Below are 57,671 nucleotides of genomic sequence, written 5' to 3' on the forward strand. Positions count from 1 at the left end.
CCCCCCCCCCCCGGCCCCGGGTCCCCGCCCAGGCCGCCCCCGGCCGGGTCCCCGGCCGGGCCCGCTGACCCGCCGCTGCGGGGCGTACCCGCGGGGCTGGTAGAACCGACGCATGGCACGGACCATCGCGAGCAACACCCGGGTCGACCGGGACGCCCTGATCGAGTTCATCCGCCCCCGGCACAAGGTCCTGCTGATGACCACCCGGTCCGACGGCCGGCCGCAGTCCTCCCCGGTCGCCTGCGGCGTCGACGCCGAGGGCCGGCTGGTGATCTCCACCTATCCCGAACGGGCGAAGGCGGCCAACATCCGCCGCGACCCCCGGGTCTCCGCCTGCGTGCTCTCCGACGACTGGGACGGCCCCTGGGTGCAGGTCGACGGCACCGCCGAGGTGCTCGACCTGCCGCAGGCCCTGGAGCCGCTGGTCGAGTACTTCCGCAGCATCTCCGGCGAGCACCCGGACTGGGACGAGTACCGGCAGGCGATGATCCGCCAGGGCAAGTCCCTGATCCGGGTCACCATCGACAGCTGGGGGCCGGTCGCCACCGGCGGCTTCCCGGCCCGGCTGGCGGACTGAGGCTCAGTACGCGGCGGTGAACCGCATGTTCTCGAAGCGCGGGTTCTCGATCTCGTCGACGATGGCGACCGCCAGGTCCTCGTAGGTCAGCACCGAGCGCCCGCCCTCGTCGACGACCGGGTGCTCGGTGCCGGTGCGGTAGCGGCCGGTCCGCTCGCCCGGGTGGAACTCCATCGGCGGCGGGGAGAGATAGGTCCAGGTCAGCCCGTCGGCCGAGGAGCGGTAAAGGGCGAGCGCGTCGGCCTGGCCCAGCGCCGAGTCCCGGTACTCGTCGGGGAAGTCCGGCTCGTCGAGGAACGGGGTGCCGTTCGGCGTCAGCAGGGTCGCCCCGCCCCCGACGTGGATGAGCCGCGGCGGGTTCGGCACCTCCCGCAGGACGGTGACCAGGTTCTGCGCCGCGTCCCGCCAGAGCGCCCGCTCCCCGCCGCCGATCGCCACCACGAAGACGTCGGCGTCGGGGGCCAGCTCCCGCACGCTCTGCGCCGAGGTGGCGTCCCCGACCACCACGTTCACCCCGGCCGGCAGCCAGGTGACCGACTCGGGCCGGCGGACCGCCGCCGTGACCCGGTGTCCCCGGTCGACCGCCTCCGCGACGATCCGCGAGCCCGCGGTGCCACCAGCCCCGTACACCACCAGGTTGCTCATGTCGGCAATCCGCTGCGCTCGCTCATGTCGTCCAGGCTATGGACCGGCCCGGCCGCCCGTCGGCGGAACGGCTCAGTCGACCAGGGCGGAGTAGACGAGCTGGCGCAGCTGGGAGCGGAGCGGGTAGGTGCTCGACGGCATCAACTGGGTGAACAGCAGCGCGGTGATCTCCTCCACCGGGTCGACCCAGAACGCCGTGCTGGCCAGGCCACCCCAGTAGTACTCGCCGACGCTGCTCGGCACCCGGGCCGGCACCGGGTCCTGGACCACGGCGAAGCCCAGGCCGAAGCCGATGCCGTCCAGCACCGTCTCGGCGAAGCCCTCCGGCTCGAACGACGCCAGGTCGCCGCCGCCGGGCAGGTGGTTGCGGGTCATGTAGCGCACCGTGCGGGGCGCGAGCAGGCGTACGCTGCCCAGCTCGCCGCCGCGCAGCAGCATCTGGGTGAACAGGTGGTAGTCGGCGGCCGTGGAGACCAGCCCGCCGCCGCCGGAGAGGCAGTCGGGGCGGTGCAGCGCGGCGGCCCCGAACCGGTCGGCGCGGATCGCCTGGCCGGTGCCCGGGTGCGGGGTGTAGAGGGCGGCGAGCCGCTTGGCGTCCGGCTCGTCGACCCACCAGCGGGTGTCGGTCATGCCCAGCGGGGTGAGGATCCGCTCGGCGAAGAACGCGTCCAGGCTCTGCCCGGAGACCACCTCCACCAGCCGGCCCAGCACGTCGGTGGAGACGCCGTAGTTCCAGCCGGTGCCGGGCTGGAACATCAGCGGCAGCCGGGCCATCCCGGCCGAGGCACCGGCCAGGTCCAGCCCGCGCGGCACGCCCAGGTCGTAGCCGGCGGCGCGGTAGAGGGCGTCGACCACCGAGGTCTGCGCGAAGCCGTACGTCAGGCCGGAGGTGTGGGTGAGCAGGTGCCAGACCCGGATCGGCTCGATGGCCGGCACCGTGTACGGCTTGAGCGCCGAACCCTTGTCGAAGACCCGGACGTCGGCGAACTCCGGCAGCCACCGGCTGATCGGGTCGTTCAGCTCGAAGTGGCCCTCCTCCCAGAGCATCATCGCCGCGACCGAGGTGATCGGCTTGGTCATCGAGTAGATGCGCCAGAGGGTGTCCCGCTCGACGGGAGTGCCGGCCTCGGTGTCCCGCAGGCCGTACGTCGAGGAGTGCGCGACCTCGCCGCGCCGGGTGACCACGATCTGCCAGCCGGCGAGCCGGCCGTCGTCGACGTACCGGCCGAAGTGGTCGTCGATGCGCGCCAGTCGCGCGGGGTCGAAGCCGATGAGGTCCGGGTCGGTGCTGCGTGCCACGCTCACGCCGCCGAACCTACTAGCCGGTACGCCGCCGGCGGAAGGCCGGCCGGTGTCGGTGCCGGCACATAGGGTGGTGCGATGCCCGAGCCGACCGAGGACGTCACGTTCCGCCACCAGGACTGGTACGCCGAGGAGCTGGCCGACCGGCACTTCGTCAACTGCGTCTTCCACGACGTCGACCTCACCGAGGCGGTCAGCCGGGGCGCCACCTTCACCGGGTGCATCTTCGGCAACGTGCGGTTCAACTCGTCCCGGCACGCCGACTCGGCCTTCACCCGCTGCGTGTTCCGGCGGTGCAACTTCTTCGAGGCGGAGTTCGCCGGCTGCAAGCTGGTGGGCAGCACCTTCGACCAGTGCGACCTGCGGCCGTTGCGGGTCGAGGGCGGCGACTGGTCGTTCGTCGCGCTGCCCGGGGCCGACCTGCGCGGGGTGAGCTTCACCGACGTACGGATGCGCGAGGCCGACCTGACCGGGGCCAACCTGACCGGGGCGACGGTGACCGGCGTCGACCTCTCCGGCGCGCAGCTGCACGCGGTCCGGCTCGGCCGGGCCGACCTGCGCGGCAGCGATCTGACCGCGTTGGACCCGACGGCGGTCGAGCGGGCCGGGGCGGTGATCGACCCGCAGCAGGCGATGGTGCTGGCCCGGACGCTCGGCTTCGAGCTGCGCTGACGGCGCCGGCTTCGCGATCGGCACACCATTCAGTACGGTCAGGTCGGCCGGTGGCGCGACCGTCGCGCGCGAAGCGCCGGTTCGCAACGGCGCCGGCCTGGTGGGTCCTCGGCACCGTGCGGCACGCCGGAGCGGGTCGGATCACTGGCAGGAATGTTTCCATTGCTACCACTTGGTAACGAACTGGAAACGCCCAGCGCTCCACATATGGCGCAAGAGGCCGTTCGGATGAAAACGTGAGGCGGCTCCACGTGGTGACCGCAACCGCCGCGTCGACGACCGTGAGGAGAGCGGAGAAGCGGTGACGGAAGACGAGCTGAGACGGACCGGCCCAGGCCCGAGCCGGAGCACGCCACGGCGGATGGCCCGGCACCGGCACCGTCGCCGCTGGACCGTCGAGGCGCTGACCGCCGCCGCCTGCCTCGCCGTGCTGGTGGCGTACCTCGGCGCCGAACCGGAGCCCGAGCCGCGCGACGGGGGCGTGGCGCTGCCCGGCGCGGCCTCCACCGCGGTCGGCCGCCCGTCCGGGCCGGTCGGCGGGCCCGGCCAGGTGGCCGAGGCGGGCGTCGCGTCGCCGGGGCTGCAGCCCCGGCAGCGGCCGCCCACACCCGCACCGTCGCCCTCGCTGACCCCGACGCCCGCGCCGCGGCCGGCGACGCCGCTGCTCACCGTCTCCCGGACCGACGTGCCGGCCATGGTGGACCTGACCCAGCTCGGCACCCGCGACTGGGTGCACTGGGGGCTGCGCGGCCCGGACTCCGTGGTCCGCAAGCGCGGCGGCTCCGGGGAGATCCGCGACGAGGGCGGGCCGGGCGCGCGGAGCAGCTACGACACCGACCCGGAACTGTTCGGCTGGCGTGACGGCGCCCCGGTGGGGGGCGAGGGCGGCACCTCCACCGGCATCCACACCTGCCACGTCGGCAACGGCTTCCGCCTCGCCGTGCTCGGCAGCGGCGAGCTGCGCACCGTGCACGTCTTCGCCGGGCTCTGGATGGCCCGCGGCCGGCTCGACGTGCGGCTCTCCAGCGGCGGCCCGACCAGCACGCTGCGCGTGGAGGACCCGCACACCAACCACAGCTCCCAGTTCGTCGTCCGGTTCCGGGTCGCCGCGGGGCAGAAGCTGCTGATCTCCTGGACCGCCGAGGAGACCTTCAACGGCTGCGGCAACGTCGCCCTCCGCGCGGTCGCCCTGCGCTGAGCCGGTTCACCGGCCGGGTGCGGCGCGCCGGAGTAGCGTGGGCGCGACGACGCGACGACGCGCGGGAGGCAGGCGATGGCGGCGAGCGAGCAGGTGCTGGACAGCCCCCAGGCGTGGGTGGCCGACCACATCCGACGGTACGTGGAGACCGGCGGAGAGCAGGGGCACGAGTGGCGGCCCGGCGTCTTCACCCTGCTGCTGACCACCCGGGGCCGGCGCAGCGGCAAGCTGCGCCGCACCGCCCTGATCTACGGCCGCGACGGCGACGACTACCTGGTGGTGGGTTCGCAGGGCGGCGCGCCGCAGCACCCGGCCTGGTACTTGAACCTGCTCGCCGACCCGGAGGCCGAGGTGCAGGTCGGCGCGGAGACGTTCGCGGTGCGGGCGCGGACCGCCGGGTCCGAGGAGAAGCCCCGGATGTGGCGGACGATGGTCGACATCTGGCCGGCGTACGAGGAGTACCAGACGAAGACCGACCGGGACATCCCGGTGGTGGTGCTGCAGCGGGTGTGACCCTGGCCCGCCAGGTGATCGGCGGGCCACGGCGACCGGCGCGGCACGGAGACGCCGGGGTGCGGGCCCGGCTCCGGCCGGGCCCGCACCCGCGCTCAGCAGACGATCGGCTTCACCCAGGAGCACTCCAGCCCCTCGGGGGCGCGGGGCGCGTCGGGCGCCACCGGCGGCGCCACCCGCGCGCTGGTCACGCTCTTCTCGGTGTACGACGCCAGCGCGATGGCGATCTGGTCCTCCAGCCCCTTCACCGACGAGGCCAGGTAGTTGTTGAGCACCACGGAGAACGCCAGCACCCGGCCGTCGGCGTCGGTGACGTAGCCGGAGAGGCCGGAGACCCCGGTCAGGCTGCCGGTCTTGGCGTGCACGTTGTTCGCCGCCGGCGTGTTGCGCATCCGGCTGCGCAGCGTCCCGCCGACGAGGCGATCGGCGTTGCCGGCGATCGGCAGGGCGGCGTACCAGTCGGCGAACCACGGCTCGGCGCGCACCCCGGCGAGCAGCGCGACGAACTCGGCGGGCGGGATGAGGTTGCGCCGGGACAGCCCCGAGCCGTCGCGCTGGCGCAGGGTGCCGGTGTCCATGCCGGCGTCGGCGACGTACTCGCTGATCGCGGTCAGCCCCGCCGACCAGGTGCCCGAGCCGGAGATGATCCGGCCGATTTCCTTGGTGAGCACCTCGGCGTGCCCGTTGTTGGAGAGCTTGAGGAACGGCACCATCAGCTCGGCCAGGGTCATCGAGTCGTGGCGGGCCACCGGTGCCGCGCCGTCCGGGGTGGCCCGGCCGAGCACGGTACGCCCGAGCACCCGCACGCCGTGCCGGCGCAGCGCGGTCCGGAAGACGTCGGCGGCGTACCCGGTGGGCTCCCAGACGGTCATCCAGTCGCTGGACGGATCGTCGCCGACCGCGATCTGGCCGGTGACCACCACGGTGTTGGTGCCGTGCTCCCGCTCGAAGGCGATCGTGGTCTCGCCCTCGGCGACCGTCTCGGCCCGGTTGTCGATGCGCACGTAGCCGTTGGGCGGCGTCATGGTGATCGCCGGCGGTGCGCCCGCGCTCGCGGCCGGGGCGGCGTGCACGATCACGTTGCCGGCGTCGTAGTCGGTGTCCGGGGCGACGGTCAGCGCCGAGACCTGCGCGGCGTAGTAGTACGACTCGTCGTCCCACGTCCAGTCCGGCCCGAGCCGGGTGCGGTCGTAGCGGGTGTCGTCGGCGACCAGGTTCCCGGTCACCACCCGTACGCCGCTCGCGGCCACCTCGGCGGCGAGCGCGTCGTAGTCGGCGGCCAGCATGGTCGGATCGCCCCCGCCGCGCAGGTAGAGGTCGCCGGAGACCAGACCGGCCCGGCGCTGCCCGGTGGTGCGTACGTCGGTGGTGAACCGGTGCCCCGGGCCGAGCAGTTCCAGCGCCGCGGCCGAGGTCAGCAGCTTGGTGTTGGAGGCGGGGATCAGCCGCCGGTCGCCGTTGCGGTCGTACAGGGACTGACCGGTGGCGGTGTCCACCACGACCACTCCGGCCTGCGCCCCGGTGAGCCGGGCGTCGGCGAGGATCGCGTCGATGGTGGCGTGCAGCCGGGTGGCCGCCGGGGTCGGCGACTCGGCGGTGGCGGGAAGGGCGCCGGCGGCGGCCACGGTGGCGGCGAGCGTCGCCAGCGCCGCGCTCCGGAAAAAGAGACGACGATGCATGCGTCGACGCTGTCATGGAGATTTCCGCCAGGCAAGACTCCGCGCCGAAGGTTTTCTCCGAACCCCCGCGCGACGCCTACGGCTGACCCGCCGTCCTCACCCCAGCCTAGCGACGACGACCGCGCTGAGAAGCGGAAACGCGCAACGCGCGGGGGCGCTCCCACAGAGGCTGGTCTATTTGACGGACGCCCGTCCAAGGGGCACGGTGGGGGTGAGGGGGCCGCGCGATGCGCCCCGATTCGCCGGGCGACGACCGATTCGCCATCAGGTGCGCGCTTCGCCGCTGTGTGCGAGGCCCCGCTGCCGAGAACCCATGAGGAGTTCCGACATGCTCAAGATGACCGACAACGCCGTGCTCGTGATCCGCGACCTCGCCGTCCAGCAGGACGTCGCCGAGGACGGCGGGCTGCGCATCGCCGCGGACACCAGCGCCGGCTCGCTCACCATCGAGCTGGTGCCGGAACCGGTGCAGGGCGACCAGGTGGTCGACAACCAGGGCGCCCGCATCTTCCTCGACGCGGACGCCGCCGAACTGCTCAACGACACCTCCGTCGACGCGGTCGTCGACGACGAGGGCGTCGTGCAGTTCGGCTTCACCGAGAAGGAGTGAGTCAGCCCGCCCGGCGCGTCTCGCCGCCCCGGTGCGGCCGGGTGGGACGCCCGCGTTCCGCCTCGCCGGGCCACGCGCCCGGGCGCTGATCCCGGACCGGCCGGGTGAGCGTGGCCAGCACGTGCGCCAGATGGTGCGACGTGCTCCACGCCGTCCAGTTCGTCGGCGAGCCCGCCCCGGCCACCCGCCGGGCGCGGCGCAGCAGCTCGTGGTCGCCCCAGGAGAAGCCGGCCCCGGCCGCCGGCCAGTGCGGTGCGGCCACCAGCGTGCGGCACAGGTCGGCGAAGCGCTCGTCGCCCCGGCCGCCCCGCCGCGACCAGCGGTAGACCCACCAGGCGCCGTCCGCCGTGTACCGCACGGTGGGGAAGCGGTCGCCCGGTCCGTCGCCGCCGGGCGACGCGGCGGCCACCCCGTAGTCGCCGTACCCGACGCCGAGTTCGGCGAGGCGCAGCCAGAGCAGCCAGTCCCAGCGGTCGAGGCGTACCGGCTCGTCGGGGGGGAGCCGGGACAGCGTCGGGGGCATCCCGCCGGCCGCCACGGTCACCGTGCGCCACGCGTGCCGGCGCGCCCAGTCCACCAGCCGCCGCACCCGCGGCTCGGCCACCCGCACCTCGGCCGGGCAGCAGACGTCCCCGGCGTCGATGAGCAGGTCGCACTGCTCCGGCACGAGTCGGCCGTACCGCCAGATCCGTTCCACCGCCGCGGTGGTCGCGTCCGGGCCGGCCCGGTCCTGGCCGGCGCGCAGCCGGACCACCGCCCGCCGGGCATTCGCCTGCGCCGCGACCCCGTGCGCCACCAGCCGCCGGTCGCTGTCGGCCAGCCCGATCACCGGCACCACCGGTACGTCCCAGCGGACCAGTTCGGTCTCCGGCACGTCGGGCAGGGCGGAGACGTCGACCGCCGGGACCAGCCCGGCCGGCAGCCGGCCGAGCAGCTCGAGCACGGTGACGTCGACTGTGGAGAGTTCGATGACCGGAGCGAGCAGTGGAGCCACCGCGCTGCCCAGATGGGTCAGCGCCTCCAGCTCGCCCCGCCGGCTGGCGAGGATGGGGCGGTAGACCGGTTCCGCCACCCGACCCCGGTGGGCGGGCACCATACTTCAATCTAGCCAGACATTCGTCGTCGTCACAGGGTTGAACGGCCGGTGGTGACCGGAATCCGTTGTGGGCCCGCCGATCGGCGGACCGGAAGTCAGGGGTGGGCCGCCGGAGCGGGCCGTGCTTGACTGACCGGTGCCGCCGACGTCGAGGAGCAGCCGATGGCGCAGGACGCCCGGATCCTGCTCGTCCCGGGGAGCACCCGGGCCGGGTCCACCAACACCGCCACCCTGCGCACCGCCGCCGCCCTGGCCGTGCCGGGGGTGGCCGCCACCCTGCACGACGCGCTGCGCGAGCTGCCCGCCTTCGATCCCGACCAGGTCGACGCGCCGCCCGCCCCGGTGCCGGCGCTGCGCGCCGCGCTGGCCGACGCCGACGCGGTGCTCTTCTGCACCCCCGAGTACGCCGGCACCCTGCCGGGCAGCTTCAAGAACCTGCTCGACTGGACGGTCGGCAACGGCGACCTGCACGGCAAACCGGTGGCCTGGGTGACCGTGGCCGCCCCGGGGCGCGGGAGCGGGGCGGAACAGACCCTGCGGATGGTGCTGGGCTACCTCGGCGCCGACATCGTCGAGCCGGCCTGCGTACGCCTGCCGGTGCCGCACGGCGGGGTCGGCGCGGACGGGTTGCCGGCCGACGCGGAGCTGCGCAGCGGCCTGGCCGACGTGCTGGGCCACCTCCGGGCGCACGTCGCTGCCGCCCGGAAGGTCCAGGACGACCTGCGGGTGGTCCGCTGAGGGCCGTATCCGCTGGTCAGCCGCATTCCAACCTCGCGGTCCTGGCCGGAACGGACCCGGACACGGGCGCACGGCGCCGCCCGACCTGTGGGTCGTCACGTCGCCGCGCTCCGGCCGTCTCCCACCACCGCAGCCATCCGGCGGTACGCCAGCGGGGACCTGGCTCGACCGCCGCGCGCCACGCGGCGGTCAGTGTGGTCGATGCCCGTTGTGCCGGGCGGCAAACCTCCGCGAGGTGGGGAATTCCACCATCTGCCAGTCCCGGCGTGACGGAGGCCCGGGCCGGGTATGAGCGCCACATGGAGCATTTCACGATCGCGACCGTCGCCCAGAAGAGCCCCGACTTCCGCCGGGTGCTCTGGACCGGCGCGAAGACCCAGCTTGTGATCATGACCATCCCGCCGGGCGGCGAGATCGGTGAGGAGGTCCACGACGGGATCGACCAGATCCTGACCTTCGTCAGCGGCACCGGCGAGGCCCGGGTGGCGGGGGAGACCAGGGAGGTCGTCCAGGGCGACCTGGTGGTCGTGCCGGCCGGCACCAAGCACAACTTCGTCAACACCGGCCCGAACCCGCTGGTGCTCTACACCGTCTACGGCCCGCCGGAGCACGCCGACCAGGTGGTGCACCGGACCAAGGAGGAGGCCGACGCGGCGGAGGCGGCCGGCGAGGACGAGCCTCCGGCGTCCTGACCGCGCCCCCACCGGCACCCGGCCCGCCGGGCCCGCCGACCGGCCTGAACCTGGCCGGTGCGGGTACCCGGGCCGGGTGGACCAGCCGCCGATTTCCGACTACGGCTTCCTCTCCGACTGCCGCTCCGGCGCGCTGGTCGGTCGGGACGGCTCCGTCGACTGGTGGTGCCCGGACCGGTTCGACGCGCCGTCGGTCTTCGGCCGGCTGCTCGACCCCGAGGCCGGGTACTGGCGGCTGGCCCCGCTGGGGCCGTCCCGGGTGGAGCGGGCGTACCGGCCGGACACGCTCGTGCTGCGGACCGTGCACCACACGCCGGAGGGGAGCGTCGCGGTCACCGACGCGCTGGCGGCCGAGGTGGGCGCCCGCGGCCACGAGCTGGGCATGAACTCACCGGCCGTGCTGCTGCGGGTGGTCGAGGGGCTCAGCGGCCGGGTCCGGATGGTCCTGGACTTCGCGCCCCGGCCCGAGTACGGCCTGCTCACCCCGTACCTGCACGAGCGACCCGACGGCGGGGTGCTGGCCACCGCCGGCCCGGCCGCGCTGGTGCTGCGCGGCAGCGGGCCGCCCCTGCACGCCGGCCGGGACCGGGTCCGGCAGGAGTTCGAGGTCGCCGCCGGGCAGTGCGTCGGCTTCGACCTGGCGTACGCGCCGGTGCACGGCGACCCGCCGGCCCGGCTCGACCCGCTGACCACGCTCGCCGAGACGGTGCAGGCGTGGGAGGCGTACCGGGAGACCCACCACTACGACGGCCCGTACCCCGAGCAGGTGCGCCTCGGCGCGACCGTGCTCACCGGCCTGACGTACGCCCGCAGCGGGGCGGTGGCCGCCGCGCTGACCACCTCGCTGCCGGAGCGGTGCGGCGGCGACCGCAACTACGACTACCGCTACTCCTGGCTGCGCGACTTCGCCATGACCCTGCGCGCGTTGTGGGTGGCCGCCTGTCCGTCCGAGGCCAACCGGCTCTTCTCCTGGGCGGCGCGCTCGATCGGCCGGATCGGGGACCAGCCGGTGCCGGTGCTGTTCGGCCTGGCGGGGGAGCGGGACATCTCCGAGCACGAGCTGGCCCACCTGCGCGGCTACGCGGGCAGCCGCCCGGTGCGGGTCGGCAACGACGCCTGGCGGCAGCGGCAGCTGGACGTGCCCGGTGAGGTGATCACGGCCGTCTGGCGGCTGCACGAGTATCTCGGCGAGACCTTCGAGGAGGAGGTGCGGGAGATGGTCGTCGGGCTGGCCGATCAGGTCGTCGCGACCTGGCGGCTGCCGGACCGCGGCATGTGGGAGACCCGGGACGCCGACCGGCACTACCTCTCCTCCAAGGTGCTCTGCTGGGCGGCGCTGAACCGGGCGGTCCAGTTGGCGCCCCGACTCGGGGAGCGGGCCGACGTCCGGCGGTGGGCGGCGGCCCGCGACGAGATCCGCGACACCGTGCTGCGGGACGGCTGGAACGAGCGGGTCGGGGCGTACACCGGGGCCTTCGGATCACCGGAGCTGGACGCCTCGGTGCTGCTGCTGCCGATGGCGCAGTTCCTGCCCGCCACCGATCCCCGGATGCGCTCCACCATCGAGGTGGTCGCGCGGGAGCTGGGCAGCGACGAGGGCCTGGTGCGCCGCTGGAGCACCGATCCGGCCGGCTTCGTGCTCTGCTCGTTCTGGCTGGTGGAGTGCCTGACCATGGCGGGCGAGGAGGACCGGGCCCGGCGGCTGTTCACGCGGATGCTCGGGTACGCCAACGACCTCGGGCTCTTCAGCGAACAGCTCGACCTGGACACGCGCGCCCAGCTGGGCAACATGCCGCAGGCGCTGTCGCACATCGGGCTGATCAACGCGGCCTGGCGATTCCGCGATCCGGTCTCCGGCTGACGGCCGGTCCCGCAACACTCCGGCCCGCGCCCGGCGCCGCCGGCCGCGCCGTCCGATCAGGCGGCCACCAGGGGTACGCCGGAGACGTCCACCGTCTCCGGATACTTCAGCCCCGCCCCGGTGTTCAGCACCACCACCCGCTCGCCGGCCCGGATCCAGCCACCCGCGCGCAGGTGCCGGGCGGCGGAGAGGCAGGCCGCCCCCTCCGGGCAGAGCAGCAGCCCCTCCCGGGCGGCGAAGTCCCGCAGGTCGGCCAGGATCTCCGCGTCGTCGACGGCGAGTGCCGTACCGCTGCTCTCCCGCAGCGCGGTCAGCATCAGCTCGTCGCCCAGCGGGGCGGGGACGGTGATGCCGAAGGCGACGGTGCGCGCGTCCGCCCACGGCTCCGCGCGATCCTGGCCGGCGGCGAAGGCCCGGACCACCGGGGCGCAGCCGGTGGACTGCACCGCGACCAGGCGGGGCAGCTTCTCCTCCACCCAGCCCAGCTCGCGCAGCTCGTGCATCGCCTTGTGGATGCCGATCAACCCGACCCCGCCGCCGGTCGGATAGATGATCACGTCGGGCACCTGCCAGCCGAGCTGCTCGACGATCTCGTACCCCATGGTCTTCTTGCCCTCCAGACGGTACGGCTCGCGCAGGGTGCCCGCGTCGAAGACCGTGCCACCCGAGTCGGCGACCAGCTTCGCCACCCACCGGCCGGCGTCGCTGATCAGCCCGTCCACCAGGCGCAGGTCCGCGCCCGCGGCCAGGCACTCGCGCCGGCAGACGGTCGGCGCGTCCAACGGCATGGCGATGGTCGCGCCCAGGCCGGCCCGCGCCGCGTACGTCGCCCAGGCCGCCCCGGCGTTGCCGTTGGTCGGCATGGCGATCCGCTCGACGCCCAGCTCCCGGGCCCGGCTCACGCCGACCGCCGCGCCACGCGCCTTGAACGACCCGGTCGGGGTCAACCCCTCGTCCTTCACGAGCAGGTCCGGAATCCCGATCTCCGCGCCGTACGCCGGCGCGCGCAACAGCGGCGTCCAGCCCTCGCCCAACGTGGTCACGTGCCGCTCGTCGGCCACCGGCAGCACCTCGCGATAGCGCCACAGGTCAGCCGGGCGCAGGCCGAACCGCTCCGGGGTCACCGCCGCGGCCACCGCCGCCAGGTCGTAGCGCGCCAGCAGCGGCGAGCCGCACCCGCACAGGTTGGCCGGTCGGCCGGCATCGTGCTCCCGCCCGCAGCGCGGGCACTCCAGGTGAGTCAGGTACACGATGCTCCTCGCCGTCAGCTCGCCTCGATGCTCAGCCAGCGGCGGCTGCGCCGACCCGGCTCGTAGACCGAGTCCAGCCGCTTGGCCACCACCCCGGGCAGCCCCTGCCCGCGGGCCGTGTCCAGCGCCTCGGCGCCGGTGCCGGGGAACCACGGCGGAGTCTGCCAGTGCGGTCCGGTCAGCGCCAGACCGTCGAGCAGCTCCCGGCGCTGCGCGTACGGCACGTCCGTGCTGCTCACGCCCTCCAGCCAGAGCAGGTCGAAGAGAAGGAACTGCGCGTCGGCGGCGGCCCGCTTCGGCCGGGCCGGGCGGACCCGCCCGGCGGGGTCAATCCGGACCAGCACGCCGTCCAGCACGGCCTCCGTCGGGGCCAGCGCCTCGGCCATCTCCCGCAACCAGGGGTACGCCCCGGTGACGTCCTCATCGGTCTCCGACAGCAGCCGCAGGCGGCCGCCCGAGACGTAGGCCATCGCCCGTACCCCGTCCCAGCGCAGCTCGTACCCCCAGTTCCCGCCGTCGCCCGGCAACCGGCCGGACGGGGTGGGGTGCATCGGGCGCACCAGTTCCGGCATGCTCGTCCACCCGGGCGGGGGCGGGTCGGTACGGCGGACCATCCAGTCCCGGCCGTCGCGGCCACCCGTGGCGAACAGGACGTACCGGCCGCTGGTGCGGTCACCGTGCAGCACCACGATCACCTCGTCGTCGCGCCACTTCTCGCACTGGTAGGTGCCCCGGTCGTGCACGGTCATCGTCCCGCCGCCGTACTCGCCGGCCGGGATCTCGCCGTGGAAGTCGAGGTACTCCATCGGGTGGTCCTCGGTGTGCACGGCGAGGTGGTTGCGGCCGGTGTCCCGGGGCAGGCCGCGGGGGACCGCCCAGGAGGCGAGCACGCCGTCGCGCTCCAGCCGCAGGTCCCAGTGCAGCGCGCGGGCGTGGTGCTGCTGGATCACGAACCGCGCCTCGCCGGCCCGGCGGCGCCGGCGCGGCCGCTCCGGCGGCACCGGCTCCGGGGTGCGGGCCGCGTCCCGCTTGCGCCGATACTCCTCCAGACGGTCCGCCACACCGGCATTCTCCGGCAAACCGCCCTGCTCCGCCGGTTGCCCGGATCCGGGGCATGTCCCCGGCGATCAGGGGTAGAACCCTCGGCATGGACCAGCACCTCGACCAGCCCACCGCGCTGCTTCCTGGCGACGTACGGATGCCGATGCTCGGTTTCGGCACCTGGCAGGCCACCGGCCAGGCCGGCCACGACGCCGTGCTGGCCGCCCTCGACGCCGGCTACCGGCACATCGACACCGCCACCATGTACGGCAACGAGGAGGAGGTCGGCCGGGCGGTCAAGGAGAGCGGGCTGCGCCGCGAGGACATCTTCATCACCACCAAGCTGCCGCCGGACCGGATGGGGCGGGAGCGGGAGACCATCGAGGCGAGCCTGCGCGCGCTCGGCACCGACCACGTCGACCTCTGGCTGATCCACTGGCCGCCGGCCTCACCGGCCGACAGCATCCCGATGTGGCGGGAGCTGCTCGCGGCCCGGGACGAGAACCTGACCCGGGCGGTCGGGGTGAGCAACTACAGCACCGCGCAGATCGACGAGCTGATCCAGGCCACCGAGGAGAACCCGGCGGTCAACCAGATCCGCTGGAGCCCGTCGCTGTACGACCGGCAGCGCCACGTCGCGCACCGCGACCGGGGCGTCGTGCTGGAGGGCTACAGCCCCTTCAAGACCAGCGACCTCTCCGACCCGGTGCTGACCCGGATCGCCGCCGCGCACGACGTGTCGCCGGCGCAGGTGGTGCTGCGCTGGCACATCGACCACGAGATCGTGGTGATCCCGAAGTCGGTCACGCCGGAGCGGATCAGGGCCAACGCCGACATCTTCGATTTCTCGCTGACCGCGGAGGAGATGCGCGACATCGACGCGCTCGGCGCGTGAGCGACCAGGGCTTACCACCCCAGCGGTGGTTCCGCCAGGTGTCGAAGAGTGGAATGTCCGGCGGTCCGGCCGGACAGCGCCGAATCGTTCCGGCGAACCGGAAGAACATTCATTAGAACGTGCGTACGAATTCGGTGGTGAGGGCGGTCCACCAGCGCTCACCTGCGTCGATGGACTGCTCCAGAGGGTTGGCGGGGCCTCGTCCAGGCGAATTCGGGCCGGCCCTCCTCGTCGTCTCCGTCCGATGTGCCAGGTGGGCCCCGGGTTCATCGTCCGGGCGATGGCCTCTGCGGTGGACCGTGCCCTCGTGCCGCGCAAGGCCCCGGCCTGTGATGCCATTCCTGGCGCGCTCACCGGAATTGCTCCGCCTCATTAAATCCATTGACTGAACTTCATCCCTCGGGCGTTTCTTTGCGCTTCTTTCGGCTTCGCCGAGGGTGCGGTGCCACGCCCGGCGTGAAGCGCTGCGAACAGCCAAGACTCCACTGTGTGACGGCCGACGCCGATAAGTCCGTCTCACGGCATTCGTCCTCACAGTTCGTGACCACGCTTGTGCGGTGAGCTGCGCGCTCCCTACAGTCCCGGTGCACAGACAACTGGAGACTCACGGGGGAGGGTTCGTGGCACGTCGTAAGACTGCCACCGTCCGTTCATGTCTTGCGGCAGGTGTTGCCGTGATGACGGCGGTCGCATTGTTCGGCATTTCGGGGGAACCGGCGGCGTACCTCGCTGCCGGCCCGGATGGCGTGACGGGTGGCGTGGAGAACAGGTCCGACGAGGCGGTGTCCCTGCGAACCGCCCGTGAGACCGGCAAGCCGGTGCAGGTGAAGAGCCTTACGTCGGAGACGACGGAGGTCTTCGCGCTACCGGACGGACAGTTCCGGGCGGACATCGCCACGGGCATGCAGCGATTCCGCCGGGGCGGTGACTGGGTCCCGGTTGACCTCACCCTCAAGGCGGCGGCGGACGGCTCCGTCGCCCCCGTGGCACACCCCAACGACCTGCGGATCTCCGGCCCGGCCGGTGCCGGCCAGCACGAGCTGGCCGCGGTCGGCACCGGCGCGAACCGGGTGGCGATGGGCTGGTCGGGCGCCCTGCCCGCGCCGGTCCTCGCCGGCAACCGGGCCACCTACGTGGACGCCCGCCCCGGCGTGGACCTCGTGGTCGAGGCGACCCGGACCGGCTTCGAGCAGTTCCTGGTCGTCAAGACCCGGGACGCCGCCGCTCAGGTCGAGACCGTCGCCTTCCCGTTCACCGGCCCCGGCGTCGCCGGGTCGAACCGCGCCAAGGACGGCTCGATCGCGATCACCGACCGGGCCGGCAAGCAGACCGCGCACATCCCCGCCCCGCTGATGTGGGACGCGAAGAAGAACGCGATCACGGGTGGGCCCGCCGCCGAGAAGCCCGTCCGCACCGAGCTGACCAAGCGCGGTGACGCCGTCGAGCTGACCCTCGCCCCGGACCGCGCCTGGCTGCGCGACCCGGCCACCGCGTACCCGGTGACCATCGACCCGACGGTCAACCCACTCGGCACCACCTTCGACACCTGGGTCCGGCAGACCGTCACCACCGACCAGAACCAGGAGCCCGACCTGCAGATCGGTCTGCTGGCCACCACGCCGGCCACCCTCACCCGGTCGTTCCTCACCTGGGACACCACGGTGCTGGCCGGTAAGCAGATCAACTCGGCGACCGTCTCGTTCTATAACTTCTGGTCGCACACCTGCACCCCGACCTCGTGGGAGATCTGGACGACCGCCCCGTCGACCTACACCACGACGTTCACCAACCAGCCCGCCTGGGACACCGTCGGTCCCGACGCCCGGTCCACCGCCACCGCCGGTGGCGGCTCCGGCTGCACCAGCGCCGACGCCTGGGCCAACATCGACGGAAAGACCTTCTTCCAGAAGGCCGCCACCGCCAACAAGACCCGGGCCGGCATGGGCGTGCGGGCCACCGACGAGACGGTCACCGCCGGCTTCAAGCAGTTCCGGTCCCGGGAGGGCGGCAGCGCCGCCGAGGACCCGAAGGCGTCGGTGACCTACAACTCCTGGCCGACCGTCACCGCGCGGGCCACCGTCCCGGCCACGAGCTGCGTGACCGGCTCCGGCCGGCCGACGGTCAACACCCTGACTCCGCAGCTCAAGGCCACCGTCTCCGACGGTGACGGCACCGCCATGACGGTCACCTTCGAGTGGTGGGCGATGAACGCCGACACCCCGATCGGGTCGGCCGTCTACAGCAGCGTCGCCTCCGGGGCCACTGCTGCCACCACCGTGCCGGCGGGCGCCTTTGTCGACGGCGGCATCTACCGCTGGCGGGTCAAGGCCCACGACGGAGTGTCCGGCAGCGACGTCTGGTCCTCGTTCTGCGAGATGCAGGTCTACACCACCGTCGCGCCGACGACCGGCTGCACGGGCGGCACCGAGAGCGACTTCAACGGCGACGGCGTCGCCGACGTCGCGATCGCCGACCCCGAAGCCACCGTCAACGGGCAGGTCCGGGCCGGCCGGGTGAACGTCGCCTACGGCGGCAGCACCACCGTCCACACTCTGCACGAGGGAGTCACCAACGTTCCGGGCGCAGCCGAGGCTGGTGACCGGTTCGGCACCTCGATCTCCGCGTACGACCACAACAACGACGGCTGCACCGACCTCGCAGTCGGCGTGCCCAACCAGGCGGTCAGCGGCCAGCCCTACGCCGGCGCGGTCTACGTGCTGCTCGGCTCGCCCGCGGGCCTGGCCCAGGGGCCGGCCCCGGTGGTCTACCACCAGGACGTCACCAACGTGCCGGACGCGGCCGAGGCCCACGACTGGTTCGGCTACTCGGTGGCCGGCAGCCGCACCGCCGGCGGCGAGCCCTACCTGGTGATCGGCGTGCCCGGTGAAGGGCTCTCCACCACCGCACCCGTCACCGGCGTCGTGCACTACCTGCGCGGCAACCTGAACCTGGCGATGAGCCAGGGCACCGGCACTGGCTTCCCCGGCGGCATTCCCGGCTCGGCCGAGATCGACGACCGTACCGGCTACGCGGTGGCCGCCTCCAAGCACCACTGGGCGGTCAGCTCTCCGGGCGAGGCTATCGGCACCGAGGCCTTCGCCGGAGCGGTGAACGTCTTCAGCCACACGCTGACCAACGGCCTGCCGACGCTCGCCGCCGGGCTGACCCAGGACGCCACGAACGTCTCGAACGTCTCGGAGAACAACGACAACTTCGGCAAGTCGATCTCCATCGCGCCGTACCGGCCGGTGGGCTCGACCGCCAGAGACTCGCTGGTAGTCGTCGGCGTGCCGGGCGAGGACATCACGGTCGCGGCGACGAACACCCCGGCGCCGGACGCCGGCCTGGTGCACCGCTTCCACGTCACCGCCGCCAACACCTACACCGAACTACCCGAGATCACCTACGCGTCCGAGGACGGCGACTACCTCGGCGAGAAGGTCGTGGTGGTGAACACCAACCCGGCCGCCGAAGGCACCAACTCGACGATGTTCATCGCCATCGGCGTCCCGGGCGAGAACATCGGCGACGAGGTCGACGCCGGCCGGGTGCGGATCTTCCCGGCGCTGGCCAACCCGATCGGCACGCCGGTGACGATCGAGCGCAACGGGACGAGCCTGCCGGGCAGCACCCGGGCGCAGGAGATCGTCGGCACGTCGCTCGGTGCGACGTCCCAGCGTCTGCTCGTGGGCACGCCCTACGGCGACGACGCTGTCCACGCGTACACCTGGTCCGCCCTGGCCGGAGGCACCACGACTCCGACGCAGAGCTGGAAGCCCGGGGTGAACGGCCTGCCGACCGGCAACAGCGTCTTCGGGGCGGCGGTCAGCTGATGGCACGCATCAATCCACGCAGTTCAACGGGGGAGGACCTGAGGGTGGCCCGTCGTACGAGAAAGCGGGGCCGGCTCTTCACGCTCGGCCTCATGGTGGGCCTCGCCGGCCTGCTGTCCAGCGCCGCGTTCGTGGAACCGCCGCAGTCGGCGCCGGCCACCGCGCCGGTCGCCGCGGTCGAGGAGAGCCCGGTCCGTGACACCGAGGCCGAGGCGCTGCTCGCGGCCAAGGCGCTCAACCAGTCGGTCGAGGTGCTCGCAGAGCGCAGCGAGTACCGCGACGTGTTCGCCCAGCCCGACGGCACGCTGGTCGCCAACGAGCACACGCAGGCGGTCCGGGTGCTCCAGAACGACGCGTGGGTGCCGGCCGACGCGACGCTCGTGGCCCAGCCCGACGGGACGTACGCGCCCACGGCGGCGCTGCTCAACATGCGGCTGTCCAACGGCGGCACCACGCCGCTGATGGTCGCCGAGCGGGACTCCCGGGTCATGACGCTCACCTGGCCGAACCCGCTGCCGACGCCCACCGTCAACGGCGACCAGCTCGTCTACCCGGGGGTCTTCCAGGACGTCGACCTGGTCGCGTTCGTGACCGTCGAGGGCTTCTCCCACGTCCTGGTGCTCAAGACCCCCGAGGCGGCCAACCTGCCGGAGCTGCAGAACCTGCGGCTCGGCGTCACCGGCCAGGGGCTCACCATCCAGGAGACCGAGGACGGCGGCATCGTCGCCCTCGACCCGGCCACCGGCAACCCGGTGATGGAGGCCGACGCGCCGACCATGTGGGACAGCGGCAGCCAGGAGGGCGGGGAGGCCGTCACCAGCGGGCTGCGCTCGTCCGCCATGGCGGACACCGACACCACCACCGGCTCGGAAGACCCGAACGAGGCGTCCGCCCGGGGCCCCGGTGAGGCCTCGCAGGTCGCCCAGGTCGGGCTCTCCTACTCCCAGGGCGCCCTGAGCCTCACCCCGGACGCCGCCATGCTCGCCGACCCGGACACCACCTACCCGGTGTACGTGGACCCGGTGTGGCAGGGCAGCACCAACAGCGCCTGGGCGATGGTGGACAGTGGCTACCCGTCCGAGGAGTACTGGAAGTTCGACGGCAAGCGGCACGAGCGCATCGGCCGGTGCCCCAGCTCCTGCAACAACTCGCTGGTGAAGCGCCTCTTCTACCGGCTCTCCACGCCGTACGCGGGCACGACGATCCTGGAGGCCAAGCTCCGGGTGACGATGCAGCACGTCTACAACTCCACCGCCCGGGCGGCGGCGCTCTATCTGATGCCGGCGGGCATCGCCACCACCACCAACTGGAGCAACCAGCCCGGTGGCTCCAGTTGGTCGACCGCGACGCACCTGGACACCAACTCGCCCACCAGCGTGCAGTCGACCTGCACCTCCACCAACCAGAACACCGAGTGGGACGCCAAGTCGGCCGTACAGACGGCCGTGGCGAGGGGGTGGAGCAACGTCACGCTCGGCTTGAAGTCGGTCAACGAGAGCGACTCGACGCACACCAAGCGTTTCTGCGACAACGCCGTGCTCTCGGTCCGCTACAACCGGGCGCCGCTGATTCCCAACCAATCCGATCTGCTCCTGTCGCCCGGCGGCATCTGCGCCTACGGCTCCGCCGCGCCCCTGACCTCCGAGGTGCCGCGGCTGGACGCGTTCATCCGTGACCCGGACCACTCGTCCTCCCACACCGAGCAGGTCCAGGCCGAGTTCCGGGTGACCTACACGCCGAACGGCACGTCGACCCCGACAGTTCTCCAGACCAAGACTGGGTTCAAGGCCAGCGGGTCCAAATTCAGCTACTGGGTGCCCAAAACCATCCCGCAGAACGTGGTCATCTCCTGGGATGTCCGTGGTGGTGACGGCGTGAGCTGGGGTCCGTGGAGTTCGGACGGTTCCCGGAACGTATGCCAGTTCACGTTCGATGCGACCAGTCCGAAGGTTCCCGACGTCGATTCTCCGGACTACCTCGCCGACAGCGAGGACACCACTCCCGAGTGCCTCGACGACGAACAGTGGCGTGGCTCCATCGGGGTCGAGGGCGCCTTCACCTTTACTCCTGCGACCGGGGACACCGACGTCACCGAGTACGAGTACACCTTCAATGACGAGCCGGCGGTTCGGGTGAAGCCGGCCACCGCGACCACCCCGGTCACGATCAGGTGGGCGCCGAAGAAGGAGGGTCCGAACAACCTCTTCGTCAAGGCCATCGACCTGGCGAAGCGGCACAGTGCCCCCGCCACCTGCACGTTCCGCGTTGGCAAGCGGCCTCCAGTGGCGCAGTGGCCGATGGCCGACGCGGCAGGAGCATCGCGTGCGGACGACGCCCGGGGCTCGAACGACGCCAGGATCGGCAGCGGCGTCAAGTTCGACCAGCCGGGTTCGCTCGGCAAGTGGGACACTGCCGCCACCTTCGACGGCACGTCCAACGCCTATCTGGTCACCGACAAGTCGGTGCTGACGGATACGGGCCAGAGCTTCTCGATTACAGGGTGGTTCCGGGTCGACGACATCAACCGGCGCCAGGTGGCGGTCAGCCAGGACGGTACCGGCGAGCCAGGTTTCAGCCTCGGCGTCGACCAGGGCACCTGGTTCTTCCGGATGCCTACGAACGATGTCATCAGCCTGGGCGAATGGAAAGTGACCGCGGGTCCGGCGACCACTGACTGGACCTTCATCACGGCGGTCTTCGACGGTCCGAACAAGAAGATCTCTCTGCAGGTCGGTGCAGGTTCTCCAGTCGTCAAGGACCGTCGCTCGCTGGTCCGGGCCCGTGGTGCCCTCCAGCTCGGCCGGCACACCTACAAGGGCGGCGAATACTCCGACTTCTGGAAGGGGGGCATGGCGGACGTATCCGTCTTCGACCGCCCAGTCGTGAGCGAGGACGTGGCCGGCCTGGAGAAGCACAAGCTGGACCGCAAGGGTTACTGGCAGATGAGCACCCAGACGGCCAAGAACACCCCGAACTACGACGCCGGCGGAGAGGCGCTGATCCTCGGGCAGGAGGACAGTCTCGTGCGGAGCGCCAACCCGATCACCGGCATGATGGGCCAGGGGTATCTGCTGTTCAAGGGGCAGAAAGGCCAGTACGCCGAGACGGCCACGCCGCTCGTCGACCCTGCGGGCAGCTTCACCATCACCGCTCGGGTTCGTTTTACAAGCGGCTCACAGAACCATCCGATGACGGCGGTCTCGATCAAGGGTGCCGACAACAGCAGCGTCGCGGTCGTCCGCAGCAATGCCGCCGGGTTCTGGGAGATGGCCGCTACCGCTGACACTGGCGCCGGTGCAGTGTTCAAGCCGGCCGTCCACGGCAACAGCCCGTCTCGGGTGGGCAAGGGCGACCACATTGCGCTGGTCTACAACGGGTACAGCCGTGAGTTCCTGTTCTATCTCAACGGTAAGCCCCGCGCCGTACAGCTCGACAAGCCGCTGCCCGCCCTGAGCAGCATTCAGCTCGGCAGGGCATTCATCAACGGCGTGGATCAGGAGTACCTCTCCGGGGCCATCGACGACGTCCGGATCTACAACGGCGTGGCGGACAAGATCAAGATCGATCGGACCAGCCTGGTCATCGAGCAGCCCAACCTCTGACATCACCGGCGTCGGGGCCGTCCTCCCGGGGACGGCCCCGACGCCTTCTGCTTACCTGTCCAATCAACCCCTGGGGAGGGTGGATGTTCTCCCGACTCCTGGTCGCGTCCGGCGCTATGCAGCGCCGGGTGGTGCGACCGGTGTCCTGGGCGATGGCCGGTGTGATGAGCGTGAGTCTCATCCAGGTGGCCACCGCCCCCGCCTCGGCCGCGGCGGAGCGTAAACGCCCGACGGCCACCGACGTGGGCAAGACCGTGCCCAACCGCGCCCCGCTCGGCGTCAAGCCGCGCAAGGGCAACCCGGCGGCGGACGCCGCCACGACCACTCCCGCCAAGGTCACCTGGCCCGCGGCGGGTGCCACCGAGATCACCGTGCCCGCCGCTCCGGTGACCGCGCCAGCGCAGGCCGGGGCACGCGACTCCGGTAAGACCGCCAAGGTCACCACCGGGCCCGAGGCCACCGCCAAGGCCGGCGGCCTCTCGGTGTCGGTCGCTGCCGTGGCCGCTCCCGCCCCGAAGGCCGGAGCCAAGTCGGTGGCCCCGGCGACGACGCCGGCCATCGCTCCCAGCAAGGTCCGCGTCGAGGTGCTCGACCGCAAGGCCTCCGAGCGGGCCAGGGTCGACGGCCCCCTGGTGCGGATGAACCGCGCCGACGGCCAGCAGACGGCTGGTGACGTCAAGCTCGGCGTCAGCTACGAGGGCCTGGCCGGCGCGTACGGCGGTGACTTCGGCTCCCGGCTGAAGCTTGTGAAGCTGCCGGAGTGCGCGCTGACCACGCCGGAGAAGGCGGCCTGTGCCGCCGAGCCGGTGCCGACCGTCAACGACGCGGAGAAGCGCACCCTGTCGGCGACGGTGAGTGCGGCGTCCAGCGGCACCACCTTCGCGATGATGGCCACCGAGTCCTCCTCGCAGGGCGACTACGGCGCCACGAAGCTCGCGCCGTCGTCGAAGTGGTCGGTGGCCCCGTCCACCGGTGGCTTCTCCTGGAGCTACCCGGTGCGCACGCCTCCGGTGCCGGGTGGCGGAGCGCCGGGCATCACCCTGGCCTACTCGTCGCAGTCGGTCGACGGCCGCACGGCGGCGACCAACAACCAGGGCTCCTGGGTCGGCGAGGGCTTCAACTACGAGCCCGGCCACATCGAGCGCCGCTACAAGTCGTGCTCGGACGACGGCCACGACCAGTACGTCGACCAGTGCTGGGCGTACGACAACGCCACGATCCTGCTCAACGGCAAGTCCACCGAGCTGGTGAAGAGCGGCAGCACCTGGAAGTTCGCCACCGACGACGGCTCCAAGGTCGAGCGGTCCACCGGCGCGGACAACGACGACAACGACGGTGAGCACTGGAAGGTCACCACGACCGACGGCACCGAGTACTACTTCGGGCTGAACAAGCTCCCCGGCTGGGTCACCGGCAAGGAGACGACCAACTCCACCTGGACGGTGCCGGTCTTCGGTGACGACGCCAACGAGCCCTGCAACAAGGCCACCTTCCTGGAGTCGTACTGCGACCAGGCGTGGCGGTGGAGCCTCGACTACGTCAAGGACCGCTACGGCAACGTCAGCTCGTACTACTACGCCCGCGAGACGAACCACTACGCCCGGTCCAAGAAGACCGACGTCAACGGCGTGCCCTACCACCGGGGCGGCTACCTCAAGCGGGTCGACTACGGGCAGCGGCACAACGCCGTCTACACCACCAACGCCCCGGCTCGGGTGCGGTTCGACGTCAAGGAGCGGTGCCTGCCGACCGGGACCATCGACTGCGACCCGCAGGACCTGACCACCACCACCGCGCCGTACTGGCCGGACGTGCCGTTCGACCGCAACTGCAACGCGAACATCAAGTGCAAGCTCGACCAGATCAGCCCGACGTTCTGGACCCGTGCGCGGCTGACCGGCATCACCACCGAGATCCGCGAGGGCACCGGCTGGACCCCGGTCGACAACTGGAAGCTCGACCACCTGCTCACCGACAACGGTGACGGCTCCCGCACGCTCTGGCTCCACAAGATCACCCACACCGGCATGTACGGCGCCGGCGCGGACATCGCGATGCCGTCGGTGGAGCTGGGCGGCCTCCAGCTGCCGAACCGGGTGGACCGGGACAACGACAACATCGGCCCGCTGGTCCGGTTCCGCCTCGCCACGGTCTGGACGGACACGGGCGGCCAGATCGACGTCAACTACGCCACCCCGGACTGCACCGCCAGCACGTTGCCGACCGAGGGCAACAGCACCAAGCGCTGCTACCCGGTGAAGTGGAACCCGCTCGGCACCGGCGACCCCATCACGGACTGGTTCTTCAAGTACGTGGTCGCCGCGGTCATCGAGACCGACCGGACCGGCGGCGCGCCGGACATGGTCACCAAGTACAACTACCTCGACGGCGCCGCCTGGCGTAAGGGCGACCCGGACGGGATCGGCGACCCGAAGGACCTCACCTGGAACGAGTGGCGGGGCTACGGCAAGGTCGTCGTCACCGTCGGCAACGGCCAGACCCAGACCACCAAGACCGAGTACCGCTACCTGCGCGGCATGCACGGCGACAAGATCCCGAGCAGCACGAGCACCCGGGACGTCCGGGTGACCGACTCCGACGGCGTCGAGCACATCGACTACGACCAGTTCTCCGGGCACCAGTTGGAGAGCACGGTCTACAACGGCGCGGCGGTGGTCAGCCGGAACATCGCCACCCCTTGGCGGCACAACACCGCTACCGAGTCGCACACCTGGGGCGACAAGAAGGCCTGGTTCACCAACACCTCGGCCACCCGCAGCTTCGTCGCGCTGGCCGGAGGAGGTTTCCGGGAGACCAAGAACGTCTCCACCTTCGAGACGACCTTCGGCCGCGTCACCCAGACCGAGAACCTCGGCGACGTGAACGTCACCGGTGACGAGGCCTGCAACCGCACCACGTACGCCGACAACGCGACCGTTCACCTCTACAGCCTGGTGGCGCGCACCGAGTCGGTGTCGGTGGCGTGCTCCGTCACGCCGGACCGCAAGACCCAGGTCATCTCCGACAACCGGACGCACTACGACGGCAAGGCCTTCGGGGTGGCGCCGACGTTCGGCAACCCGACCAAGTCGGAGCGACTGAAGAGCCACGACGGCACCACCGCGACCTACATCACGGCCGCGTCGGGCACCTTCGACTCGTACGGCCGCCCGAAGACGGCGACCGACGCGATGGGACAGACCACCACCACCGACTACACCGAGACGAACGGTCTGACCACCAAGGTGGTCGAGACCAATCCGCTCGGCCACCTCACCACGACGGAGTACGCCCCTGCCTGGGGAAGCCCGATCAAGCAGACCGACCCGAACAACCTGGTCAGCCTGCTGGAGTACGACCCGCTGGGCCGGCTGACCAAGGTGTGGATGCCCGACCGCACGGGTGCTGCCGGGCTCGACCCGAGCATCAAGTACACGTACCTGATCCGCACGGACAAGCCGGTCGCAATCAAGACCGAGAAGCGGCAGAACGACGGCACCTACAGCGTCGAGTACAAGCTGCACGACGGCCTGCTGCGTCCGCGCCAGGTGCAGACCGAGGGGCCGAACGGCACCCGCATGGTCGCCGACACCATGTACACCCCGACCGGCAAGCTCGACCGGACGTACGCGACCTACAACGCCGCGGGCGCGCCGACCGACACCATCTTCCCCGCCACCGTGGGCGAGGTGGAGGGCCAGACGTTCTACGTCTACGACGGGGCGGACCGGGTCACGGCGGAGATCACCTCCGTCGCGGGCAACGAGAAGTGGCGGACCACCACCACCTACGGCGGTGACCGCACCTCGGTCGACCCGCCGCAGGGCGGCATCCCCACCACAACGATCACCAACGCCCTGGGGCAGACCACCCAGCTGCTGCAGTACAAGGGCACCGGCCCGACGGGCACGTTCGACAAGACGGAGTACACCTACACCCCGTCCGGTCAGGTCGCCACGGTCAAGGACCCGGCCGGCAACGTCTGGAAGCACGAGTACGACCAGATCGGCCGCAAGGTCAAGTCGATCGACCCGGACGCCGGCACGTCGACGATCACGTACGACAACCTGGACCGGGTCACCAGCACCACCAACGGCGTGGGCGAGAAGATCAGCACCACCTACGACCAGATCGGCCGCAAGATCGCCACCTACAAGGGCGAGGCCGAGACCGGTGTGCGGCTCACCAGTTCGATGTACGACCTGGAGATGCTTGGTCAGCTCTCCTCGACCAGCCGTTGGGTCGGGGACGAAGAGTACGCGACCTACTACACCGCCTACGACGAGTTCTACCGGCCGCACGCCACCTACTACCAGGTGCCGCAGCACGCCGGTACCGAGCTGGCCGGGATGTACAGCTTCGCCACCGAGTTCAACGAGGACGGCACGGTCCGAGCGGTGGGCATGTCCGAAGGTGGTGGTCTGCCGGTCGAAAGCATCGCCTATACCTACGACAATCTGGAGCGGCTCACCGCCACCACGGGTGATGTCCCCTACCTCACCGACGTCGACTACTCGACCACTGGTGAGGTCATCCAGACCGAGGCGGCGCTGGGCGCCAACAAGGTCTGGTCGACCTACCGGTATGAGCAGGGTTCGAAGCGGCTGACCAACCTGCGGCTGGACCGCAGCGGCGCACCGGTCATCGACCTCGACGCCAACTACACGTACGACGCCTCCGGCAACATCCTGCGGATCTCTAACACCCCGTCGGGAACCCGGGACGTTCAGTGCTTCACCTACGACTACCTGCGCCGCATGGAGCAGGCGTGGACGTCGGCGAGCACCGCGACGGACCCGTGTGCCGGCGGACCGTCGGTGACAGGTGTCGGTGGGGTGGCTCCTTACCACCACGCATACACGTTCGACCTGACCGGCAACCGTAAGACGGAGACGCAGTACGGCACCGACGGCAGCACGCTGATCAATCGGGCGTACACGTACCCGACGGCGGGCACGGCGCAGCCGCACACGCTCCGCCAGATGACCGAGACCACCCCGCAGGGTGACCGTCTCTACTCCTACGAGTACGACGCCGCCGGCAACACCAAGCGGCGAACGAAGGTCGGCGAGGACCAGAACCTGGTCTGGGACGCCGAGGGCAACCTCGAGTCGGTCACCGACGCCGCCGGCAAGAAGACCAGCTTCTTCTACGACGTGGACGGCTCCCGCATGCTCCGCAAGGAGCCGAACGCGACGACCCTCTACCTGCCGGGCATGGAGATCCGGCTCAACCACACCACCCGGGCCACCGACGCCACGCGTTACTACTCGCTGCCGGGCGGTGGCACGGTCGTCCGCAAGCTCAACGGCCTGTTCTACGTGGCCTCCGACCACCACGGCACTGGCCAGGCGACGGTCGACGAGACCGGCGCAATCACGCACCGGCGCACCACGCCGTTCGGTGAATCCCGAGGTAACCCGCCGGCACCAGGGCAGTGGCCGACCGAAAAGGGCTTCGTCAACGGCAACCTGGACTCGACCACGGGTCTGGTGAACATCGGGGCCCGCGAGTACGACATCGTCACCGGTCGGTTCATCTCCGTCGACCCGATCATTGACAACGGCGATCCGCAGCAGATGAACGGGTACGCCTACGCCAACAACAACCCGATCTCGTTCTCCGACCCCGACGGCCTGAAGGCGTGCTCTGACGACGCCTGCGGTCCCGGTGCGGACTACGAGGACATGTACGGCAACTACCACAAGGTCAAGGGGCACAACGACGGTTGTGGGGGTTGCTCGGGCGCGTACGACCCGGACGAGCCGACCAAGAATGTCTGGAACAATCCTCGCGCCAGTGAGGCTGACCGCCGAGCGGCTCTCGCAGCTGCTGTGGAGAAGGAGCGGCAGGCGCGAATCGCGCGAGCCAAGCAGAAGATTCTCGACTCGGCTAAGGCCTTGGCGAAAATTCTCGCGGACGAGTTGGGCATCACCGATGCACTCAGCTGCTTCACGCAGGGTGACTTGGGTGGCTGCTTGGCGACAGCCGGCAACATCGCGGGTGCCATGCTTGGCGGCGTCCTCGGGAAGCTCGCCGTACGGTATGGCGCTCCATGGAAGTGGAAAAAGCTAGCCAACCTCACCACTAAGGTCAAGGGCCTACTTGGCGACCTCGTCGATGGAGCGAAGAGCCTTCTCAATAAGGGCTGCCACAGCTTCGCCCCGGGCACGGTGGTCCTCATGGCTGACGGGTCCACCCGGCCGATTGAGAAGGTGAAGCCAGGCGACAGGGTCCTGACCGCCAACACCATCAAGGGGAAGCAGGAGTCGCACTCTGTTGTCGCGACTCACATCAACCGCGATGTTCTCCTGACCGACCTGATTATCTCAGTCGGTGCGCAGCGGAAGGCTCTGGAAACCACCCAGAACCATCCTATCTGGAGCCTCAGCCGCAACGACTGGGTGGAGGCCGGCAAGCTTCGACTGGGCGAGAAACTGCGGATGCTCGACGGGTCCTCTGCCGACGTCGTGGCCGCACGCTCCTACCTCGGCGCCAAGCGAATGTACGACCTGACGGTCGACGTCACTCACACCTACTTCGTCGGGGTAGGCACCGGCTCGGTCCTCGTCCACAACAACAACGAGATTTGTGACGTCCCCACCCTGAAGGGTTATGCCAAGCAAATTCGTGAGGCAGGCGACAGTCCCCATGCAGTCAACGGCAGAGTGATCGCGGTGGGTCAGGACGAGGCTGGTAACCTCACTGTCGGCTCGAGTAACGGCCTCGATGCTGGCATGAGGAACATGGCCAAGAAGCTCAATATCAGAGTTGTAAAGGACCACAAAGGTAACCACGCGGAGGAGGACCTCTTGGTGGACAACCAAAACTTCTTCGATCCACCACTCAAGCGTGTGGCGAGTGACAATCAGGGTGCATGCGGCCCGGATAGGCATGATTGTGCTGGTCAGATGGATGCTTTAGGGATCGAGCACAACTGATGGCCAATTTTGATCTCGATTCGACAATCCAACACCTTGCTCTCTCCCTCGAGCCGCTCTCGTCGCGTGCAAGGTCGGCTCTGTTCGGAGCCTGCGCCGAGGCGTTGGCGCCGCTGCTCGATGATGTCGAGCAGCGGACCTCAGCAAAATGGTCCTTCCCGGACGTCCGGATTGCGCTCGACCTTGTCAGGGATCATGTTGTGGGCGGTGCGCCGCAAGGTGACCATACTGAGCTGCGGCAGCGCCTGCTGGATTCGGTGCCGAACGGCCACGAGCTGGACTCGCCGTGGAGCACTTACGCGCAGGATGCCTTGATATGTGTGGACGCTGCGGTAGTTGCGGCTTCAGTCGCGGATGGTGACTTCAAACCAATTTGGATCCAGTACGCGATTGAGCCCATGGTTGTCTCCCTGGATGTTCAGGGGTACGACGTGGAATTCGCTCCCGTTCCAGTGGGGGGCAACGAACTCCAGGCGCAACTCGATCGAGCCGTCGAGTTCTTGCAGGCGGCTACCTCCAGGCTGGTCGATCCGTTGACGGTCGACCGATCCAGCTACGCGGCGCTGGTCAAAGAAGCAAGCATTATTCGGCCGGCCGTGCTCGGATAGCAGTCAGTGGCAATATCGGAGAAGTGAGGAGGGGGACGTGACGCATTGTCACGTCCCCCTGCTGCTACGAAGGTGTTTCAGGCGCGCGAGCAGGCGACCCCGTTGAGCGAGAAGCTGGTCGGCGACGAGTACGCCCCGCTCAACGTCCCCTGATACCCGAAGTTCGCGGTACCCCCCGGCGCGATCGACCCGTTGAAGCTCACGTTCCGCGCACTCACCGCCGACCCGCTCTGCGTGACCGTCGCGTTCCACGCATTGGTCACCTGCTGCCCGGCCGGCAAGCTGTACGTCAGGTTCCACCCGTTGATCGTGCTGGACCCGCGATTGGTGATCGTCACGTCCGCCGTGAACCCGTTGTTCCACACGTTCGGTGTGTACTTCACCGCGCACCCACCGCCCGTCGGCGGCGGCGTGGTCGGCGCAGGCGTGGTCGGCGGCGGGGTGGTGGAGCCGCCCCCGTTCACGCTGGCCGAGAAGGAGTTCACGGCCAGCCCCACGCCGCCCTGCCACGGCTCGAAGCCGGCCTGGATGCTCGTCAGATACCAGCTGCTGGTGATCGCCCCGCGGTTCTTCACGTCGTTGATGAAGTCCAGCACGCTGAAGTTCATGCTCGTGATCGGCGACGGCGCGACGTACGAGATGACGTTGTTGGAGCCGTTGCTGCCCCGCCAGACCTCCCAGGTCCGGCCGACCAGGGTCGTCGTGCCGACCGGCGAGCCGATGGGCTGGATCGAGCCCTGCCGGTTGAGCCAGATCATGATCTCCATCTGGTTCACCCCGTCCCGCTTGGGCGTGGGGTCGAGCCAGATGTCGTACGAGGCGTTGTAGGTGGCCCCGCTGACGTACTTGTAGTTGATGCTGCTGGTGGCGCTGCTGATCGAGCTGACCTGGATCGGCAGGTTCGTGCCGGGGGAGCAGTTGGTGTAGTGGCAGCCGACGAAGACCGACGGGTACGACACCGGCGCGCCGTTGGTCGGCGAGGAGCCCTGCTGGGTGGTGATCTCGAAGCCGGTGCTGGTGACGTTGATGCACTGCTGGGCGGTGGTACCCCAGCGGTTGTTCTGCACCACGTACCGGATCACCGTGGAGCCGTACTGCTCGCAGATCTGGGTGTCGGCGGAGGCGGTGCCGCCGAACGCGACGGCGACCAGCGATCCGGCGGCCAGCAGGCCGGCGGCGGCGATGGCGCGGAGTGGACGTTTCATCATGCTCCTCGGGACGCCGGCGTGGGGGCGCCGGACGGGACGGGGGATACGCTCGGGAGCGCTCCCATGTTCATTCGACACATTTACATGTCTGCAACATCAGTGCAACCGAAGCGGTTCAGGAAGAAGGCCCGGGACGGGGGGAGGAAGGTGCGGTGGAGCTGCCACGCCACCTGCGGGTAACGGGACCGTGACGGGGTGAAGCCGCAGGTCAGCCGGGGAGTGGGAGGCGTCGGCGCGCCGGGGGATGGCAGGTCGGCCGGGCGGTGACAAGAGTCCTTTACGCGAATGGCGATGCGGGTCCGAGGATCGTTCACGCCAGGGCCGATCAGGCCTACCGTGCGTCAATCGCGCGGAGTAGTGTCTTGCCTCCAACGCGTGCCGATCCCCCCTCCGGAGGCGTACACCACCATGGGTGGCTCCCCCCTGCGCATCCTCGTCGTCGGCGCGGGCATCGCCGGTCTGGCCGTCGCCCGGGCGCTGCGGATGGCGGGTTTCCGGCCGGACGTCACGGAGAAGCTCCCCCCGAACGAGCTGGTCGACACCGGCCTCTACCTCCCGGGCAACGCCGACCGGGCGCTGCGCCGGCTCGACCTGGACGGGCCGGTCCGCCGGCTCGGTCAGGTGATCCACCGGCAGCGCTTTCTGGACGCGGCCGGCGAACCGCTCTGTGAGGTGGATCTCGACGCGCTCTGGTCGGGGGTCGGCGAGTGCCGGGCGCTGCCCCGGCGCGACCTCTACCAGGTGCTGCTCAGCGGCGCCGGTGGCGCGGTCCGGCACGGCGCCGAGGTCAGTGCCGTGGAGCTGCTGCCCGCCGGTGTCGCGGTCACCTTCACCGACGGCACCGGCGGCGAGTACGACCTGGTGATCGGCGCCGACGGGCCCGCCTCCGCGGTGCGCTCGCTGGCCGCGCTCGGCGGGCCGCCCCGCCCCGCCGGCCAGGTGGTCTACCGCGGCGTCGTGCGCGACGGCCCGGAGATCACCGACTGGACCGCGCTGCTCGGGCAGCGCGCCGGCTTCCTGGTGGTGCCGATCGGCGCGGGCCGGCTGTACTGCTACGCCGACGAGGCCGGCACGGTCACCCCGAAAGATCCGGCCGCGCGGCTGCGCGAGCTCTTCGGGGAGTACGGCGGACCGGTGCCCGCCGTGCTGGACGCGCTGCACGACGTCCAGGTGGGGCTCACCGACGAGGTCGAGCTGGGCCGCTGGCACCACGGGCGGGTGCTGCTAGTCGGCGACGCCGCCCATGCCACCGCGCCGACCCTGAGCCAGGGCGCGGCGATGGCGCTGGAGGACGCGGTGGTGCTCGCCGAGTCGCTGACCGCGGCCGGCAGCGTCGAGGCGGCGCTGGTGGCGTACGAGAGTCGCCGCCGCCCGCGTACCCGATGGGTGCGGGACCGGACCCGCGACCGCAACCGGACCCGGGACGTGCCGCCGGCGCTGCGAGACCCGCTGCTGCGCGGGCGCGGCGGGCGGATCTTCCGGGAGCACTACCGGCTCCTCGTCGACCCGCTGTAGAGCGGCCATCCATCCTGCCCCACCACCCCGAGCGGCGCACCCACCTGCCGGGGACTATCCTCCTTGCGGATGACGGCTCGCAGATAGAAGCGCGTGCCGAGCGGGACAACCGAGAACCGGAGGCCATTCGTGACCACCGTCGCACCCAAGCCGGTCGTGACCCGGCCATGGCCGGTCCGAGAGCCGGTCAAGGGGTCGGCCATCGCGCGGCTGCTGCGCACCACGGACGCGAAGCAGATCGGGATCATGTACATGGTCACCGCGTTCGTGTTCTTCATGGTCGGTGGCCTGATGGCCCTGATCATGCGTGCCGAGCTGGCGCGGCCGGGCCTGCAGTTCCTGTCGCCCGAGCAGTACAACCAGCTGTTCACGATGCACGGCACGATCATGCTGCTGTTCTTCGCGACGCCGATCGTGTTCGCCTTCGCGAACTACGTCGTGCCGCTGCAGATCGGCGCCCCTGACGTCTCCTTCCCCCGGCTCAACGCCTTCGCCTACTGGCTCTACCTCTTCGGTGGCACCATGGCGACGGCCGGCTTCATCAGCCCGGGTGGCGCCGCCGACTTCGGCTGGACCGCCTACACCCCGCTGAGCACGGTCGAGCACTCGCCGGGCGTCGGCGCCAACATGTGGGTGGTCGGCCTGGCCATCTCCGGTCTGGGCACCATCCTCGGCGCGGTCAACCTGATCACCACGATCCTGACCCTGCGGGCCCCGGGCATGACCATGTTCCGGATGCCGATCTTCACCTGGAACATGCTGGTCACCAGCCTGCTGGCGATCCTGGTCTTCCCGCTGCTGGCCGCCGCGCTCTTCGCGCTCGCCGCCGACCGGCTGCTCGGCGCCCACGTGTACGACCCGGCGACCGGCGGGCCGATGCTCTGGCAGCACCTGTTCTGGTTCTTCGGTCACCCCGAGGTGTACATCATCGCGCTGCCGTTCTTCGGCATCATCAGCGAGATCATCCCGGTCTTCTCCCGGAAGCCGATCTTCGGCTACAAGGGTCTGGTCGCCGCGACCATCGCCATCGCCGCGCTGTCGATGAGCGTCTGGGCGCACCACATGTTCGGCACCGGCCAGGTCCTGCTGCCGTTCTTCAGCTTCCTGAGCTACCTGATCGCCGTGCCCACCGGTATGAAGTTCTTCAACTGGCTCGGCACCATGTGGCGGGGCCAGATCACCTTCGAGACGCCGATGCTCTTCTCCATCGGCTTCCTGGTGACCTTCCTCTTCGGTGGTCTCACCGGTGTGCTGCTCGCCAGCCCGCCGATCGACTTCCACCTGCACGACTCGTACTTCGTGGTGGCGCACTTCCACTACGTGCTCTTCGGCACGATCGTGTTCGCCGTCTTCGCCGGCATCTACTTCTGGTTCCCGAAGATGTTCGGCCGGATGCTCGACGAGCGGCTCGGGAAGATCCACTTCTGGCTGACGATGATCGGCTTCCACACCACGTTCCTGGTGCAGCACTGGCTGGGCAACGAGGGCATGCCGCGTCGGTACGCCGACTACCTGCCCACCGACGGCTTCACCACGCTGAACACGATCTCCACGATCGGCGCGTTCATCACCGGTATCTCGACCCTGCCGTTCATCTGGAACTGCTGGAAGTCGTACAAGGCCGGCCCGGTGGTCGAGGTCGAGGACCCGTGGGGTCACGGCAACTCGCTCGAGTGGGCGACCAGTTCCCCGCCGCCCCTGCGCAACTTCGACCGGATGCCGCGGATCCGCTCCGAGCGGCCGGCCTTCGACCACAAGTTCCCGGAGCTGGCCGCCGGCCAGACCCTGGCCGGTCCGCCGGAGGGTGGCTCCAAGCCGCTCACCAGCGAGTCCGACGGTGGCGCCAGCTACCGCGAGGACACCGCGGGCAACGCCGACCAGCGCTGACCCCGCACCCGACAGCCGCCGACGGGCGCCGCACCCCATTCAGGGGTACGGCGCCCGTCGCCGTTGCGGGTCTCACCCGCGGCGGTCGGCCGACGCCCGGGGGATCCGGTGGCGGTGTCGACGTGCATTCTGGCCTCGGCAGGCGTCCGTGCCGGTCCCCGCGTGGATGGCAGTTCCGGCGGTTCGGGGTTGGCGGGCGTCGGTGCCGGTCCCGGCGTGGGTGGCAGATCCAGCGGTCCGGGGTTGGCGGCGTCGGTGCCGATCCGCGTCGGGCGCTGGGCGCCGGACGGGCCTGGTTGCGCCTGCCCGACCCGGTGGACGTGGTCGCCTACGGTCCGTCTCGCTGCGGACCCCGCCTCGTGTCGTCGGCCCCACTGGCTCGCTCCGGCCGCGAATCGCCCCGTCCTGCCTCGCCGTCGACGGGGATTCGGGTGGTTGGGTGACGGAAGGTGACGGCGGTCGGGCGGTGGTTGGTTTCGTGAGCGATATACCCGAGAGGCATATTATGCCTCTCAGGTATATCGCTCACGGAGGTGTGTGGCTGACCGCCGCGACACGCCCACGCACTGGTCCCGGCGTCCTCTGCCGTGACGCGCCCAGCACTGCCGCCCAGGCCTCCACCTGCCAGCGCCCCGGTCGGTCAGCCGGCGCCTTCGGCTGGCGCCCCGGTCGGTCAGCCGGCGCCCTCGGCCGACGTCCTCGGCCGGTCGGCCCGCGCCTTCGGCGGGCGCCCTCGGCCGGTCAGCCCGCGCCTTCGGCCGACGTCCTCGGCCGACGTCCTCGCTGACGCGGGCCGCCGGTCGCGTGACCGCCCAGCAGAGTGCGGGGACCGGACGGCGCGGCAGGCGGCGGGGGTCAGGTGGTGGCGGGAGCCAGCTCGGCGGGCTCGGAGAGCGCGGCGGTCTCGCGGCGGTGGCGCAACTCGAGAGGGAGCACGGCCAGCGTGACCGCCAGGCCGATCGCGCCGGTGACCGCGAAGCCCCACAGCGGCAGCGAGGCGTCGATCACGGCACCGGCGAGCGGCGCGCCGAGCGCGATGCCGACGGTGACGGCGGAGCCGTGCAGGCCCATCGCCTCGCCGCGTACACCGGCCGGGGCGAGCCGGCTGACCGCGTCGGAGGTCGCCGCGATGGTCGGGGCGCAGAGCGCGCCCGCCGGGATGAGGGCCAGGCAGAGCAGCCACCAGTGGTCGCCGCCCAGCCCGACCGGGATGGTGCAGAGGCTCAGCGCGGCGGCCAGCGCCAGCGGCGAGAAGGTGCGCCGGACCGCCCCGTACGCGAAGCCGCCGATCAGTGAGGCGACCGCCCACATGGTGAGCACGGCGCCGGTCCAGCCGACCTCGCCGCTGGCCCGCAGCACGGCGACGACCGCGACGTCGGTGCCGCCGAGCACCAGGGTGGCCGCGCCGCTGACCGCGAGCACGGCCAGCATCCGGGGGGTGAGCCACTCCCGTCGGGGCGTGCGGGGCTGCGGGCCGGCCGGCTCGTCCGCGCTGCGGGTGGGCGGGTTGAGCAGCCAGAACGCGATGCCCGAGGCGACCACGCCGATGCCGACCGCCCAGAGCGTGACGCGGGCGGAGACGGTGGTGGCCAGCGCCACCGCGAGCGCGGGCCCGACCATGAACGACAACTCGACCGACATCGAGTCCAGCGCGTACGCGGGGCGGCGCCGGTCCTCCGGGGCCAGCGTGGCGATGGACTGCCGGATCACCGAGAAGATCGGCAGGGCGAGCAGCCCGGCGAGGAACGCGGCCGGCAGCAGCACGGCCAGCGAGAGTGTCGGCGCGCTCGCCCAGAACACCGCCTCGGCGACGGTGGTCAGGGCGACCACCGGGCGCAGGCCGCGCCGGTCGACCAGGCGGCCGAGCAGCGGTGAGCCGAGCGCGGCCCCGACGGTCATCGCGGCGCCGACCAGGCCCGCGGCGCCGTAGCCGCGGCCGAGGTCGAGCACCACGAAGAAGGTGAGCGTCACCCCGGTCGCGGTGAGCGGGATGCGGGCCAGCACGGACACCAGCAGCAGCGATCGGAGCCCGGGCAGGGCGAGCACCTGCCGGTAAGGCGTCATGTTCATGTTGGTCCGTACCTCCGGCGGCCATCCTCGACCGGAGGTGCGACATCGGCAAGCGATTACCGGCTCAAGCGTCCCTGATCACAGGCTCACCCCGCAGGGTCACCCCGGCGCTGTCCATCGCCCGCAGCGCCACGTCGAGGGTGTCCGCTGCGACGGCGGCGGTGAGGTCGAGCAGCACGGTGGTGGCGAAGCCCTCCCGGGCCGCGTCCAGCGCGGTGGCCCGGACGCAGTGGTCGGTGGCGATCCCGACCAGGTCGATCCGGTCCACGTCGTGCCGCCGCAGCCAGTCGGCCAGGCACTCGCCGTCGTCGGCGTGCCCCTCGAAGCCGGAGTACGCCGCCGCGTGCTCGCCCTTGTGGAAGATCATCTCGACCCGGTCGGTCTTCAGGTGCGGGTGGAACTCCGAGCCGGCGGTACCGACGACGCAGTGCCGGGGCCACGAGTCGACGTAGTCCGGCGGATCGCCGAAGTGCGCGCCCGGATCGACGTGGTAGTCCTTCGTGGCGACCACGTGGTCCCAGCGGTCCGGCTCGTCGGCCAGCAGCCGGGAGACCCCGGCGGCCACCCCCGCGCCTCCGGCGACGGCGAGGGACCCGCCCTCGCAGAAGTCGTTCTGCACGTCCACGATGATCAAGGCATTGGCCATCGGAGCACCCTTCCTCAGCTTGCCGGAACGACGGTGACCGGTACGGCCGGGTCACCGCCGGAGAGCTTGAGCCCTTCCCACGGGATGGAGATCAGGCACTGCCGCAGGTGCTCCCGCGACTCGTCGAGCGAGGGCAGCGCGACCGGCTCCCCCTCGACGATGAAGGAGCGCTGGAGCAGGCGGTCGTTGGGCTGCCGGTCCGGCACGCCCTGCGGGACGATGATCTCCTCGGTCGCGGTGCCGGTGGGCTTGTGCCGGCGTACCGCGACCTTCCGGCCACCGATGGTGGCCTTGTGCTCGGAGCGCTTGACCACCGCGCGCCCCTCCACCTCGACCAGCTTGTAGACCAGCCCGGCGGTGGGCGCGCCGGAGCCGGTGACCACGGCCGTGCCGGCGCCGTACATGTCCACCGGCTCGGCGGCCAGGGCGGCGATGGCGTACTCGTCGAGGTCACCCGACACGATGATCTTCGTCTCGGTGGCGCCGAGCGAGTCGAGCAGCTCCCGGGACTGCTGGGCGATCACCGCCAGGTCGCCGGAGTCGATCCGGATCGCCCGCAGCTCCGGCCCGGCCACCTCGATCGCGTTGCGGATGCCCTGGCTGATGTCGTACGTGTCGACCAGCAGCGTGGTCTCCTTGCCCAGCGTGGCGACCTGCGAGGCGAACGCCGCCTTCTCGTCGTCGTGCAGCAGGGTGAACGCGTGCGCGGCGGTGCCGGCGGTGGGGATGCCGTACCGCTGTCCCGCGGCGAGGTTGGAGGTGAACCGGAACCCGGCCAGGTACGCCGCCCGCGCGGCGGCCACCGCCGCCTCCTCGTGGGCCCGCCGGGAACCCATCTCGATCAGGGTGCGGCCCCGGGCCGCGGTGACCATCCGGGCGGCGGCCGCGGCCACCGCGCTGTCGTGGTTGAGCACCGACAGCACCAGCGTCTCCAGCACCACGCACTCGGCGAAGCCGCCGGAGACGGTGAGGATCGGCGAGCCGGGGAAGAAGAGCTCGCCCTCGGCGTACCCGTCGACGTCGCCGGTGAAGCGGTAGCCGGCCAGCCACTCGGCGGCCCGCTCGTCCACCACCCCGTTGCGCCGCAGGAAGTCCACCTCGTCGGCGTCGAAGCGGAAGTCGCGGATCAGCTCGACCAGCCGGCCCGTCCCGGCGACCACCCCGTAGCGGCGCCCGGCGGGCAGCCGCCGGCTGAACACCTCGAAGGCGCAGTGCCGCTCGGCGGTGCCGTCCCGCAGGGCGGCGCTGACCATGGTCAGCTCGTAGTGGTCGGTCAGCAGCGCGGGGCGAAGGGTGCTCACCGCCCCAGCCTAGAGTTTACGCCGGTTCAGCGCCGTCGTGGCCCGTGATCGACCGCAGCGCCGCCGGCAGCTCCACCCGCCCGGTGATGCCGAGCTTGCTGTAGACCCGCTGGAGGTGGTTCTCCACGGTGCGGGTGGACAGGTACAGCTGCTCGGCGATGGCTCGGCTGGTCACCCCCGCAGCGGCCAGCTGGGCGATCTGCCGTTCCCGGTCGGAGAGCACCGGCCGCAACGCCTCCAGCGCCGGCGTGCGGAGCTGGTCGCAGCCACCCAGCAGGGCGGCGAGTCGCTGGTGCGCGGTGCCGGCCGACGCGGCGCGTTCCCGGCGCAGCTCGCGCAGCGCGGTCGCGGTGGCCTCGGCGGCCCAGACCGGCAGGTCGAGCGCGGCGAAGCCGTCGGCCACCTGCAGCAGCTCGGCCCCGTCACCGGCGACGCCCGCCCGGGCGTAGCGGGCCAGCAGCGGCGGCAGCACGCCCTCGACCCGCTCGCAGAGCTCACCCAGCCGCTGGGCGACGGTACGCCGGCTGCCGTCGGTGCAGGTCGGGCCGACCGGCGACGCCGCCTGCCCGAGCCGGACCAGGTCGTGCAGGACCAGCACCTCGTGCCCGGCGAAGCCGTCGGCGCGCAGCCGGTCGGCCAGGTCGCACAGGTGCTTGGTGGCGCCCGGCAGGTCGCCACCGGCCGCCAGCACCGCGCCGCGGGCCTGCTCCAGCCACGGGTAGAGCACAACCATGCCCGGGGCGTGCGTCCGGTCGGCCTCGGCCATCGCCTCCGCGGCGTGCCCGGCCTCGCCGCGCAGCGCCGCCGCCTGGGCCCGCTCGGCCTGCGCCAGCCCGGCGTAGACCCGGCTGGTGGCCAGCACCGCGCAGGCGCCGAGGCTGACCTTGAGCGCCTCGCCGCTGCGACCGCGCATCCGGGCCGCGTACGCCTGGAGGATCGCCAGGTAACCGGTGCCGAGCCGGAAATCGCCGGCCCCGGCGAGGTCGGCGAACTCGTCGGCGACGATCGCGTCGATGCCGGCCAGGTCACCGGCGAGGGCCAGCCGGGTGCCCCGGGCCAGTTCCATCGCGAGCTGCAGGTAGGGCATGTCGCTGCGCCAGTGCGGCGCCTGCGCCGCCACCCGGCCGATCGCGGTTGCGCTGCGCTGGAACTGCCCCCGCGCGGCGTCGAGGTGGGCGATGGTGCAGCGGGCCAGCTCCCGGGCCGCCACGCTGGCGGCCGGGCGGTCCAGCACCGACCGGGCGAGGCGCAGCGCCGCCGTGCCGTCCATGCCGTGCAGCCGCATGATCGCCTCGAACGCGCGGACCCGGGCCTGGTCGCCCGGGTCGGTCAGCGCCGCGCCCGCCTCGGCGATCTCCTCCACGGTGGACTCCCGGCTGAGCCCCCAGTAGCTGACCATGCCGCGCACGGTCAGCCAGCGGCTGCGCCGCCGGTCGCAGTCGATCTCACCGGCCACCGCGTCGAGCACCCCGATCGCCTCGTCCGGCCGGTCGGCGAACATCAGGATGGTGGCCAGCAGTTCGGCGGCGTCGAAGCCACCACCGGCGTCGAGCGCCGCGCGGGCCAGCCGGGTCGCCAGCGGTACGTCGTACCGGGCGAACGCCTGGGCGGCCGCGCCGAGCAGCAGCCTGGCGTCCTGGGCGGTGCCCGAGTCCAGCCGCCAGACCGCGACCCGGAGCAGGTCGCCGCGGCGCCGTGCGCCGACCAGCTCCAGCAGCTGGGCCAGGTGTGCCTGCAACCGCCGGGTCCGGCTGACCGGGCAGCGGCGGCGCATCATCTCGCCGTACAGCGGGTGGGCGAGCCGGACGTCGAGCCGCCGGTCGTCGCGGACCATGGTGATCAGGCCGCGCTCCTCGGCCAGCTCCACGTCGGTCTGGTCGGCGGCCTGGTAGAGCAGGTGCAGGCCGAGCGGTTCGCCGAAGGCGACCAGCTCCACCACGGCCCGTACGCCCGGCTCCAGCCGCCCGATCCGGGTGTCGATCAGGTCGGTGAGGCTGGGGGCCAGCTCCAGCCGGCCGGTCCAGCGCCAGACGCCGTAGCGGCGGTCCAGCTCGCCGCCGTTCGCGGCGGCCAGCACCAGCTCGCGCAGGAGCAGCGGGTTGCCGGCGGAGAGGCGGAACAGCCGGTCGGCCGAGCCGGCGTCGACGGGACCGTCCAGGATGGCCGCGAGCAGGTTGGCCGTCTCCGCCGGGCCGAGCGGGGCCAGCTCGACGTGCTCGACCAGGTCGTCGGTCCAGAGCGCCCGGATCGGCAGCGGCACCTGCTCGCCGTTGCGCAGGGTGCCCAGGATGGTGGTGTTCTCCTGCCGGGCGAGCAGGTGGACCAGCGCGGCCGACGGCGGGTCGAGCAGGTGGGCGTCGTCGATGGCGAGCACGATCCGCCGCCCGGCGGCCTGCTCCTGCAGCACCTCGACGCCCCAGCGCAGCACGCCGGCGGGGGAGAGGCCCTGCGGCTGCTCAGCCGGGAGCACCTGGGCCAGCCCGCCGAACGGCAGGGCGGCGGTGGCGGTGCTGGCGGCGACGTACCAGATGGCGTAGCGGTCGGCCGGCAGCGCGCCCACGCCCTCGCGCAGCAGCCGGCTCTTGCCGATGCCGGCGTGCCCGCTGAGGATGAGACCGCGCCCCTCGGCTCCGTCCACGGCCGAGTGCAGCCGGTCAAGTTCATCCGTTCGGCCGACGAAGCTCCACCGACTCATCCATGCAGCATATCGACGGAAATCCGTCCGCGCGCACACCGTCACGCTGCGAAGTTGAGTAATGTCGTGGTTACCGGTGAGTATCCACGGTGTTCCGCGCAGGGCGGTACAGGACCGTACCCTTCCGGAATCCGGGTGCCACCGCACCGGATGTCCACGCGGGCTGCTCACCGCAGCCCGCCCGCCACGGGAGGCCGCCGATGAAGCCCGGTCCACTCCCCGGGGTCGACGTGCCCGGCGGTGCCGGCGGCGCGGCCGACCTGCCCCGCTGCGGTCCGCTCCCCACCCGCCTGGGGATCACCGAGCCCGGCCCCGACGAGCCGCTGGCCGTGGTCGCCGCCGGCCCGGCCGCCGCGGCCCGCCGCGAGGTGCTCGCCGCCCTGCTGAACGTCGCCTCCGGCATGCTCGACGTGCCGGCGGGCAGCTGCCTGCTGGTCCGGCACGCCCAGGTCGCCACCCGCGCGGCGTACGTGCCGGGCTACCGGCAGCCCCACTCCTACGGCGCCGACCAGGCGGCCGCCGGTCCGGCGCTGGCCCGGCCGCCGCGCCGGGTCGAGCTGAGCCTGCCCGAGCCGCTGTTGCGCCACTTCGCGGTGCTCGACACGCCGGACGCGGACACCCTCGGGGTCGCCGGCGGCCGGCTGCTCCTCGACGCCGTGGGCCGCGGTGGCGCGCTGCTCTACGTCATCGGCGCTGACCAGGCCTTCACCGCCGCCGAGCTGCACCTGCTGGCCGAGGTGGCCCGGGCCCGGGTCGAGGTCTTCTTCGTGGTCACCCCCGGTGCAGGCGGGTGGGCACCGGCCGAGACGGCGACCGGGACGGACGACACGGAGGCGCCCGTCCCCTCGCCCGGCGACGCGTCGCCCGAGGGGCCGGCCCCGCTGGACCCGGCGGAGGTCAGCGTCGAGGCCCACCGGGCGGCCCTGCTCGCCGCCGTGCCCGCCCTGGCCGGCGCCCGCTGGTTCCCGGTGCACCGCGCCGAGCATCCCGGCCTGCGCCGGGCCCTGGTCGGCTGGGCCGCCGACGAGGTGCTGCGCCGGGGCAGCCGGCAACCGCCGGAGCTGCCCGGCGCCCACGGCCGGGTCGCCGTGGTGCCCGATGCGGGGGACTGGTCGGAGCGGCTGGAGCGGCAGAGCCGTACCTGCGCCCGCAGCATCCGCCAGCACCTGGCGCTGGAGCTGGCCAACGTCCACCTGCGGGCGGTACAGGAGATCGTCTTCGGGGTGGGTTGCGCGGGCCTGCCGCAACTGCTCGACCGGGAGCTGGAGGCGCTCTCCCTGCTCGCCACCACCCAGTGCGACCAGGCGGTCCGCGCGATCATCGACGAGGCCGCCGCGCGGGTCCTCGGCGCGCCGCCGGCCGAGGGGGTCCGGCAGCGGATCGTCGCGGCCGTCCGGTGGGGCCTGGCCGACCAGCCTCAGGGCCGGGACCTCGAACGGGTGCTGCTGGTCACCAGCACCGCCGGCGTGGGCGAACTGGTCGGCACCGGTGCCATCGACGCCCTGGCCGGCCACCCGGGGGCGCACCGCGCCGAGGTGCTGCCGCCGATCGCGGTTGCGCTCTCCGGCGGGTGCTGGCAGCACTGGCGCACCCCGGGCAACAACGACCCGATGGCCGCCCGGTCCTGGGCCCAGCGCGCCCTGCGCGAGGTCGAGCTGGAGCTGTCCCGCGAGGTGTCCCGGCGCTTCGAGGTGGTCCGTCTCTCCCTCGGCGCGGTGCTCTCCGATGCCCTCGACCACGGCATCCTGCTCGCCTGAGCGCGGCGTCGTCGCCTCGTCGCCCCACCCCGGCCCCGCTGCCCGGGAGGGTGATCCGGGCCGCCCCGGCGTTCCGGTTCATCGGTTCGCCGAATCCGGTGGCACGATGGGGGGCATGGCGGCTCCACAGGTTGCACCGGTCGAGACGCCGGACACCGACGAGGTGCCGGTCTCGGACCGGCCTTGGGTGACGATCGTCTGGGACGACCCGGTCAACCTCATGACATACGTGACCTGGGTCTTCCAGAAGCTCTTCGGATACAGCCGGGAGAAGGCCGAGAAACTGATGCTGGACGTGCACCACAAGGGTCGGGCCGTGGTGTCCAGCGGCGCCCGGGAGCGGATGGAGCACGACGCGTCGCAGCTGCACGCGTACGGGCTGTGGGCGACGGTGGACCGCTCGTGAGCATGTTCCGTCGTCAGGGCGGCCGGTACGTCGCCACCTTCGCCGTCGACGAGGTGCGGGTACTGCGCAAGGTCGCCTCCGAGGTGGTCGGGCTGCTCACCGACGGCTTCGACCACTCCGACCCGGTGGTGGGGCGGCTCTTTCCGGACGCGTACCCGGACGACCCGGCCAACACGGCGGAGTTCCGCCGGTACACCGAGGGTGACCTCAAGACCGCCAAGATCGACCAGGCGGGGGCGATCCTGGCCGCGCTGCCGGACTCCGCCGGCGGCGAGGTGCGGCTGGACGCCGAGGCGGCCGAGGCGTGGCTGCGGGCGCTCAACGACGCCCGGCTGGCCATGGGGGTCCGGCTGGAGATCAAGGACGGCACCGACCTGGGCGAGGAGCTCGACGACGCGGTGGCCGAGGACCCGACCTCCTCGCGGGTGTTCCAACTGTCGGTCTACGCCTACCTGGGTTATCTCCAGGAGTCCCTGCTCAACGCCCTGATCGATGGAGTGTGACGGTCACCGCCTCGCAGTCGGCGGGTGGTGGGCGCTAGGCTGGGCGACGTGCTGAGCATCGACCGGTCGATCGTCGAGGCGATCGTCGCCCACGCGCGCCGGGACCACCCGGACGAGGCGTGCGGCGTGGTCGCCGGTCCCGTCGGCAGCGACACCCCCAGCCGGCACATCCCGATGGACAACGCCGCGCGTTCGATGACGTTCTACGAGTTCGACTCGATGGAGCAGTTGCGGGTCTGGCGGGAGATGGACGACCGCGACGAGGAGCCGGTCGTCATCTACCACTCGCACACCGCGACGGAGGCGTACCCGTCCCGCACGGACATCTCCTTCGCCGGTGAGCCCGGGGCCCACTACCTGCTGGTCTCCACCCGCGAGCCGGAGACGGAGGAGATTCGCTCCTTCCGGATCGTCGACGGCGTGGTGACCGAGGAGCCGGTGCGGATCGTGGACGCCGCGGTGGACCCGCACGCGGTCCAGTCCTACATGTTCGGGCAGAGCCCGGCGACGGTCGACTACGAGTGTTCCGGCCGCTGACCTTCAGCGCCGTCCACTTCCCGTCCGTCACCGAGGCACACCCGATCAAGGAGCACGACACCATGGCCATCGAGGTTCGCATCCCCACCATCCTGCGCAGCTACACCGGCGGCGCGAAGGTCGTCGAGGGCGCCGGGGACACCCTGGGCGACCTGCTCACCGACCTGGACTCCCGGCACGCCGGCCTGAAGGCCCGGCTGGTCACCGACGCCGGCGCGCTGCACCGCTTCGTCAACGTCTACGTCAACGACGAGGACGTCCGCTTCCTCGGCGCGCTGGACGCCAAGCTCAACGACGGCGACAGCGTGACCATCCTGCCGGCGGTGGCCGGCGGCGCGTTCGGCTTCGCGGCGGCAGCCGCGATCAGCCAGCACCGTGCCGCCGCGGCCGCCATCGCGTCGCACGCCGCTCGCTGACCGGCGGGCGTCATGGCGCGGTACGACAGCCTGCTCGACGCCTGCGGTGGCACCCCCCTGGTGGGGTTGCCCCGGCTCTCGCCGACGGTGCCCGACGGGGCACCGCCGGTGCGGCTCTGGGCGAAGCTGGAGGACCGGAACCCGACCGGCAGCATCAAGGACCGGGCGGCCCTGTTCATGGTCCGCGCGGCCGAGGAGGCCGGCCGGTTGCGGCCGGGGGACACCATCCTCGAACCGACCAGCGGCAACACCGGCATCTCGCTGGCCATGGTGGCCAAGCTCCGCGGCTACCGGCTGGTCTGCGTGATGCCGGAGAACGTCTCCACCGAGCGGGTCCAGCTGCTCCGGATGTACGGCGCGGAGATCATCTTCTCGCCGGCCGCTGGCGGCTCGAACCAGGCCGTGGCCACCGCCAAGCAGATCTCGGCGGAGCACCCCGACTGGGTGATGCTCTTCCAGTACGGCAACGAGGCCAACGCCCGGGCGCACTACGAGACGACCGGGCCGGAGCTGCTGCACGACCTGCCCACGATCACCCACTTCGTGGCGGGCCTGGGCACCACCGGGACGCTGATGGGCACCGGCCGCTACCTGCGGGAGAAGGTCGACGGCATCCAGGTCGTCGCGGCGGAGCCGCGCTACGGCGAGCTGGTCTACGGCCTGCGCAACATCGACGAGGGGTACGTCCCGGAGCTCTACGACGCCACCGTGCTGTCCCGGCGTTTCTCCGTGGGTACCCGCGACGCGGTGCTGCGTACCCGGCAGCTGGTCGAGGTGGAGGGCATCTTCGCCGGGTTCTCCACCGGCGCGATCCTGCACGCCGCCCTGGCGGTGGCCCACGAGGCGGTGCGGGACGGCCGCCGCGCCGACGTCGCCTTCGTGGTCTGTGACGGCGGCTGGAAGTACCTCTCCACCGGCGCCTACGGCGGCACGCTCGCCGACGCCGAGGACGCCCTGGAGGGTCAGCTCTGGGCGTGACGCCCGACCCCGGGCCGGCCGGTCCGCACCGGCCGGCCCGTGGGTGTCACGTTGATGACAACTTCCATTAGATGATTCTTGCCCCGCCGTCGCTGCGCGTAGGCTGCGCAGCGTGGCGTACGCGTCGGTAGAGATCATCGGCGGGGCTGACACCGGCGTGTCGACTACGTTGAGTAACGACAAGGCGACCGGATGAGACTGACCGTCCTGGGCTGCGCCGGGAGCTTTCCCGGCCCCGAGTCCCCCTGCTCCGCCTACCTCGTCGAGGCGGACGGCTTCCGGCTCCTCATCGACTTCGGCTCCGGGTCGCTCTCCACCCTCCAGCGGTACGCGGGGCTGCACGCCCCGGACGCCATCCTCCTGACCCACCTGCACTGCGACCACATCCTCGACGCCGCCTCGTACGTGGTGGTCCGCCGGTACGCCCCCGACGGGCCGTACCCGCCCCTGCCGATGTACGCCCCGTCCGGCGCGCCGGACCGGCTGGCCGCGATCTACGACCAGGAGGACAACACGGTCGAGGACGTGTACCAGTTCTACGGCCTGCAACCCGGCACCTTCCCGATCGGCCCGTTCACCGTCACCGTCGACCGGATGAACCACCCGGTCGAGACGTACGGGGTGCGCCTGGAGCACGGTGGGCGGGTGCTCTGCTACTCGTCGGACACCGCGCCCTGCGACGCGCTGCTGCGGCTGGCCCAGGGCGCCGACGTCTTCCTCTGCGAGGCGAGCTACCTCGACGGCATGGAGAACCCGCCGGACCTGCACCTGACCGGCCGGGAGGCCGGCGAGGCGGCGACCAAGGCGGGCGTGGGACGGCTGCTGCTGACCCACCTGGTGGTCGCCTGGGGCAGCGAGTCGCACACGGTCGAGTCGGCCGCCGGCGCGTTCGCCGGTCCGCTGGAAGTGGTCCGGGCCGGCGCGGCGTACGACATCTGAGCGGACCACCGGGGCGGTTGGATCAACCGACCGCATAGGGTGCAGGCATGGCGCGACCTGACGGGCGGCTGCCCGACCAACTCCGACCGGTGACCCTGACCCGAGGCTGGAGCACCCATCCGGAGGGCTCCGTGCTCGTCGAGTTCGGCGGTACCCGGGTGCTCTGCACCGCCAGCGTCACCGAGGGGGTGCCCCGCTGGCGCAAGGGCTCCGGGCTCGGCTGGGTCACCGCCGAGTACGCGATGCTGCCGCGGGCCACCAACACCCGCTCCGACCGGGAGAGCGTCAAGGGGCGGGTCGGCGGCCGGACCCACGAGATCTCCCGGCTGATCGGCCGGAGCCTGCGCGCCGCGATCGACCTCAAGGCGCTGGGCGAGAACTCGATCGTGCTCGACTGCGACGTGCTCCAGGCCGACGGCGGCACCCGGACGGCGGCGATCACCGGCGCGTACGTGGCGCTGCACGACGCGGTGACCTGGCTGGCCGGGCGCAAGGCGCTGGCCGGCAAGCCGGAGAAGGTGATGCACCGCTCGGTGTCGGCGGTCAGCGTCGGCATCATCGCGGGCGAGCCCCGGCTCGACCTCGACTACGCCGAGGACGTCGCCGCCGAGGTCGACATGAACGTGGTCTGCACCGGCGAGGGCGACTTCGTCGAGGTGCAGGGGACCGGCGAGGCCGGCATCTTCTCCCGCACGCAGCTCGACTCGCTGCTCGACCTGGGGCTGTTGGGCTGCGTGGAACTGGCCGACGCACAGCGGAAGGCACTGGCATCATGAACAAGGTCCTGCTCGCCACCCGTAACCGCAAGAAGCTGATCGAGCTTCAGCGGATCCTCGACGGCGCGCTCGGCGCGCATCGGATCGCCCTGATCGGGCTGGACGACGTCGAGGAATATCCGGAGCTGCCGGAGACCGGCCTGACCTTCGGTGAGAACGCGCTGATCAAGGCCCGGGAGGGCTGCCGGCGCACCGGCCTGCCCACCATCGCCGACGACTCCGGGCTGGCGGTCGACGCCCTCAACGGCATGCCGGGCGTGTTCAGCGCCCGCTGGGCCGGTCGGCACGGCGACGACCGGGCCAACCTTCAGCTGGTGCTGGACCAGATCGCCGACCTGCCCGACGAGCACCGCGCCGCCTCGTTCGTCTGTACCGTGGCGCTGGTGCTGCCCGGCGGCATGGAGCACCTGGTCGACGGCCGCCAGGCCGGCCGGCTGCTGCGGGCCCCGCGTGGCGACGGCGGTTTCGGGTACGACCCGATCTTCCTCGGCGACGGCCAGGACCGCACCAACGCCGAGCTGACGCCGGAGGAGAAGGACGCGATCAGCCACCGCGGCAAGGCCCTGCGCGAACTGGCGAAGCTCACCGCCAAGGTCCTCCCGCCCACCCCCTGACCTCCCGAGTCGGGCGCACTTTCACCGAAAGAGTGGCTATTCCATGGGGAATAGCCACTCTTTCCGGGTAACTGCGGGGGAGGCGAGGGTCAGGCGAGCGGGCCGACTTCGCGTTCGATGGCGGCGCGGAGGTCGGGGCCGGCGAGGACCGCGCGGGCGGCCTCCATGACCGGGGCGAGGAAGACGTCCGGGCCGGGTTCGCCGGCGATCGGGCCGAGCGCCGCGACGGCCGCCCGCCCGGCCGGGGACGGCTCCAGCGGCGCGCGCAGCTGAAGCCCGCGGACGCCCGCCAGCAGCTCCACGGCGAGCAGGCTGGTCAGGTTGTCCAGCACGGTGCGCAGCTTCTTGGCCGCCGCCCAGCCCATCGAGACGTGGTCCTCCTGCATCCCGCTGGTGGGCAGCGAGTCCACCGAGGCGGGGGCGGCCAGCCGGCGGTTCTCCGCGACGATCCCGGCGGCCGTGTACTGGGCGATCATCAGGCCGGAGTTGACCCCGGCGTCGGGGGAGAGGAACGCCGGCAGCTCCCGGTTGCGGGCCACGTCGAGCAGCCGGTCGACCCGGCGCTCGGCGATCGCGCCCACCTCGGCGGCGGCGATGGCCAGGTAGTCGGCGGCGAAACCGAGCGGCGCGCCGTGGAAGTTGCCGGTGGACTCGACCCGCCCGTCGGGCAGCACCACCGGGTTGTCCACCACCGAGAGCAGTTCCCGCGCGGCCACCGTCGCGGCGAAGTCCAGCGTGTCGCGCGCGGCGCCGGCCACCTGCGGGGCGCAGCGCATCGAGTACGCGTCCTGCACCGCGTGCGCCAGGTCGTCGCGGTGCGAGTCCATCACCCGGGAGTCCTGGAGCAGCCGGTGGATGTTCGCCGCCGACGCGGCCTGGCCGGGGTGCGGCCGGATGGCGTGCAGCTCGGGCAGGAACGGCCGCTCCGAGCCGAGCATCGCCTCGATCGCCAGCGCGGCGGTCACGTCCGCCATGGCGAACAGGTGGCGGGCGTCGTGGATCGCCAGCAGCAGCATGCCGAGCATGCCGTCGGTGCCGTTGATCAGCGCCAGCCCCTCCTTGGCGGCCAGCGAGATCGGCGCCAGCCCGGCCCGGCGCAGCGCGTCGGCGGCGTCCAGCCGCTCGCCCGCCGGGCCCAGCACCCAGCCCTCACCGAGCAGCACCAGCGCGCAGTGTGCCAGCGGCGCCAGGTCGCCGGAGGCGCCGAGCGAGCCGTGCTCCGGCACCCACGGGGTGATGTCGTGGTTGAGCAGGTCCACCAGGGCCTCGGCGACCAGCGGGCGGACCCCGGAGTGGCCCAGCGCCAGCGAGCGGACCCGCAGCAGCATCATCGCCCGGACCACCTCGCGGGGCATCGGCGCGCCGACCCCGGCGGCGTGTGAGCGGATCAGCGCGTGCTGCAGCTCGGCCCGCCGTTCGGGTGCGACGAAGGTGTTCGCCAGCGCGCCGAACCCGGTGGAGACGCCGTAGACGGGCCGGCCAGCGGCCTCAATGCCGTCCACGATGGACCGGCTGGCGGTCATCGCGTCCACGGTGGCCGGGTCGAGGACGACCTTGGCGGTGCCGCGGGCCACGGCGAGCACGTCGGCGGGGGTGATCCCGGTGGGCAGGATGGTCACGGTCATTGCGGCGCTCCGTTGTGCAGAACCTGGCGGATCAGTGGCACACCCGGCCGGTAGGCCAGGTGCAAATGAGATGGGGCGTCCAGGACCACGAGGTCGGCCCGGGCCCCCGGGGTGAGCACCCCGACGTCGTCGCGGCGCAGCGCCCGCGCGCCCCCGGCGGTCGCGGCCCAGACGGCCTCCGCGGGGGTCATCCGCATCTCGCGTACGGCGAGCGCGATGCAGAACGGCATCGAGGAGGTGTACGACGAGCCGGGGTTGCAGTCGGTGGCGAGCGCGACGGTCACGCCCGCGTCGAGCAGCCGGCGGGCGTCCGGGTACGGCGAGCGGGTGGAGAACTCCGCCCCCGGCAGCAGGGTGGCGACGGTCGGCGAGCCTGCCAGTGCGTCGACGTCGGCGTCGGTCAGGTGGGTGCAGTGGTCGACGCTGGCCGCGCCGAGCTCCACCCCGAGCCGCACCCCCGGCCCGGGGCCGAGCTGGTTGGCGTGCACCCGCACGCCCAGCCCGGCCGCCTGACCGCAGGTGAGGATCGCCCGGGCGTGGTCGGCGTCGAAGGCGCCCCGCTCGCAGAAGACGTCCACCCAGCGCGCGTACGGGGCGGCGGCGGCGAGCATCGGCCCGCAGACCAGCCCCACGTAGTCGTCGGGGCGGTCGGCGTACTCGGCGGGGACGACGTGCGCGCCGAGGAAGGTCGTCTCCGCGCTGACCTCGGCGGCGATCCGCAACGAGCGGGCCTCGTCGGCGACGGTGAGGCCGTACCCGCTCTTGATCTCCATGGTGGTGGTGCCCTGCGCCATCGCCTCGCCGCGCAGCCGGCGCACCGTGGCGCGCAGCTCGTCGTCGGAGGCGGCCCGGGTCGCGCCGACCGTGGTGCGGATGCCGCCACCGGTGTACGGCTCGCCGGCCATCCGGGCCGCGAACTCGGCGGCCCGGTCCCCGGCGAAGACCAGGTGGGCGTGGCTGTCCACGAAGCCGGGCAGCACCGCGGCGCCGCCGGCGTCGATGCGCCGGTCGGCGGCCGGGGCGTCCCGGGACGGGCCGATCCAGGCCACCCGGCCCTCCTCGACCAGCAGCGCCACCCGGCGGCGGATGCCGAGCGGGCCGCCCTCGCCCGCGCCGGCGACGTTGGTGACCAGTTCGCCGATGTCGTCGACGAGCAGGCTGCTCATGGCGTCCCTCCCTGCGGTGACCCGGTGGCCCGGCGGGCACCGGGCGCCGGCCGGCCAGTGCGGCTACCCATCGGAGACCGCCGTGATCGCGTCGCGCAGCGCCGTCGGCACGTCCACGCTCAGGTGTACGCCGTCGCGGACCACCTGCCGCCCGTCGACCACCACCGCGTGCACGTCGGCGGCGGTCGCCGCGAAGAACGCGCCCACCGGCGGCACCCCGGCCGTGCGGGCGGTGTCGAGCCGTACCGTGACCAGGTCGGCGCGGGCGCCGACGGCGAGCCGGCCGGCGTCGGCCCAGCCCAGCGCGGCGTGCCCGCCGGTGGTCGCGGCGGCCAGCAGGTCGGCGGCGGTGAAGTGCCCGCGCCGCCGGGTGCGCAGCCGCTCGTCCAGCTCGACCGCGCGCGCCTCCTCGAAGAGGTCGATCACCGCGTGACTGTCGCTGCCCAGGCTGAGCGGGCTGCCCGCCTCGGCCATCCGCCGGGCCGGGCCGATCCCGTCCGCCAGGTCCCGCTCGGTGGTCGGGCAGAGGCAGACCCCGGTGCGACTCTCCCCGAGCAGCGCCACGTCCGCGCCGGTCGGGTGGGTGGCGTGCACGGCGGTGACGTCCGGTCCGAGCACCCCGTGATCGGCCAGCAGCCGGGTCGGGGTACGCCCGTGTGCCGCCCGGCAGGCGTCGTTCTCGGCGGGCTGCTCCGACAGGTGCACGTGCAGCGGTGCGCCGCGCCGGTCGGCCCAGCCGGCCACGGTGGCGAGCTGTTCCGCCGGCACCGCGCGGACCGAGTGGATGGCCGCGCCGACCCGGGCGTGCCCGGCGCCGGGCGTGAAGGCGCTCACCCGGTCCGCCCAGCGCAGCGCGTCGCCGTCGCCGAAGCGGCGCTGCGGCCCGGCGAGCGGTGCGCCGTCGACGGTGGCGGTCAGGTAGCAGGTGTCCAGCAGGGTGATCCGGATGCCGGCCTGCGCGGCGGCCTCGACCAGCGCCGCCGACATCGCATTCGGGTCGTCGTACGGGGTGCCGCCGGGGCCGTGGTGCAGGTAGTGGAACTCGCCGACGCAGGTGATCCCGGCCAGCGCCATCTCCGCGTACGCGGCCCGGGCCAGGGCCAGGTACGAGTCCGGGTCGAGCCGCTGCGCGACCGCGTACATGCCGTCCCGCCAGGTCCAGAAGTCGCCCCGCCCGGCGTGGGTGCGCCCGCGCAGCGCCCGGTGGAAGGCGTGCGAGTGGGCGTTGGCCAGGCCGGGCAGGGTCAGCCCGGGCAGCCGGACGGCGTCACCGAGCACCTCGACCCCGGCGGTGGGCCGGCCGCCGGTCAGCGGGGCGACGGCGGTGATCCGCCCGTCGGCCGTCTCGATCAGCACGTCCGGGACGGGCTCGGCGTAGTGGGGCAGCCAGGCGTACTCGGCGAGCCAGCGGGTGGCGGTCATGGTGTCGACTCCCGGTGGAGGTGAATCGTCTGCGACATCACCCGATCATGGCCGCGCCGAGTCGTCTGCGACATCAGCTCCACAGCCCCCGACGGGGCCGGTGCCGCCCGGCCCCGGCCCGCCGTCGCCGGCCCGTCCGGCCGGGCCGGGCTCACCGGCATGCCAGCTCCTCGAGGACCCGGGCGAGGGCGGTCACCCCGGCCGCGCAGTCGGCGTCGTCGGCCGACTCGGCGGGGGAGTGCGACACCCCGGTCGGGTTGCGGACGAAGAGCATCGCGGTGGGCAGGTGCGCGGCCAGCACCCCCGCGTCGTGCCCCGCGCCGGTGGGCAGCACCGGCGCGTCGAGCAGCGCGGCCAGCCGGTCGGCCAGCCCGCCGTCGAACGCGACCAGCGGGGTGGCCGACTCCTCGGTGCAGGTCAGCTCCGTGCCGTCCCGCTTCGCCCGCTCGGCCGCCTTGGCCTGCACCGCACCGACCAGCCCGCGCAGCGTCTCCGGTTCGGCCGCCCGGGCGTCCAGCCAGCCGGTCACCTTCGACGGGATCGCGTTGGTGGCGTTCGGCTCCACCGACACCCGGCCCACGGTGGCGTGCGCGTCGCGCAGCCGGGCCTCCTTGTTCGCCGCCAGCACCGTGAACGCGTACGTCAGCATCGGGTCGCGGCGGTCGGCCATCCGGGTCGTACCCGCGTGGTTGCCCTCGCCGTGGAAGTCGAAGCGCCAGCGGCCGTGCGGCCAGATGGCGCTGGCGACCGCGACCGGCGCGTCCTGCTCGACCAGCGCGCGGCCCTGCTCGACGTGCAGCTCCACGAAGGCCGCGAAGCGGCCGAGCAGCGCCGGGTCGGCGCCCGCCGGCCGGTCGCCCAGCGCCTCGGCGAAGCTCACCCCGGCCGCGTCGCGCAGCCCGGCCGCGCGCTCCACGGCGATCTCGCCGGTGAGCAGCCGCGACCCCAGGCACGGTACGCCGAAACGGGCCCCCTCCTCCTCGACGAACGCCGCCACCGCGACCGGCCGGTCGGGGGTGACCCCCGCCGCGCGCAGCTCGTCCACGGCGAGGAACGCGCTGACGATGCCGAGCGGCCCGTCGTACGCGCCGCCGTGCGGCACCGAGTCGAAGTGGCTGCCGGTCAGCACCGCGCCACCCGCCTCCGGCTCACCCCACCAGGCGAAGAGGTTGCCGTTGCCGTCCTCGGTGACCGGCATGCCGCGCTCGTCGGCCTGCGCCCGGAACCAGGCCCGCAGGTGCAGCTCCGGCTCCGTGAGGGCGTAGCGCAGGTAACCGCCGCTGCCGGCGTCCCGCCCGATCGGCGCGATCTCGTCCCACAGCTTCCGGAACCGGCCGGCGAGATCCGTCACGCCGGTCCCTCGGCCATCGGCACCCGCACCCCGGTGCGCTCCGCGACCTCGCGGGCGGCCTCGTACCCGGCGTCCACGTGCCGGATCACGCCCATCCCCGGGTCGTTGGTGAGCACCCGCTCGATCTTCTGCCCGGCCAGCGCCGTGCCGTCGGCGACGCACACCTGCCCGGCGTGCAGCGACCGGCCGATGCCCACCCCGCCGCCGTGGTGGATGGAGACCCAGGACGCCCCGCTGGCGGTGTTGACCAGCGCGTTGAGCAGCGGCCAGTCGGCGATCGCGTCGGAGCCGTCGGCCATCGCCTCGGTCTCCCGGTACGGGCTGGCGACGCTGCCGCAGTCCAGGTGGTCCCGGCCGATGACCAGCGGCGCGGACAGCTCGCCGGAGGCGACCATCTCGTTGAACCGGACACCGGCCTTGTCCCGCTCGCCGTAGCCGAGCCAGCAGATCCGCGCCGGCAGGCCCTGGAAGGCGACCCGCTCGCCGGCCATCCGCATCCACCGGGCGAGGGTCTCGTTCTCCGGGAACAGCTCCAGGATGGCCCGGTCGGTGGCAGCGATGTCCTTCGGGTCGCCGGAGAGCGCCGCCCAGCGGAACGGGCCCTTGCCCTCGCAGAACAGCGGCCGGATGTACGCCGGCACGAAACCGGGGAAGTCGAACGCCCGCTCGTAGCCGGCGAGCTGGGCCTCGCCCCGGATCGAGTTGCCGTAGTCGAAGACCTCCGCGCCCGCGTCGAGGAAGCCCACCATCGCCTCGACGTGCTGCGCCATCGACGCCCGGGCCCGGTCGGTGAACTCGGCCGGCTTCGCCGCCGCGTAGTCGGCGGCGTCGGCCAGCTCCACCCCCACCGGCAGGTACGACAGCGGGTCGTGCGCGCTGGTCTGGTCGGTCACGATGTCGATGGCGACGCCCCGGCGCAGCAGCTCGGGGAAGACGACGGCCGCGTTGCCGACCACGCCGACGCTCAGCGCCCGGCGTTCCCGCTTCGCCGCCAGCACCCGCTCGACCGCGTCGTCCAGGGAGTCGGCGACCTCGTCCAGGTAGCGGTCGTGCATCCGGCGCTCCAACCGGGTGCGGTCCACGTCGACGATCAGGCAGGCGCCGCCGTTCATGGTGACCGCCAGCGGCTGCGCCCCGCCCATCCCGCCGCAGCCGGCGGTCAGCGTCAGCGTGCCCGCCAGGGTCCCGTCGAACCGCTTCGCCGCCACCGCCGCGAACGTCTCGTAGGTGCCCTGGAGGATGCCCTGCGTGCCGATGTAGATCCACGAACCGGCGGTCATCTGCCCGTACATGGTCAGGCCGAGCTGCTCCAGCCGGCGGAACTCCGGCCAGGTGGCCCAGTCGCCGACCAGGTTCGAGTTGGCCAGCAGCACCCGGGGCGCCCACTCGTGCGTGCGCATGACCCCGACCGGGCGGCCGGACTGCACCAGCATCGTCTCGTCGTCGCGCAGCTCGGTCAGCGTGCGCACCAGCGCGTGGTACGACGGCCAGTCCCGGGCGGCCTTGCCGGTGCCGCCGTAGACGACCAGGTCGTCCGGTCGCTCGGCCACCTCCGGGTCCAGGTTGTTCATCAGCATCCGCAGGGCGGCCTCCTGCGGCCACCCCTGGGCGGTGCGTGCGGTGCCGCGAGCGGCGCGGACGGGCTGGTGCATCTCGGGTACTCCTCTCAGCCGAGGAACAACTGGCGACGGACGGCGGACGACTCGAACGCCTCCAGGCGGGCCTGCGTGTCCGCCGGGGAGGCGTCGCAGATCGCCTGGAGGACCACCATGGCCAGGGTCATCGGGGCGGTGTGCAGGTCGAACACGAGGTCGGTGCCGACCGCGGCGGGCAGCACCAGCTCGGCGTACTCGGTCGCGGGGCTCACCGGTGAGTCGGTGATCGCCACCACGGTCAGGCCGGCGTCGCGCGCCTCGCGCAACGCCTCGAAGGTCTCCCGGGGGTACCGCGGCAGGACGAAGGCGAGCAGGGCGCTCGCCCCGGACGCCGCCGCCTGCTCCAGGCGGTCGGTGAGCAGGCTGCCGCCGTCGTCGAGCACCCGGACGTCCGGATGCACCTTGGCGGCGAAGTAGGCGAAGTACGCGGCCAGCGGCGCCGCCGCACGCAGCCCGAGCACCGGCAGCGGGCGGCTCGCCGCCAGCAGCTGCCCGGCGGCGGCGATCCGGTCCCGGTCGGCCAGCTCGCCGGCGAGCCGGTCCAGGTTGGCCATCTCGGCGCGGACCGCCCGCTGGAGCTCGTTGCCGTCCCCGGCGTCGCCGCCCGCCCCGCCGGCGGTCAGCTCGCGCAGCCGGCGGCGCAGCGCCGGGTAGCCGTCGTGGCCGAGCGCGACGGCGAACCGGGTCACCGACGGCTGGCTCACCCCGGCCAGCTCGGCCACCTCGGCCGCGGAGAGGTACGACGCGGCGGCGGCGTGCTGCACGAGGCAGTGCGCGATGCGGCGCTGGGTGGGCGTGAGCCGGACGCCGTGGAACAGGTCGAGCACCCGGTCGGGCGGTGCGGCGACGGCTCCGTCATTCATGGCGCGACTCTATGCATGAAAACTTTCAGACGCAACCGCCACCCGTTCGGTCACACCGCGCCGACCGTCGGTGGTCCACACCGGAGGAGACGCTGGTCGCGCGGGGTACGGCCCGGAATGCCGTCGACCGCCGCACTGGCGGCGTTTCTGTACTATCCGCACGGCGGGTGAGCAGAGGAGTGGGGCATGCAGCCGGACGGTCCGTACAGGTTCACCGAGATGATGGGCGTTTGCCAGGTGGGCAAAGCCTGGTGGGCCGTCGACGGGCAGGACCGGCTGGTGACCGTCGCAGTGCTCGAACCCGTGGTGGCCGACGACCCCGCCTGGCGGCAGGCCTTCTCCGGCATGGCCGACGCGCTGGCCGCTCCGGGTGGTGGCGGCGGGCCGTACCTGGCCGCCGACTTCACCGCGCCCGCGCCCTGGGTGGCGTACCCCGCCGACGGGCCGGGCGCCGACCGGCTCTTCCTCGCCCTGGGGCACGAGATCCACAGCGAGGAGGCGGGCGAGGACAGCACCGTGGCGATGCTCCAGGTACCGACGCAGCAGTCGCAGCCGGCGCCGTGGGCGGTGCAGGGCGACCCGACGCAGGTCTCCGCCCCACCGCAGCCGGTCTCCACACCGCCGGTGTCGACCCCGCCCCACCAGGTCTCCTCGCCGCCGGTGTCGGCGCAGCCCGTGTCGGTCGCGCCGCAGCCGGTGTCGACGCCCCCGCACCAGGTCTCCACACCCCCGCACCAGATCTCCACACCGCCGCACCAGATCTCCGCGCCGCCGGTGTCGCCGGCGTACCAGCAGCAGCCCAGCGTCCCGCAGCACGACCCGTTCGATTCGTCCGGGGGACGACGGATCGCCCCGGTGCGTCCGGAGCCGAAGCGGCGCGACTGGATCTCGGTCGCCGTGGCGCTGGTGCTCACCCTGGTCGCCGGCACCGCGGGCTTCTTCCTCGGCCGGGGCAGCGACGAGCGGACCGCCACGCCCTCGCCGTCGGCCAGCACGTCCCTCCCGCCCTACGAGGCGACGCAGTTCTCCATCAACAAGGCGAAGTTCGAGGGCGAGCTGGCACCGCTGGCCGAGCCCTGGCTGACCCGGATCGGCGGCTGCGTGGTCTACGGCCAGGCCGGCACGCCGAAGCTGCCGGCCGACGAGAAGGGACACGTGTTCTGCCACTACGGCGGCGCGTGGCTGCACTTCGCGCTCTACCCCGGGCAGAAGCAGGAGGACACCGCGCGGGCCTACCGCCAGCAGCTGAACCTGGCCGGCGGCACGTTGGCACCCGGGATGCGCGAGGCCGCCAAGACGACGGGCGGGGTGACCGGCGCGGCCGGCAACTATGTGGAGTACGCCTTCGAGAACGAGGGTGGCCAGCCGATCTGCGGCGTCTGGTGGGACCGCGACGACCTGAACGGCGCCTTCTACGTCGAGACGCTCTGCAAGGACGGCGTCGCCGGCAACTGGGACGCCCTGCGGGATCTGTGGCGTCGAGGCAGTTGAGTGTGGACGCTGCCCGTGCCGTCGGTCATCCCCTGCTGACCAGCGCGACCGGCTCCACGCCCTCGGTGACCTGCTCCACCCGGTAGTCGGCGAGCGC

43 protein-coding genes (1 of these 43 running past the window's edge) are annotated in these 57,671 nt (G+C 72.2%); 25 read left to right on the forward strand and 18 right to left on the reverse strand.

Features of this window, described 5'->3' with window-relative positions; genetic code table 11:
- Nucleotides 1-112: 112 nt before the first annotated feature.
- Entirely contained in the window at nt 113-577 is a 465-nt protein-coding gene (locus ACSNN7_RS09190) for a PPOX class F420-dependent oxidoreductase (RefSeq protein ID WP_436680248.1), read from the forward strand.
- Between the two features lie 3 nt (nt 578-580).
- Here ACSNN7_RS09190 and ACSNN7_RS09195 read toward each other — a convergent pair whose 3' ends face one another.
- Both ACSNN7_RS09195 and ACSNN7_RS09200 read right to left on the reverse strand, forming a co-directional pair.
- The gene (locus ACSNN7_RS09195) at nt 581-1,222 is read right to left on the reverse strand and encodes an NAD(P)-dependent oxidoreductase (protein ID WP_436680249.1); all 642 of its coding nucleotides are present in this window, start codon (nt 1,220-1,222) and stop codon (nt 581-583) included.
- Between the two features lie 72 nt (nt 1,223-1,294).
- The gene (locus ACSNN7_RS09200; RefSeq protein WP_436680250.1) at nt 1,295-2,527 is read right to left on the reverse strand and encodes a serine hydrolase domain-containing protein; all 1,233 of its coding nucleotides are present in this window, start codon (nt 2,525-2,527) and stop codon (nt 1,295-1,297) included.
- Between the two features lie 75 nt (nt 2,528-2,602).
- Here ACSNN7_RS09200 and ACSNN7_RS09205 point away from each other — a divergent pair, with 75 nt between their 5' ends.
- The 3 genes from ACSNN7_RS09205 to ACSNN7_RS09215 all read left to right on the forward strand — a co-directional run bounded on the left by ACSNN7_RS09205 (nt 2,603) and on the right by ACSNN7_RS09215 (nt 4,907).
- On the forward strand, nt 2,603-3,196 hold the full coding sequence (locus ACSNN7_RS09205; RefSeq protein ID WP_436680251.1) for a pentapeptide repeat-containing protein: 594 nt from the start codon (nt 2,603-2,605) through the stop codon (nt 3,194-3,196).
- A gap of 361 nt (nt 3,197-3,557) precedes the next feature.
- Nucleotides 3,558-4,394: a hypothetical protein gene (locus ACSNN7_RS09210; protein WP_436680252.1), complete on the forward strand. Its 837-nt coding sequence runs from the start codon at nt 3,558-3,560 to the stop codon at nt 4,392-4,394.
- A 75-nt stretch (nt 4,395-4,469) separates the two neighbouring features.
- A complete protein-coding gene (locus tag ACSNN7_RS09215) occupies nt 4,470-4,907 on the forward strand; it encodes a nitroreductase family deazaflavin-dependent oxidoreductase (RefSeq protein ID WP_436680253.1) in 438 nt (145 codons plus the stop codon).
- A gap of 95 nt (nt 4,908-5,002) precedes the next feature.
- On the opposite strand, the gene dacB is transcribed toward ACSNN7_RS09215, so the two are convergent.
- The gene (gene dacB / locus ACSNN7_RS09220; protein WP_436680254.1) at nt 5,003-6,586 is read right to left on the reverse strand and encodes a D-alanyl-D-alanine carboxypeptidase/D-alanyl-D-alanine endopeptidase; all 1,584 of its coding nucleotides are present in this window, start codon (nt 6,584-6,586) and stop codon (nt 5,003-5,005) included.
- 328 nt (nt 6,587-6,914) lie between these two features.
- On the opposite strand from dacB, the gene ACSNN7_RS09225 reads away from it, so the two are divergent.
- Nucleotides 6,915-7,196 (forward strand): adhesin, encoded by a 282-nt coding sequence (locus ACSNN7_RS09225; RefSeq protein WP_436680255.1) that lies wholly within the window; start codon nt 6,915-6,917, stop codon nt 7,194-7,196.
- Between the two features lies 1 nt (nt 7,197).
- On the opposite strand, the gene ACSNN7_RS09230 is transcribed toward ACSNN7_RS09225, so the two are convergent.
- Complete coding sequence (locus tag ACSNN7_RS09230; RefSeq protein ID WP_436680256.1) at nt 7,198-8,268, reverse strand: beta family protein; 1,071 nt, start codon at nt 8,266-8,268, stop codon at nt 7,198-7,200.
- 186 nt (nt 8,269-8,454) lie between these two features.
- On the opposite strand from ACSNN7_RS09230, the gene ACSNN7_RS09235 reads away from it, so the two are divergent.
- The 3 genes from ACSNN7_RS09235 (at nt 8,455) to ACSNN7_RS09245 (ending at nt 11,583) form a co-directional block, all read left to right on the forward strand.
- Nucleotides 8,455-9,030, forward strand: a complete 576-nt coding sequence (locus tag ACSNN7_RS09235) for an NADPH-dependent FMN reductase (protein ID WP_436680257.1) — start codon at nt 8,455-8,457, stop codon at nt 9,028-9,030.
- 299 nt (nt 9,031-9,329) lie between these two features.
- Nucleotides 9,330-9,722, forward strand: coding sequence for a cupin domain-containing protein (locus tag ACSNN7_RS09240; protein ID WP_436680258.1), 393 nt, complete (start codon nt 9,330-9,332; stop codon nt 9,720-9,722).
- Between the two features lie 76 nt (nt 9,723-9,798).
- Nucleotides 9,799-11,583 carry a glycoside hydrolase family 15 protein gene (locus ACSNN7_RS09245; protein WP_436680259.1) on the forward strand — a complete coding sequence of 595 codons (1,785 nt, stop codon included), beginning with the start codon at nt 9,799-9,801 and terminating at the stop codon, nt 11,581-11,583.
- 56 nt (nt 11,584-11,639) lie between these two features.
- Here the strand turns inward: ACSNN7_RS09245 and ACSNN7_RS09250 are convergent, their stop codons facing one another.
- Both ACSNN7_RS09250 and ACSNN7_RS09255 read right to left on the reverse strand, forming a co-directional pair.
- Complete coding sequence (locus tag ACSNN7_RS09250) at nt 11,640-12,833, reverse strand: threonine synthase (RefSeq protein WP_436680260.1); 1,194 nt, start codon at nt 12,831-12,833, stop codon at nt 11,640-11,642.
- 14 nt (nt 12,834-12,847) lie between these two features.
- Nucleotides 12,848-13,894: a DNA polymerase ligase N-terminal domain-containing protein gene (locus ACSNN7_RS09255; protein WP_436680261.1), complete on the reverse strand. Its 1,047-nt coding sequence runs from the start codon at nt 13,892-13,894 to the stop codon at nt 12,848-12,850.
- A gap of 86 nt (nt 13,895-13,980) precedes the next feature.
- Between ACSNN7_RS09255 and ACSNN7_RS09260 the strand changes: the two genes are divergently transcribed.
- The 5 genes from ACSNN7_RS09260 (at nt 13,981) to ACSNN7_RS09280 (ending at nt 29,753) form a co-directional block, all read left to right on the forward strand.
- A complete protein-coding gene (locus tag ACSNN7_RS09260; protein ID WP_436680262.1) occupies nt 13,981-14,769 on the forward strand; it encodes an aldo/keto reductase in 789 nt (262 codons plus the stop codon).
- 677 nt (nt 14,770-15,446) lie between these two features.
- Entirely contained in the window at nt 15,447-18,602 is a 3,156-nt protein-coding gene (locus ACSNN7_RS09265) for a DNRLRE domain-containing protein (RefSeq protein ID WP_436680263.1), read from the forward strand.
- A 92-nt stretch (nt 18,603-18,694) separates the two neighbouring features.
- Nucleotides 18,695-22,204 (forward strand): LamG-like jellyroll fold domain-containing protein, encoded by a 3,510-nt coding sequence (locus ACSNN7_RS09270; RefSeq protein ID WP_436680302.1) that lies wholly within the window; start codon nt 18,695-18,697, stop codon nt 22,202-22,204.
- 83 nt (nt 22,205-22,287) lie between these two features.
- Nucleotides 22,288-29,145, forward strand: coding sequence for an RHS repeat-associated core domain-containing protein (locus ACSNN7_RS09275; protein ID WP_436680264.1), 6,858 nt, complete (start codon nt 22,288-22,290; stop codon nt 29,143-29,145).
- Nucleotides 29,145-29,753 carry a hypothetical protein gene (locus tag ACSNN7_RS09280; protein ID WP_436680265.1) on the forward strand — a complete coding sequence of 203 codons (609 nt, stop codon included), beginning with the start codon at nt 29,145-29,147 and terminating at the stop codon, nt 29,751-29,753. The genes ACSNN7_RS09275 and ACSNN7_RS09280 overlap by 1 nt, the downstream gene beginning before the upstream one ends.
- Nucleotides 29,754-29,830: 77 nt before the next feature.
- Here the strand turns inward: ACSNN7_RS09280 and ACSNN7_RS09285 are convergent, their stop codons facing one another.
- A complete protein-coding gene (locus tag ACSNN7_RS09285) occupies nt 29,831-30,958 on the reverse strand; it encodes a GH12 family glycosyl hydrolase domain-containing protein (protein WP_436680266.1) in 1,128 nt (375 codons plus the stop codon).
- Nucleotides 30,959-31,369: 411 nt separating this feature from the next.
- Here ACSNN7_RS09285 and ACSNN7_RS09290 point away from each other — a divergent pair, with 411 nt between their 5' ends.
- Together ACSNN7_RS09290 and ctaD are read left to right on the forward strand one after the other, a co-directional pair.
- Nucleotides 31,370-32,476, forward strand: coding sequence for an FAD-dependent monooxygenase (locus ACSNN7_RS09290; protein WP_436680303.1), 1,107 nt, complete (start codon nt 31,370-31,372; stop codon nt 32,474-32,476).
- A gap of 129 nt (nt 32,477-32,605) precedes the next feature.
- Nucleotides 32,606-34,363: an aa3-type cytochrome oxidase subunit I gene (gene ctaD / locus ACSNN7_RS09295; protein WP_436680267.1), complete on the forward strand. Its 1,758-nt coding sequence runs from the start codon at nt 32,606-32,608 to the stop codon at nt 34,361-34,363.
- Between the two features lie 855 nt (nt 34,364-35,218).
- On the opposite strand, the gene ACSNN7_RS09300 is transcribed toward ctaD, so the two are convergent.
- The 4 genes from ACSNN7_RS09300 to ACSNN7_RS09315 all read right to left on the reverse strand — a co-directional run bounded on the left by ACSNN7_RS09300 (nt 35,219) and on the right by ACSNN7_RS09315 (nt 41,075).
- On the reverse strand, nt 35,219-36,433 hold the full coding sequence (locus tag ACSNN7_RS09300) for an MFS transporter (protein ID WP_436680268.1): 1,215 nt from the start codon (nt 36,431-36,433) through the stop codon (nt 35,219-35,221).
- Nucleotides 36,434-36,497: 64 nt separating this feature from the next.
- A complete protein-coding gene (locus ACSNN7_RS09305) occupies nt 36,498-37,079 on the reverse strand; it encodes an isochorismatase family protein (protein WP_436680269.1) in 582 nt (193 codons plus the stop codon).
- Nucleotides 37,080-37,093: 14 nt separating this feature from the next.
- A complete protein-coding gene (locus ACSNN7_RS09310; protein ID WP_436680270.1) occupies nt 37,094-38,380 on the reverse strand; it encodes a nicotinate phosphoribosyltransferase in 1,287 nt (428 codons plus the stop codon).
- A gap of 16 nt (nt 38,381-38,396) precedes the next feature.
- Nucleotides 38,397-41,075 carry a LuxR C-terminal-related transcriptional regulator gene (locus tag ACSNN7_RS09315; RefSeq protein ID WP_436680271.1) on the reverse strand — a complete coding sequence of 893 codons (2,679 nt, stop codon included), beginning with the start codon at nt 41,073-41,075 and terminating at the stop codon, nt 38,397-38,399.
- Nucleotides 41,076-41,275: 200 nt separating this feature from the next.
- Here ACSNN7_RS09315 and ACSNN7_RS09320 point away from each other — a divergent pair, with 200 nt between their 5' ends.
- From ACSNN7_RS09320 to rdgB, 9 genes are all read left to right on the forward strand, one after another.
- Nucleotides 41,276-42,832 (forward strand): hypothetical protein, encoded by a 1,557-nt coding sequence (locus ACSNN7_RS09320; RefSeq protein ID WP_436680272.1) that lies wholly within the window; start codon nt 41,276-41,278, stop codon nt 42,830-42,832.
- 115 nt (nt 42,833-42,947) lie between these two features.
- A complete protein-coding gene (clpS, locus tag ACSNN7_RS09325; protein ID WP_088963684.1) occupies nt 42,948-43,238 on the forward strand; it encodes an ATP-dependent Clp protease adapter ClpS in 291 nt (96 codons plus the stop codon).
- Nucleotides 43,239-43,240: 2 nt separating this feature from the next.
- Complete coding sequence (locus ACSNN7_RS09330) at nt 43,241-43,741, forward strand: DUF2017 domain-containing protein (RefSeq protein WP_436680304.1); 501 nt, start codon at nt 43,241-43,243, stop codon at nt 43,739-43,741.
- 48 nt (nt 43,742-43,789) lie between these two features.
- Nucleotides 43,790-44,278, forward strand: coding sequence for a Mov34/MPN/PAD-1 family protein (locus tag ACSNN7_RS09335; RefSeq protein WP_436680273.1), 489 nt, complete (start codon nt 43,790-43,792; stop codon nt 44,276-44,278).
- Between the two features lie 62 nt (nt 44,279-44,340).
- Nucleotides 44,341-44,694 carry a MoaD family protein gene (locus tag ACSNN7_RS09340; RefSeq protein WP_334451266.1) on the forward strand — a complete coding sequence of 118 codons (354 nt, stop codon included), beginning with the start codon at nt 44,341-44,343 and terminating at the stop codon, nt 44,692-44,694.
- 12 nt (nt 44,695-44,706) lie between these two features.
- Nucleotides 44,707-45,672, forward strand: coding sequence for a PLP-dependent cysteine synthase family protein (locus tag ACSNN7_RS09345; RefSeq protein ID WP_436680274.1), 966 nt, complete (start codon nt 44,707-44,709; stop codon nt 45,670-45,672).
- Nucleotides 45,673-45,864: 192 nt separating this feature from the next.
- Nucleotides 45,865-46,611 carry an MBL fold metallo-hydrolase gene (locus ACSNN7_RS09350; protein ID WP_436680275.1) on the forward strand — a complete coding sequence of 249 codons (747 nt, stop codon included), beginning with the start codon at nt 45,865-45,867 and terminating at the stop codon, nt 46,609-46,611.
- Nucleotides 46,612-46,658: 47 nt separating this feature from the next.
- Nucleotides 46,659-47,387, forward strand: a complete 729-nt coding sequence (gene rph, locus ACSNN7_RS09355; protein ID WP_436680276.1) for a ribonuclease PH — start codon at nt 46,659-46,661, stop codon at nt 47,385-47,387.
- Nucleotides 47,384-48,001: an RdgB/HAM1 family non-canonical purine NTP pyrophosphatase gene (gene rdgB / locus ACSNN7_RS09360; RefSeq protein ID WP_436680277.1), complete on the forward strand. Its 618-nt coding sequence runs from the start codon at nt 47,384-47,386 to the stop codon at nt 47,999-48,001. The genes rph and rdgB overlap by 4 nt, the downstream gene beginning before the upstream one ends.
- Before the next feature lie 89 nt (nt 48,002-48,090).
- Here rdgB and hutH read toward each other — a convergent pair whose 3' ends face one another.
- The 6 genes from hutH to ACSNN7_RS09390 form a co-directional block, all read right to left on the reverse strand.
- Nucleotides 48,091-49,626 carry a histidine ammonia-lyase gene (gene hutH, locus ACSNN7_RS09365; protein WP_436680278.1) on the reverse strand — a complete coding sequence of 512 codons (1,536 nt, stop codon included), beginning with the start codon at nt 49,624-49,626 and terminating at the stop codon, nt 48,091-48,093.
- Nucleotides 49,623-50,792 (reverse strand): imidazolonepropionase, encoded by a 1,170-nt coding sequence (hutI, locus tag ACSNN7_RS09370; protein WP_436680279.1) that lies wholly within the window; start codon nt 50,790-50,792, stop codon nt 49,623-49,625. Before hutI ends, hutH begins: the two co-directional genes overlap by 4 nt.
- A 63-nt stretch (nt 50,793-50,855) precedes the next feature.
- The gene (locus ACSNN7_RS09375) at nt 50,856-52,214 is read right to left on the reverse strand and encodes a formimidoylglutamate deiminase (protein ID WP_436680280.1); all 1,359 of its coding nucleotides are present in this window, start codon (nt 52,212-52,214) and stop codon (nt 50,856-50,858) included.
- A gap of 151 nt (nt 52,215-52,365) precedes the next feature.
- Nucleotides 52,366-53,565 carry an allantoate amidohydrolase gene (locus ACSNN7_RS09380; RefSeq protein WP_436680281.1) on the reverse strand — a complete coding sequence of 400 codons (1,200 nt, stop codon included), beginning with the start codon at nt 53,563-53,565 and terminating at the stop codon, nt 52,366-52,368.
- On the reverse strand, nt 53,562-55,217 hold the full coding sequence (gene hutU, locus ACSNN7_RS09385; protein WP_436680282.1) for a urocanate hydratase: 1,656 nt from the start codon (nt 55,215-55,217) through the stop codon (nt 53,562-53,564). The genes ACSNN7_RS09380 and hutU overlap by 4 nt, the downstream gene beginning before the upstream one ends.
- 14 nt (nt 55,218-55,231) lie before the next feature.
- Nucleotides 55,232-56,083 carry a MurR/RpiR family transcriptional regulator gene (locus ACSNN7_RS09390; RefSeq protein WP_436680283.1) on the reverse strand — a complete coding sequence of 284 codons (852 nt, stop codon included), beginning with the start codon at nt 56,081-56,083 and terminating at the stop codon, nt 55,232-55,234.
- Between the two features lie 186 nt (nt 56,084-56,269).
- Here ACSNN7_RS09390 and ACSNN7_RS09395 point away from each other — a divergent pair, with 186 nt between their 5' ends.
- The gene (locus ACSNN7_RS09395) at nt 56,270-57,574 is read left to right on the forward strand and encodes a hypothetical protein (protein ID WP_436680284.1); all 1,305 of its coding nucleotides are present in this window, start codon (nt 56,270-56,272) and stop codon (nt 57,572-57,574) included.
- A 25-nt stretch (nt 57,575-57,599) separates the two neighbouring features.
- Here ACSNN7_RS09395 and ACSNN7_RS09400 read toward each other — a convergent pair whose 3' ends face one another.
- Nucleotides 57,600-57,671 carry the final stretch of a hypothetical protein gene (locus ACSNN7_RS09400; RefSeq protein ID WP_436680285.1) on the reverse strand. Its footprint extends 1,545 nt past the window's final position, so only the last 72 of its 1,617 coding nucleotides appear in the window; its start codon lies beyond the right edge, outside the window; the stop codon is at nt 57,600-57,602.

Source organism: Micromonospora sp. URMC 105, assembly GCF_051386295.1.
In the GTDB taxonomy this organism is placed as follows: Bacteria; Actinomycetota; Actinomycetes; order Mycobacteriales; family Micromonosporaceae; genus Micromonospora.

Excerpts from the sequence above, each read along its gene's own strand:
- ACSNN7_RS09345 (WP_436680274.1), top strand. The coding sequence starts at position 44,707 with ATGGCGCGGTACGACAGCCTGCTCGACGCCTGCGGTGGCACCCCCCTG.
- ACSNN7_RS09330 (WP_436680304.1), top strand. The coding sequence starts at position 43,241 with ATGTTCCGTCGTCAGGGCGGCCGGTACGTCGCCACCTTCGCCGTCGAC.
- ACSNN7_RS09375 (WP_436680280.1), bottom strand. The coding sequence starts at position 52,214 with ATGACCGCCACCCGCTGGCTCGCCGAGTACGCCTGGCTGCCCCACTAC.
- ACSNN7_RS09390 (WP_436680283.1), bottom strand. The coding sequence starts at position 56,083 with ATGAATGACGGAGCCGTCGCCGCACCGCCCGACCGGGTGCTCGACCTG.
- ACSNN7_RS09210 (WP_436680252.1), top strand. The coding sequence starts at position 3,558 with ATGGCCCGGCACCGGCACCGTCGCCGCTGGACCGTCGAGGCGCTGACC.
- ACSNN7_RS09270 (WP_436680302.1), top strand. The coding sequence starts at position 18,695 with ATGGTGGGCCTCGCCGGCCTGCTGTCCAGCGCCGCGTTCGTGGAACCG.
- rdgB (WP_436680277.1), top strand. The coding sequence starts at position 47,384 with ATGAACAAGGTCCTGCTCGCCACCCGTAACCGCAAGAAGCTGATCGAG.
- ACSNN7_RS09300 (WP_436680268.1), bottom strand. The coding sequence starts at position 36,433 with ATGAACATGACGCCTTACCGGCAGGTGCTCGCCCTGCCCGGGCTCCGA.
- ACSNN7_RS09280 (WP_436680265.1), top strand. The coding sequence starts at position 29,145 with ATGGCCAATTTTGATCTCGATTCGACAATCCAACACCTTGCTCTCTCC.
- ACSNN7_RS09195 (WP_436680249.1), bottom strand. The coding sequence starts at position 1,222 with ATGAGCAACCTGGTGGTGTACGGGGCTGGTGGCACCGCGGGCTCGCGG.
- ACSNN7_RS09260 (WP_436680262.1), top strand. The coding sequence starts at position 13,981 with ATGGACCAGCACCTCGACCAGCCCACCGCGCTGCTTCCTGGCGACGTA.
- ACSNN7_RS09285 (WP_436680266.1), bottom strand. The coding sequence starts at position 30,958 with ATGAAACGTCCACTCCGCGCCATCGCCGCCGCCGGCCTGCTGGCCGCC.
- ACSNN7_RS09290 (WP_436680303.1), top strand. The coding sequence starts at position 31,370 with ATGGGTGGCTCCCCCCTGCGCATCCTCGTCGTCGGCGCGGGCATCGCC.
- ACSNN7_RS09350 (WP_436680275.1), top strand. The coding sequence starts at position 45,865 with ATGAGACTGACCGTCCTGGGCTGCGCCGGGAGCTTTCCCGGCCCCGAG.
- clpS (WP_088963684.1), top strand. The coding sequence starts at position 42,948 with ATGGCGGCTCCACAGGTTGCACCGGTCGAGACGCCGGACACCGACGAG.
- ACSNN7_RS09240 (WP_436680258.1), top strand. The coding sequence starts at position 9,330 with ATGGAGCATTTCACGATCGCGACCGTCGCCCAGAAGAGCCCCGACTTC.
- ACSNN7_RS09340 (WP_334451266.1), top strand. The coding sequence starts at position 44,341 with ATGGCCATCGAGGTTCGCATCCCCACCATCCTGCGCAGCTACACCGGC.
- ACSNN7_RS09235 (WP_436680257.1), top strand. The coding sequence starts at position 8,455 with ATGGCGCAGGACGCCCGGATCCTGCTCGTCCCGGGGAGCACCCGGGCC.
- ACSNN7_RS09275 (WP_436680264.1), top strand. The coding sequence starts at position 22,288 with ATGTTCTCCCGACTCCTGGTCGCGTCCGGCGCTATGCAGCGCCGGGTG.
- ACSNN7_RS09225 (WP_436680255.1), top strand. The coding sequence starts at position 6,915 with ATGCTCAAGATGACCGACAACGCCGTGCTCGTGATCCGCGACCTCGCC.
- ACSNN7_RS09190 (WP_436680248.1), top strand. The coding sequence starts at position 113 with ATGGCACGGACCATCGCGAGCAACACCCGGGTCGACCGGGACGCCCTG.
- ACSNN7_RS09215 (WP_436680253.1), top strand. The coding sequence starts at position 4,470 with ATGGCGGCGAGCGAGCAGGTGCTGGACAGCCCCCAGGCGTGGGTGGCC.
- ACSNN7_RS09265 (WP_436680263.1), top strand. The coding sequence starts at position 15,447 with ATGACGGCGGTCGCATTGTTCGGCATTTCGGGGGAACCGGCGGCGTAC.
- hutI (WP_436680279.1), bottom strand. The coding sequence starts at position 50,792 with ATGAGCAGCCTGCTCGTCGACGACATCGGCGAACTGGTCACCAACGTC.
- ACSNN7_RS09315 (WP_436680271.1), bottom strand. The coding sequence starts at position 41,075 with ATGAGTCGGTGGAGCTTCGTCGGCCGAACGGATGAACTTGACCGGCTG.
- ACSNN7_RS09395 (WP_436680284.1), top strand. The coding sequence starts at position 56,270 with ATGCAGCCGGACGGTCCGTACAGGTTCACCGAGATGATGGGCGTTTGC.
- ACSNN7_RS09305 (WP_436680269.1), bottom strand. The coding sequence starts at position 37,079 with ATGGCCAATGCCTTGATCATCGTGGACGTGCAGAACGACTTCTGCGAG.
- dacB (WP_436680254.1), bottom strand. The coding sequence starts at position 6,586 with ATGCATCGTCGTCTCTTTTTCCGGAGCGCGGCGCTGGCGACGCTCGCC.
- rph (WP_436680276.1), top strand. The coding sequence starts at position 46,659 with ATGGCGCGACCTGACGGGCGGCTGCCCGACCAACTCCGACCGGTGACC.
- ACSNN7_RS09320 (WP_436680272.1), top strand. The coding sequence starts at position 41,276 with ATGAAGCCCGGTCCACTCCCCGGGGTCGACGTGCCCGGCGGTGCCGGC.
- hutU (WP_436680282.1), bottom strand. The coding sequence starts at position 55,217 with ATGCACCAGCCCGTCCGCGCCGCTCGCGGCACCGCACGCACCGCCCAG.
- ACSNN7_RS09205 (WP_436680251.1), top strand. The coding sequence starts at position 2,603 with ATGCCCGAGCCGACCGAGGACGTCACGTTCCGCCACCAGGACTGGTAC.
- hutH (WP_436680278.1), bottom strand. The coding sequence starts at position 49,626 with ATGACCGTGACCATCCTGCCCACCGGGATCACCCCCGCCGACGTGCTC.